This is a genomic window from Bhargavaea massiliensis (assembly GCF_050480245.1).
Classification (GTDB): Bacteria; Bacillota; Bacilli; order Bacillales; family Anoxybacillaceae; genus Anoxybacillus.
In genome coordinates this window covers 1-57,055 of record NZ_JBCNEQ010000025.1, presented here as the reverse complement: position 1 = coordinate 57,055, position 57,055 = coordinate 1, and the positions used below count along the sequence as shown (strand labels likewise).

Genomic DNA, 57,055 nt, shown 5'->3' with positions numbered 1-57,055 from the left:
GTACTGTAAAAGTTCTGCAAGCGGGGCATGATATATTCGAATCGACGGCAATGATTGTAAAAAATATTTGCTGTATGATGCTGTTAACAAACGTTGGTCTAAAACAAAAATGATGCCACGATCTTCTTTTGTGCGAATCAATCGCCCAAATCCTTGTTTAAATCGCAAAATCGCTTGGGGCAGCGATAAATCGTAAAATGGATTTCCCCCTTTTGCACGAATATAATCGCTTTTTGCTGCAATAACCGGATCGTCTGGCGGAGCAAATGGCAACCGGACAATAACAACGCACGTGACCTCATTTCCTGGGAGGTCTACCCCTTCCCAAAAACTGCTTGTACCAAACAAAATAGCTTGCTCGAATTGTTGAAAATGTCGTGTTAATTTGGCGGCATTTCCACCGCTTACTCCTTGGGCAAGCAATACAAATGATTGCTCGTCATTGAGCTGTTTTGCGAAGGTATACGTTTGTTTCAATAGCTCATATGACGTAAACAATACAAGCATGCGCCCTTTCATATGTTCAGCAATGCGAATGATTTGCTGCGCGGCTTGTTCAGCATATTGCTCAACAGTAACAGAAGGAAACGTCGGCACATCGCTTGGTACCATAAGCGCAGCTTGTTTTTCATATGAGAACGGCGATGGAATGATACGCGTTAACGGATAAAAGTCATCTAGTCCAAGTCGCGCAATCATAAATGAAAAGCGATCGTTTGTCGTTAACGTGGCCGAAGTTAAAATGACGCTTCGCTTACGTGAAAATAATTGATCGGCAAAAAAATGAGCTAAATCAAGCGGCTGAGAAATGACCGTAACGGCATTAACCGCTGCTTTTGCATCTACTTCTAGCCAGCGAACAATATCATCGTCATCGCTCATTAATAAATGTTGTAACGTCGACAAGACGTCAATAAAAGTAGTAAAAGGTTTGGCATCTTCTTTTTGCATCTCATCGATCATATATGACAGCTGTTGCACATCGCTCATGATGCGCATCAGCAGTTCAACGATTCCGTTCCACTCTTTTCCGTACTCTTTCCACGGAACGAAACGATAGCGAATGCGTCCGTCCCCTTTTTGCCGTCGCAATACATAATGGCGAAGTGATTGAAATAGTTGATTCAGTTCATACTCGATATCAGCAAGAAATGAACGAAGTGCTCCCATTTGTTGTATAGTAGCGATGTCGTTCATCCGCGTCCATAATAAACGGACGTACTCATATGAAACGTGTCTTCCAAAAAAATGGGCTGCGACATCTTCTAAATGATGCGCTTCATCAATGATTAATTGTTCGTACGAAGGGAGAAACTTTTCATCTGCAGTTAAATCATGCATGACAAACGAATGATTTGTAATAATTAAATGAGCGTGTTTAGCCCTTTCTTTTGCGCGTATAAAAAAATCGTGCTCATCATTCGTTTCATCGCTATGCACGTCTTCCCAAAACAATGCGCCTCCTGCAGTCAAGTTTAGTTCATCGACATCCCCTGTCTCCGTCTCTGTTAACCAAACGAGCAACTGACATTTTGTTAAAGCAATATCATAGTTTGTATCCACATGTTTTAACGTTCGCGCAAATTTCCGCGCGCTAATATAGTTTCGTTTTCCTTTTAAAACAGCGGTTATACACGAAAATGGGACGAGCTGTGCGACACGCGGTAACTCTTTTTCAACCATTTGCTTTTGCAATTGCAGCGTATGTGTGCTAATCACAACAGGTCGCTGCTGCTTCACCGCATAAAACGCTGCTGGAAGTAAATACGCCATCGTTTTTCCGATGCCTGTTCCCGCTTCAATTAGCGCATGTTGACACGTTTGTAACGCCTCGTTGACGTCGCTCATCATTTGTTGTTGCCCGTGGCGATATTCATACGGTGCAGCAAACGGACATGTCGCAAGCCATTGTGAAAAAGACGGAATATGTTCATGACGGTCAGCCCGTTTTGGCGAAAGCCATTTTTTTAAAGCGATTCCTTCATATTCAACGAATGATTCGTCCGTTGGAAGCGAGCGCTCTTTTTGTATGATAAACCGATCGAGAAGAGCGGTCAAATCGCTTTTTAACGGCTGGCTATGTCGACGCAATTGCTTTAAAGTGACAAGCGGTAAACGAGATAGCTTGTGAAGCAAATAAAGAAGAAGTTGGGCTGTCGCTTCGGCATCGTAATCAGCTTGATGTGGGCGATCGTGCGCAAGCGACAACGCTTCAGCTAAATGACTAAGCTTATAACTAGATTGTGTCGGCATAAGAAAACGCGCTAGCTCGACGGTATCTAAAAGCCGACACGTCGGCGGTTGTACACCGCTTCGAATAAACTCCTCTTGCAAAAACGCCCAATCAAAATGAACGTTATGCGCAACAAAATACGCCCCTTCCCATTTTTCAACAAGCATCGGGGCAATATGATGAAACGGCGGGGCATCATGCACCATCGTATGATCAATGCCCGTTAACTGTTGAATAAACAGCGGAATATCCCGCTCTGGCTGAATGAATGTTGAAAAACGTTCGCAAACTCTGTCGCCCTCGATGACGACAAAACCAATTTGAATGATGCGATCTTCTTTTTTCGGGGCATTTCCTGTCGTTTCAATATCGACGACGACAAAGCGATCATTCATCTTTTTTCACCTCACATCTGTGTAACAAACAAAAAGAGGCGGCATGGCTCCCGTTATAAAACGGTCGCTGCCGGCTCTTGTACGATGAGTTCTTTAATGCGGTTGTGCTCGTCCATAATCGCAATTTTCGGGCGGTGAGACGCCAATTTTTCTTCTGGTACGAGCACGTATGAAATGACGATAATAATGTCATCTTTTTGAACAAGACGAGCTGCCGCTCCATTTAAACAAAATACACCGCTTCCTCTTTCACCAGGAATAATATATGTTTCGAATCGTGCCCCATTATTGTTATTGACGATTTGTACTTTTTCATTTGGCACCATGCCGACTGCATCTAAAATATCTTCATCAATCGTAATGCTGCCAACATAGTTTAAATTCGCTTCTGTAACGCGAGCACGATGAATTTTAGCGTTCATTAATGTGCGAAACATGGTGTTGCCTCCTTATTGTACGTTCATAACGATATTATCAATCAAGCGAGCGTTTGTAAACCGCACAGCGAGGGCGATAATGAATTTTCCTTGTAACATTTCAAGCGGTTTCAACTGTGGATACGAATAAATTTCCACGTAGTCGATGACACCGGTTGTATGTTGTTCGAGATGATGTACAATCGCTTGCCGCACCTTCTCTACGTCGCGTTCTCCTGCTTCAATTAATGATTTACCTTTTTGTAAAGCTGCATATAACGCAGGGGCTTCTTGTCGCTCACGCTCGCTTAAATACACATTGCGCGAACTTTTAGCGAGTCCATCTTCTTCACGCACTGTCGGAACAGCAATAAGTTCAATAGGAAAGTGAAAGTCGCGAATGAGCCCATCGATCACCGCCACTTGTTGCGCATCTTTCATCCCGAAGTACGCGCGGTGAGGCATGACGATATGAAACAGTTTTGTTACAACGGTTGCGACCCCATCAAAATGTCCAGGGCGCGACTTTCCACAAAGCACATCAACGCGCTCGTGTACCTTTACCGTTACAGACGGCTTATGCGGATACATTTCATGAACAGATGGATAGAAGATGATATCAACGCCCGCCCGTTTAGCTATTTCATGATCGCGTTCAAAATCGCGCGGATAACGATCAAAATCTTCATTCGGGCCAAATTGAAGCGGGTTGACGAAAATGCTTAAAACAACGATATCGTTTTCCTCTCGCGCTTGTTTTAATAACGCAACGTGACCTTCGTGCAAGTAACCCATCGTTGGCACGAAACCGATTGTTTTTCCTTTTTGCCGTTCATCCATCATGCGCGCTTGCATCTGTTCGATTTTTTCGATTGTAATCACGATTGTTTCCCTCCGTATAACGCTAGCCATTGTTGTTCATTCATCGTAAATGATTGCTCATCACTCGGAAATTGCCGCGTTTTGACATCAGCAACATACTCAGCAAGCGCTTGTTGCATCGTTTGTTGCACGTTTACATATTGTTTAACAAACTTCGGTACACGTTCTACACCATACCCGAGCACGTCATGATAGACGAGCACTTGTCCATCCGTTCCTACCCCGGCACCAATGCCGATCGTCGGAATCGTTAATTGCTTCGTGATCGCTTCACCGAGTTGTTTCGGCACACATTCTAAAACGAGTGCCATCGCTCCTGCTTGCTCACACGCTTTTGCTTCTGCTAAAAGACGTCGAGCGCTTTCGGCATCTTTTCCTTGTACTTTGTATCCACCTAATACCCCAACAGATTGTGGCGTTAAACCGAGATGAGCGACAACAGGCACCCCTGCTTCTGTTAAAGCGGAAATGACTTGTAATACAGAACCTGCCCCTTCGACTTTTACAGCATTCGCTCCTGACTGTTGCATGATCGCTTTCGCATGTTGTAACGCATCAGAAAGCGTGCTATACGACATAAACGGCATATCTGTGACGATAAACGTATTTGGTGCGCCACGTCGAACAGCTTTCGTATGGTGAATCATGTCTTCCACCGTCACAGGGATCGTAGAGTCGTATCCTAATACGACCATTCCAAGCGAATCGCCAACTAAAATCATATCAACACCAACTGCTTCGGCAAGCTTCGCTGACGGATAATCATAAGCGGTCAGCATAACGATTGGCTCGTTATTTTTTTTCATGTTGAGAAAATCTAATTTTGTTTTCAATATACATCCTCCTCTCATATACAGAGGAAATGGATAAAAAAAGCCTTCTTTCTGCCAAAAAGAGAAAGAAGGACTTTTTGTTTCGCCCCATCCCTCTGTCCCCGTCCGTCCATCGGATCAAGGCAGAACTTGTAATAGAAATGATATACGAGATGAATGGTGCAGTTCTTACCAAAGATACTGCCCAATTTCAACCGCTTTCATTTTAACAAATCTTTCGGAATTTTCCTACTGTTTTTTTATTTCAATATCTGCTGAGTAAACATAATGAATGGCACCGTCTTCTGTTTGCACTTTTAACGTTCCTGAATCTGTAATGCCAAGTGCAACGCCACGAATGGCGCCGTTTAGCGTACGAGCTACAACATGTTGGCCGATTGTTACTGCGTATCCTTCCCATAACAGTTTAATCGGTAAAAATCCGTGTTGTAAATATTGTTCGTATAATTGTTCTAATTTTTGCAACAACGTTTGAACGATTTTCGGCCGATGAAACGTTCGTCCTGCTTCAATAGCAAGCGATGTGGCAATGGAAGCGATATCGCTTGGAAATTGTTTTTGATTGACGTTCATTCCAATACCAACGATGACGGCATGCACTTGATCTGGATCCGCCTGCAATTCCGTTAAAATGCCAACGACTTTCTTCCCATTGATTAATATATCGTTCGGCCATTTAATATCCGGTACGATATTCGTTACTTCTTGAATGGCTTGTGCAACCGCAACAGCGACTAAAAGTGTCAGTTGGGGGACTTGTTGCAACGGAGTGGACGGACGTAAAATGACACTCATCCAAATACCTGTTCCTTTCGGCGAATACCACGATCGGTTTAAACGTCCTCTTCCTGCCGTTTGTTCTTCAGCAATCACAATCGTACCTTCTTCGGCACCTTCATGAGCGAGTTGGTGAGCAATTTGTTGTGTTGACGGTACGCTTTCTTGATCATATATATTCCAGCCAAAACGCTTCGTTTTTAATCCTAACTGCAATTCGTTCGCATTAAGTTTGTCAGGCATTTGTTTGAGACGATAGCCGAGACGCCGGACAGCCTCTACCTCAAACCCTTCTTTCCTGAGATCTTCAATATGCTTCCAAACGGCCGTTCGTGAGCAACCGAGCTGTTCGCTAATTTTTTGTCCGGATAAAAATGTTCCGCCTGCTTCTGTAAATAGTTTTAGCAATTGTTTTCTCGTCTCTGATTGCACACCGCCCACTCCTTTAACTTCTCTTTCTCATTTTCTACTTCACGATGAAGCACCGCCCGCTCGATTTTTTGAATCATTTCAGCTAACCACGGACCTGCTTTTCGTTCAAATAACGCAAGCAAATCGTGACCGTTGATCGCTAGCTCTTTCCGATCGCGAATTGGCAATGTCTCCCATCGTTTCAACAACTGCTGTACATGCGGTTCATCACCGTGAAGCGCTGCCCGTATATGCTCAATGTACGGAATGTATCGCCCATACTCATACAATGCATCTATTGTCCAATCATCAATCGAATGAATATGCTTCAACGCCTGCAAACAAATCGTAACATCACGAATTAGATGGTTTGGCAATTTCCATTTTTTCAGTTCTTGGTAATCGAGCTGAACGACGTATGCCAATCGTGCCCATGCTTCGATGCGATGAACGGGAACAAGCGCATAGGCGCCTAGCTGAGCAAGCTGCTCTTTTTTTGTAGCGAGTTCCGGCAAATAAGCGAACAAATTTGTTTCGATTAAAAGTTCGATCGCTTTCGACATAAACGGACCGAGCAATAACTTTTCAAATTCAACAGCAATGCGCTCAACTGCAATATGTTGCAGTAAATGTCCGTATTGTACAATGGCTTGTTTCGTTCCCGTTGATAAAGAAAAGCCGAGTTGGCTAACAAACCGAAGTGCTCGCATCATCCGCAAAGCATCTTCGTTAAAGCGTTCTGCCGCATTGCCAACCGTTTCAATGATGCGTTGTTTTAACGCCTCGATTCCTCCAAACGGATCAATCATTTCACCATGTTCATTCATCGCAATCGCATTCATTGTAAAATCACGCCGCTGCAAATCTTCATAAAGGGAGCGGACGAACGTGACATTTTTCGGTCTTCGATAATCTTCATAACGTCCTTCTTTTCGAAATGTCGTCACCTCATATGAAACGCCGCTCTCAATGACCATTACCGTTCCGTGCGCAATGCCAACAGGAACCGTTTTCGGAAAAATTGCCATCACTTCTTGTGGATGGGCCGATGTCGCAATATCAATGTCACCGATCGGCCGCTTTAACAAATAGTCACGTACTGCTCCACCGACAAAATATGCTTCATGTCCGTGACGCTTTAACGTTTCAATGACAGAAAGCGCCTGTCGAAACTGTTCGTTCATCATTCATCCCCTTTAAGTTGAAAATAAATATGTTCATATTGTGCCACGATTCGTTCGGAATAAAATTTTTCATACACTGTTTCATAAGCCTTTTGTCCCATCGCTTTGCGAAGGTTCTCATCTGTCAATAGGCGGAGCGTTTGATGCGCTGCATCATTTACATCACCGAGCGCACATAAAAAGCCGTTTTTCCCATCTTCAATAACTTCCGGAATACCACCGATGGCGGTCCCGACGCAAGGAACGCCACAAGCCATCGCTTCAAGCAAAACGAGACCGAAACTTTCTTTTTCTGATAGTAATAATTTCACATCGCTGATCGAATATAAATCCGCTAAATTTTTTTGCTTTCCTAAAAAGCGAACATGGTCAAATAGTTTCAATTCGTTGACGAGACGGCAAACGACCGTCATTTCTGGCCCGTCACCGACAAGAAGCAGCTTCGCAGGCACTTGTTTCACAACGAGCGAAAACGTACGAACGACATCGCATACCCGCTTCACTTTACGAAAGTTCGAGACGTGAATGACTACTTTTTCATGGGGAGCGATGCCGTATTGGCGGCGAAGTTCTTCGTTTCGCTGCCTGCTGTATACACGTTCGTCAACAAAGTTATACACCGTTTGAATCGACTTTTGCACATCAAGCAACTCATACGTTTGAGCGGCCAACGCGTGCGATACTGCTGTCACGACATCGGATTGTTCAATGCCGAATTTAATCAAGTCGCTTAATGACGGATCGTATCCGAGAACAGTGATATCTGTACCATGTAACGTCGTCACAATTTTTAAATGGTTGCCGACCATTTGTTTCGCTAAAAAGGCACAAAGGGCGTGGGGAACAGCATAATGCGCATGGATAATATCTAGCTGTTCACGCTTAGCCACTTCTGCGATTTTACTCGCCAACGCTAAGTCGTATGGCGGATATTGAAATACCGAATACGGATTGACTGTCACTTCATGATAATAAATGTTCGGATACACTTTATTGAGTCGAAATGGAATGCTTGATGAAATAAAATGAATGTCATGTCCGCGTTCAGCAAGCATTTTTCCTAATTCCGTCGCGACAACTCCAGAACCGCCGACGGACGGATAACAAACTATTCCTATTTTCAGTTTCATCGTTCTTCCCCTAACAAATCATGTACAAGTATAAGTGGTTTTTTTGTCATAAATCCTTCCGCAAACGAGACGCCAACTTCTTTGCCAAATAATCGTTCGCGGCTTTCAACGGTTTCAATATAGCCGTTCGTCAACGGTGTGTCAACTGAGTCGCTCTTTCGTTCAAACTGGCTTTCATACGCGCGTAAACTCGCCAACTTTTTGTCGATTGTATCACTAATATCGACGACAAAATGAGGGCGATGAAAACCGTTGATCATATAAAAATAAACGGCATGTACGCGATGAGGAGGCAGCTGCCGGCGATCTTCATAACGGCAAACAGCCGCTGAAAACACCGCTTCTTCTACTAATTTTGCACATTGCCCATGATCGGGATGGCGGTCTTCCCAATACGGAGCAAACACAACTTTCGGTCGATATGTCCGAATGACTGTCACGATCGGATCAATATGCTCTTTTTGAACAGTTAGTCCACGGTCAGGAAGTTTGAGCTGTATGCGTGTGCGAACACCGAGAATGTCAGCTGCCCGCTTCGCTTCTTGTTGTCGAGTATGTACCGTTCCGTTTGATGATAATTCTGCTAACGTCAAATCGCATATGCCGATGTCATACCCTTGTTGCGCGTATTTCGCAATCGTCCCGCCCATGCCAATTTCGACATCATCTGGATGAGCCCCAAATGCTAATATATGCATCATGCTTTCCCTCGCTTCACAATATTTCGCCACGCAAAATCGCCTCGCTCTAAACCGTGTATAAGCACTTCAGCTGTTCCTATATTTGTCGCCAACGGAATAGAGTGGACGTCGCAAAGACGAATAAGGGCGCTGACATCTGGTTCGTGCGGTTGCGCTGTTAACGGATCGCGGAAAAAAATAACCATATCCATGTCGTTATTCGCAATCATCGCTCCAATTTGCTGATCGCCACCGAGTGGACCGGATTGAAAACGATGAACGGAAAGTCCAGTCGCTTCTTGAATGCGCAATCCTGTCGTACCAGTCGCATATAGCTCATGTTCAGCTAAAATATGTTGATAGGCGGTCACAAACTGAATCATCTCTTCTTTTTTCTTGTCATGCGCAATTAACGCAATTTTCATGAGCCTTTCCCCCTATTCAATCAAATGCTCTAATCCGTACACAAGCGTTTCTAGCTTCATCACCGTTTCGACAGAAAAGCGAACGCCTGACATAAATGATGCGCGGTTAAATGAATCGTGACGAATCGTCAACGTTTGTCCATCGCCACCAAAAATAACTTCTTGATGCGCCACAAGCCCCGGCAAGCGAACGCTATGAATGCGCATGCCATCATACAACGCACCGCGAGCGCCATCGATCGTTTCTTCTTCATTTGGATGCCCTTGTATGAATGAAGAACGAACTTGTTGAATAAGCTGAGCGGTTTTTAACGCTGTACCAGACGGGGCATCAAGTTTTTGATCGTGATGAAGCTCAATAATTTCAACATGCGGAAAATATTTTGCTGCCATTTGCGCAAATTTCATCATTAAAATGGCTCCGATAGCAAAGTTTGGGGCGATAATAGCACCAATTTTTTTCTCTTCCGCTAACTGCGTGAAACGAGCCAAGTCATCTTCTGTAAATCCCGTCGTACCAACAACCGGACGGACACCGTAACGCAAAGCGATTTCCGTATGGCGTTTTCCGACTTCTGGCGTCGTTAAATCAATGAGTACATCGGCCTGTACCGTTTGTAAACAACGTTCCAAATCGGTGAAAATCGGTGCGTCGATCGCTGGAAAACCGTCAAGCTCCGCCAACGTTTTTCCTTCGTTCATCCGGTCTACAACCGCTACAAGTTGAAAATGTTCTGTATGATGAACGAGAGAAACAGCTTCTCGTCCCATTCGTCCACGTGGCCCTGCAATAACAATTCGAATCATTGTTCCTCTTCCTTTCTTGTCCAACGGTCGCGATCTCGCATTTGAAATTTGTTCATCACTGCATCGTGCGCCTCTTGTAAATCGATATGTAACGAATTCGCCATACATATGAGGACGAACAATAAATCGCCTAGCTCCTCTTGAATTGTTTTTTCTTGTTCGTTTTTCTTTTTTGGTTTTTCTCCGTAATAATGGTTCACTTCACGCGCTAACTCGCCTAATTCTTCTGTTAAACGAGCAAGCATCGCAAGCGGGCTGAAATACCCTTCTTTGAATTGTCCAATGTATGCATCGACTTCTTGTTGCAATTGTCGCATCGTTTTTTCCATGACGTTCACCTCTTACATTCATGTTAGCTAAAAGTGGAGCATTTGACAAATGTTTTTGACGGGTACCGCCACATTCCTCTATAATAAAAAACGCAGTCATATTCAAGGGGTGAAAACGATGAAGCTTAAAAATGTCGCATTTATTTTGCTAGGTTCTGCTATTTTTGCGTTCGGGCTTGTTCATTTTAATATGGAAAATAAATTAGGGGAAGGTGGCCTTACAGGTATTACCCTTCTTTTATACTTTTTGTTCGGAATTGATCCTTCCATTTCAAACTTAATACTCAATGTCCCGCTCTTTTTTATCGGATGGAAACTGCTCGGGCGAACGACGTTTTTTTATACGATTCTCGGAACGGTTAGTTTATCTTTGTTTCTTTGGATTTTCCAACGATACGGATTTCATATTCCGCTCAATAACGACTTGACGTTGGCGGCATTATTTGCAGGTGTTTTTATCGGCGTAGGCCTCGGTATTATTTTCCGCTACGGAGGAACAACGGGCGGCGTCGATATTATTGCGCGGCTTGTCTATAAATATAAAGGCATTAGTATGGGGAAAACGATGTTTATGTTTGACTCGTGCGTCATTGCTCTCTCGTTGCTCACGTATTTACCGTACCGCGAAGGCATGTATACGCTCGTTGCGGTGTTTGTTGGTGCGCGCGTCATTGACTTTTTGCAAGAAGGTGCATATGCAGCAAAAGGAGCGACCATTATTTCTGAAAAGAGCGATTTAATTTCAGAAAAAATTATGAAAGAAATGGAACGAGGCGTTACAATTTTAAAAGGAATCGGTTCCTATACAAAACGAGAACGCGATGTTTTATATTGCGTTGTTGCGAAAAACGAATTATCGCGGTTAAAGGCTATTATTACTTCCGTTGATCCGCATGCATTCGTTGCGATTAGCGACGTGCACGATGTTCACGGCGAAGGATTCACATTAGACGAAAATAAACAGCCGATACATGAGTAAAAGCGTCCGACATCGGACGCTTTTATTGTTTCTCGCGCATCATTTTTCCTTCTTTTTCCCCACGATATTTCCGCCAACCTACGTACGTTAATGTCATGATGATCATGCCGCCAATCGACGACATTACCCACCAAAGCGATGGAAGCGCCGTCTCTTTTTTTCCATCCGCAAACAGTGCTTGTAAATCTTCTTCCATTTGACGTAACTCTTTCATTCGTTCTGTTGCATGTAGTTGGCGAAAGGCGGGAGCTTCTAAAAGGGAAATATGGGCCGATACACGTTGAACTTGTTCATGATCAGCGTTAATTTTTACGCTCGGTTCAATGAGTTGATATTGTTGCAAAAATTGGTGAAACGCTTGTTGAAACGATTGTTCATCTTCCCTTTCCATCGCTTGTTTCATCTTTTCAAACGCCGACATAACAGCATATTTCATTTCTTTCCAAAGCGGTTGATGTTTAGCTTGAACCGCATCCACAGCGAGACGAAATTGCGTCAATTGATGAACTCGTTGCTCCATCGGCACGCTCGATGCAGTGACCGCTTTCAACGCTTCTTCATGCGTAGCTGTTAATACATATATAACGTCCATTGAATGAATATCTTCACGAAATAAGGCTAATTGTTGTTCAAAGTATTCTAAAAGCTGCTTCGCTTCTTGCAATCGAGCATTTTTCGTTAACTGAAGCGCTTCATCAGAAATTTGGTCAAGTTTGTCCCATTCATGCCCGTTTGCATATACGGTATACGGAAATAAATAAATGATGATAAACATCATGACGAGTCGAATACGCATCTCCTTGTCCCTCCTTACGATCTTATTATTGAATATATGATCGCAAAAAGAGACATAGACCACGATTTATCGTCGGCGTGAAAAAATGTACGCTACCGCAATCGAAGCGATGCTTAACCAAAATGTAAAATAGCCGATTTGTGACGTATATTGCGTCAACATCCGATATTGTGGCATCATGCCAAACACGTAATCAATTACGTCATTGTGCAATGTCCAAATTGCAGCAATCACAACATGACCAAATGACATGCGATACTGTGGGGCATATAGCACTGCTTGCACCGCCATCGCTCCGTGCGATACAACGAGCATCCATCCCGCCCAACCGAGTTCTCCTGTCACAATAAATACAAGCATGTTCATGACAACAGCCCAAATGCCGTATTTCACAAGCGTGACAACCGCCAACGCTTCCATTAGCGGCCAATGTGTATGACGAAGCCACGCAATTAAAACAAAAACAAAAAACAAACTCGCTGTTGGGCTGTCAGGCACAAATAGAAGAAAAATCGTTGGCGTTTCGGATAATTGCGGCGCATACCATATGTAACCATAAATTGTCCCAATGACATTGACGACCAATAATAGCATAAGAAACGAGCGATGCATCAACCAATCACGTATGTACAGCATACATCAAACCTCCCATATGTACAAAAAAGCTGACTGAACATCAGTCAGCTTTCATCAATTATTCCGCTTTTAAACCTGCGACAAACTCTGCAAGTTTCTTCAACTCTTCATCTGTTCCTTTAAAAATGCCAGCAGGCATGCTACCTTTACCATTTTTCGCAATGTCGGCAATTTCTTCAGGAGATAACCCTGTACCAACAAGCGATGGTGCAGCTGGACCACCTTGCAAGTTTTCACCGTGACATGTTAAACATGTGTTTGCTTCTAAAATTTTATATCCTTCTGCATTTTTGTCGATCTCTACTTCTGCGCGAATTTTTCCTTGTTCAGCCGCCGCTTCCCAGTCGTGCGTGACGACAGATTCCCATGTTAAGAAAATAATTGCAGCAAGCGCAAGCAACATCATACCGACAGCAACCGGACGCTTCGATGGGCGACGCTCCGGACCGCGATCTAAAAACGGTGCAAGCAATAACGCTCCGAATGCAAGTCCAGGAATAATAATTGCTCCAACAACCGTATACGGACCAGATGCGTATGAGTACTTCAATAGCTGGTATAAGAATAAAAAGTACCAGTCTGGAAGCGGAATATAGCTTGTATCTGTCGGATCCGCAATCCGCTCAAGCGGCGACGGATGCGCAACGGTTAAGCATAAAAAACCGATTAAAAAGACGGAGCCGACCATCCATTCTTTTAATAAAAAGTTCGGCCAAAACGCCTCTGTTTTCCCCGGATATTCGGAATAGTCCTTCGGAATGTTCGGCTTGCGCGTAGCAGGCACGCGCGAGTCGCCGACAAATTTCATCCCTTTTCCGCGATGCATAGCGTTCCCTCCCTTATGCTAAATTTTACAGTGGACCAGAAATTCCTTGTTTCCGAATCATTAAGAAGTGGGCTGCCATTAATCCTAATAATGCTGCTGGCAAGAAAAATACGTGAATAGCAAAGAAACGCGTTAACGTTTGAGCACCGACAATTTCAGGATGACCTGCTAACAACGTTTTAATCGCCGGACCGATGACTGGCGTCGCTTCAGCAATTTGCAATCCTACTTTTGTCGCAAAGAGCGCTTTCATATCCCAAGGCAATAAATAGCCTGTAAAACCAAGACCCATCATTACCATAAAAATAAGCACACCAACGATCCAGTTTAATTCACGCGGCTTTTTATAAGCGCCTTGGAAAAATACACGCAACGTATGTAAAAACATCATCACAATAACAAGGCTTGCCCCCCAGTGATGCATGCCGCGCACGATTTGTCCAAATGCCACTTCGTTTTGTAAGTAATAAACAGACTCCCAAGCGTTTTTAATATCCGGTACGTAATACATCGTTAAAAACATACCAGATAAAATTTGGATGACTGTAACGAAAAACGTCAATCCACCAAAGCAGTAAACAAACGCTGAAAAGTGATGCGCAGGGTTTACGTGCTCTGGCACTTCATGATCTGCGATATCGCGCCACAAAGGCGTAATATCTAGCCGCTCGTCAACCCAATCATAAATCTTATTAAGCATGTATTACGCCTCCCCTCGTGGTTTCGCTTTACCTAAATACAACGTGCCATCTTTTACTTCGTATTCATAACGGTGCAATGGAGCTGGCGGTGGCGTATTTCGCACGTTCGTTCCGTCCTTTTCGTATAACCCATAGTGACAAGGACAGAAGAAACGGTTTGGATTGCTTTTGTCGCCATTCCAGTTCACCGTACAGCCAAGATGGGTACAAATAGGTGATAGGGCAACGATATCCCCATTTTCATCTTTAAATACCCACGCAGATCTTGGCTCTTCCGACTCGTACCATGCGTCCTTTACTTTTACTTTGAAGTCGAAGCGCTGTGGTTCTGTCGTAATGTCTTTCACTTGGGCAACTGCAACCATATCTTGTCCAGTTCCTTCTTTTAAAATCGGATCTAAGGCGAAGCGTACCATCGGTGATAAAATGCCAGCTGCCATAAATCCGCCTACACCTGTTAGCGTGTAGTTTAAAAACTGTCGTCTTGACACGCGATGCTTTTTCTCGCTCATCGTTTTCCCCCCTCTATATGAAGTTAAGTCCATTCGGACGAATTGTTATAACACATATATAAAACTAGGATAACCTAATGATATATCATGTTTCCATCAAGGTCAATATAATGATAGTGTAAACGCTATCTAATTTTTTAACGTCCATTTCGTCACTAATGCATCCATCACTTGCTCTACTTGTTGACGCACGACTTTTTGCTTATACGATTCATCGGCATGTTCAAGCGGAAGCGCTGGCACATAAACGAACGATTCATCGGCGATATCCGCATGTGAAGTAAGAAAACATATGTGTTGAAATCCCGTTTGTTTAAGTACGTTTATCCATTCATGTACACGGGCTTGCACTTGTTCATGAATGAAATATGTAAGCGGTGGAAATAACATCACTCTCCCTTTAAACTGTCGTTCCACTTCATTTGCAATCAGTAACGTATGCTCACTCATCTCAGCAAAAGCTTTCATATTTGTACACCCAATTGGTATGCACGGAACGAGCGCGGTATCCACGTACTCTTTCGCTTGATGATACATGTCCACATCTTTTGCTGTCCATTTCATTCAAATCACTCCTTATGTTTCCATCTTACACGAAATATATATGTATTTTTTTGAACATTTTGTGACAAATATATACATAGCAAAAAGCGTTGCGAAACCACGAGGTTAACGCAACGCTTTTAATTGTTCGGTCAGCTCGCGAAATTTTTGTTCATCTTGCTGATCAAGCGCCTCGTCAATTAACCGCATAATTTTTTGACGTTGAAAATGTTGAATCGATTGGTGCACAATCGTTTCAACAAGTTGTTCATCTTGTTTGTTCGCTTTTTTTGGCATATACGGATTTTCTTCAAGCACTGCCACGTATTGCGGCGAATGAAATGCACCGCGAAAATTAAGTTGAATGTAAATATCCTCATCACGATTTAAGCGAATATCGTGAAACGATTTTTCCGCATCTGTCGTGATGACGTTTTGCTTATAAAATCGAAACGGCACATCGTCAACACAATGCGTCGACATCATCATGCCGCGCGGGCAATATTCGGCATGTTCTACAAAATGCACCTTTTCCATGAGCGTATCATGACTAAGCAAATAGTTTAAAATCCATACACATTCGCGCCGTTTTAATTGATAGTTGTTTAAAAACCAGCGAACAAATTCTTTTTTCTCCCAGACAGAAACCATTCCCTTCCCCCCTCGCATCCGAATGACAACTTCATTCAAATTGCAACATCATGTGGGCAATCTCTTCGTTTGTCGGATCGATACACAATAGTTGTTCAAATATGTCTTTTGCTTTCTCTCTTCTTCCCTCCTCAAATAAAAAATAGCCAAAATCATATAAAAAGTTTGGATCATCTTTAAAAAAAGTATATGCCTCTTCATAATGCTTTAATGCCTGATCATACATTTCAAGCTTTTGTTTCGCCTTCGCAAGCTCCCATTCAAATTGTGGATCGTATTCGCCTTGTTCGATCGCTTGCTGAATAACGCGTACAACGTCTTCGTACCGCTCCTCGTGAAACAATAAGCTCGTCCATATGAATAACGCTTCTAAATAACCCGGATCGATATTAAGCGCTTGTTCAATGTACTTAAGCGCTTCCTCACGTTTTCCGAGCTTTAATGCAATCTTTCCTGCATAGACGAGCAATTGTTTATTCCATTCATCAATCGTTAATCCTTCTTTTGCTATTTCGTAGCTTTGTTGTATATCTCCTTCTTGTTCATACGATTTTGCTAAAAATAAATAAAGCGGCACGTACTCACGATCAAGCGCTTTTAACTCGCTCAATTTCGCAATAGCTGTTTTATATGCTTCTGCTTGATACGCAGTAAATCCGTATTGAAATAACGTATGGGCATCGAAGCGTTCACTTAACGCTTGTTCATAATAAGATAGCGCTTGTTCAAATTCACCAAGCAAGCTATATGCTTCCGCCATGCGTTGAGCAAGAACGGTGCCGGCGATCGTTTTTGTTTGTTTCATGACTTGTTCATAATACAGCAAACTTTTTTGATACTGACCGCTCGTAAAATATAGTTCAGCTAACGCAAATTGAACAAGAGGTTCATTCGGCATTTTTTCATACGCTTTCAATAATTTTTGTTCACTCACTTCGTCTAATCCTTGCATTTGATAAAGGTCTGCCATCAACAAGCATGCTCGCACATAATATGGGTCATCTTCTTCTATATCCATCAACAATTCAAGCGCTTCTTCTTCTTTATCCATCTCTGTATATATTTCTGCTAAAAACAGCTGCAGTTCACGTTCATCTGGATAGCGCGCAAGCAACGTCCGAACGAGCGACTCCGCCTCTTCTAACCAGCCCCATGAAAAAAATTGGTCAGCTAACATATACCGCTCTTCATCGCTTCCGTTTTGTTTGATTTGCTCAGCAAGCGATAATGCACGCTCAACCTCACCTTGTTCAACGAGTTGAACGATTTGATCTAGTTTCTTCATCTAGTCTCACCCTCATCATTCATATCATCACGCTTTATCATACCATCGAACAAATAGTCATGCAAAAAAAGAAGCTGATCCATAATGGAATCAGCTTTGCAATGCATGCAAATGTTCAAAAAACGTCGGATACGACACCGCGATCGCCTCAGGACGTTGAAGAACGATGTCTCCTTTTGTGATGCACGCTGCGATAGCTAACACCATCCCGATACGATGATCACCATAGCTATCAACAATGACATCGTTCGCATAAAGCGGTGTTTTCCCATGAATAATCATTCCATCTTCTGTTGCTTCAATGTGAGCACCAAGCTTTCGCAATTCGGACACGACCGTTGCAATGCGATCCGTTTCTTTTACTTTTAACTCGCTCGCATCTGTAATGACAGTCGTTCCTTCAGCTTGCGTAGCTAAAAGAGCGATGATTGGGATTTCATCAATTAATCGCGGGATCATATCCCCTCCGATATGCATTGCTTTCAGCGTCGAAGTGCGCACTGTTATATCAGCTACTGGTTCGCTGTCTTCGTTGCGAACATGTTCGATAGAAATATCCGCCCCCATTTCAATCAACACATCAATAATGCCTGTGCGCGTCGGATTGATTCCGACGTGCTTTAACGTAATTTCGCTATTTGGGACGATCGCACCAGCCACTAAAAAGAAAGCAGCGGAAGAAATATCTCCCGGCACTTCTACATCAATGGCATGAAGTGTTTGCCTTCCTGTAACTGAGACGCTCAATCCGTCAATGTGCACATCCGCTCCGAACGCCCGTAACATGCGCTCGGTATGATCACGAGATTGATGTGGCTCAGTAACTGTTGTTGTTCCTTCCGCATGTAAACCTGCGAGCAAAATAGCTGATTTCACTTGAGCGCTTGCAACAGGTGAATAATATGTAATCGGCTGCAATTGACCGCCGCGAATAGCTAACGGGGTGTAGCGTCCTTGTTCTCGGCCGTCAATGTGTGCACCCATTTGTTTAAGGGGGATTGTGACGCGATCCATCGGGCGTTTCGCAATCGAATCATCCCCGATCAAACAAGCATGGAACGGACAAGCAGCTAAAATACCTAACAACAAACGCGTTGTCGTACCTGAGTTGCCAACGTTTAATATATGGGTTGGTTCTTTTAAACCTTCCATTCCTTTTCCTTCAACAATCACTTCATTTCCATGTTGCATAATCGTTACACCCATTTTACGAAAACAATCGATCGTGCTTAAACAATCTTCACCTGTTAAAAAATTTGTCACCCGCGTCGTCCCTTTCGCAAGCGCCCCAAACATAACAGCGCGGTGGGAAATTGACTTATCTCCTGGGACGGCAATTTCTCCTCGCAATGCATGGATATTTGTTTTTAATTCCATCATTCCACCCTCTTTTACACAACGTACGTTTCGTAGTTTGTATTGGTTTCGATGCAATGTTTTGCTCGTTGACGATCATCTTCTGTTTGGAAGCTTAAACGAAGCACACCGTAAATATCTTCGCGCGTTTCAATAATGCGAATGTTTGTAATGCTAATGCGCTCTTTCGCCAAATAACCGGTAATTTCAGAAATAACCCCCGGATAGTCTGGCACATCGACATATAAATCGTAAAAGGAAGGAATGGCGCCTTTCGTTCGAGCAGGAAGACCGTCACGAAACTGTTTCGCTTCATGAAAATATTGATAAATTCGTTCGCTATCTCCGTCAGCAACGTACGTACGAATTTTTTTCATTTCCTCGATCCAACGATCGAACAGCTGCAACAACTCCTCTTTGTTATGTATAAAAATATCGCGCCACATTTCTGGATTGCTAGAGGCAATGCGCGTAATATCACGGAAACCACCCGCAGCCAATCGGCTGACAAGCGCATCTTCTCGCTCGTATTGTTGCGCTTGATGAACAAGGCTCGCCGCGATGATGTGCGGAAAGTGGCTAATGACGCCAGCAATGCGATCGTGCTCTCTCGGCGTTAATGTAACAAAATGCGCTTTCGTTCCTTTAAGCCATTGTTTTAATCGCATGACGTCGTCTTGTTTGACATGTTCCGTTGGCGTTAAAATATAAAATGCATTTTCAAACAAATGCGCACGCGCAGCCGCCACACCGCTTTTATGTGAACCTGCCATCGGATGCCCGCCGATAAACGCTACTCCTTTTTCTAATAACGGCAACGCTTGCTCGACAATGCGTTCTTTTGTACTTCCTACATCTGTAACAATGACATGTGGCCGTAAAGACAGACTGACCAACTCATGAAGCAATTGCTCTGTTTGAACGACAGGGGCAGCAAGCACGATGACATCTGCTTCACGCGCAGCGTGAGCAAAAGAAGGGACCGCTTCATCAATGACGCCAAGCGAACGAGCTAAACGTAGCGATTCGTTCGATACGTCATATCCAATCACTGTCGCGTCCTCATGCGCTCGCTTAATTGCGAGCGCAATCGAACCACCAATTAGGCCGAGACCGACAATTAAAATGTTTCCTCGCAAAGATGCTCACTTCTTTCTTTCAACATGTTTGTTAAAGCACGAATAACCGTTTCATTTTGTTCCGTCGATCCGACCGTAATACGCACAGCTGTCGGAAAACCGAGGGCGCATCCTGAACGAACAATGATGCCGCGCTGAAGCAAATACGTAAACACTTCATCACCGCTAAAACCAAAATCAATTAAAATAAAATTTCCTTCCGATGGGTAGTAGCGCAAACTATGTTTATCGCAAAATGCGTAAAATTGGTTTAATCCTTGTTTATTTTTTTGTGCGCATTGTTGAATAAATGCTTGATCTTTTAACGCAGCTAAGGCGGCGACTTGCGCAAGGCGTGACGTGTTAAATGGCTCGCGCGCTGGTTCGATCGCTTGTAAAATATGTTCATGTGCAATGCCATATCCGATGCGAAGCGCAGCCAAGCCGTACGCTTTTGAAAATGTGCGTAAAATGATTATATTTTCATATTGTTGAAGCAAAGCAACAGTATTTGGATAATCGTCTGCCTGCACGTATTCATAATACGCTTCATCGACAACGACGAGCACATGTTTAGGCACCTGTGCTAAAAATGCCCGCAAAGATGCGTCATCGACATACGTGCCTGTCGGATTGTTTGGGCTACAAATCCAAACGACGCGCGTATCGTCATCAATCGCTTGAAGCATTGCGTCTAAATGATGATGTCCATCTTGAAGTGGAACCTCTCTCACTTCTGCCCCTTCGATGATTGCATTATGACGATATTGCGGAAACGTCGGTGTAGCCATCACCGTATTTGTTCCTTTTTGTAAAAATGCGCGACAAATCATTTGCACGACTTCATCGGAACCGTTTCCGAAAATGAGTTGTTTTTCATTGACTCCAACATGCATAGCGAGCGACTCGCGCAACGTTCGGCTATATCCGTCGGGATATAACGCTAAATGGTCAAGCTCAGCAATAATCGCTTGTTGAACAAGCGGTGAACAACCGTACGGATTTTCATTTGACGCTAGCTTAATGACCGTTTCTAACCCGTATTCACGCTTCACTTCTTCAATCGGCTTGCCCGGTTGGTACGGTTTTAATTGTTGTAGTTGTTGTTTGACTCTCATTTTTCCTCACCCTTTTCAATGGTTCAATAAGCGAAGCAACGTATTGAGAAAAAGCGATGAGCGCATGTTCGCGTGCATGCACGTCGTTTAATTCGTCTTGAAGCTGTTCAATTTTTTGCACAATAGCGCTACCGATGACGATGCCATCACATATATGTTGTAGTCGCTCTACTTGTTCAGCTGTCGAAATGCCGAATCCGACGACGACAGGAACACGGCTATATGATTTCACTTGTTGTAAAAATTCGTGCAATTCCGCTGGCAATGAATCTCGAATGCCCGTTACACCTAACGATGACACACAATATAAAAACGATTGAGCTTGCGAGGCAATCATTGCGATGCGTTCATGAGACGTTGGAGCGACGATTGAAATATACGGAATTTGATATGTGTCGCCTAATGTTCTCATATGCTCGCTTTCCTCAAACGGTAAATCTGGAATAAGCACGCCGCTTGCACCGTTTTGTCGCGCTAAAGTAAAAAAGCGTTCTTCTCCTAATTGTAACACAGGATTGTAATACGTAAAGACAATAATCGGAATTTTTACACCTTTTTTTCTCATTCGTCCAATGAGCTCAAGCGCTTTTGTTAACGTCATTCCATTTTTCAGCGCCCGACTCGCTGCTCGTTGAATAATCGGCCCATCTGCAAGCGGATCAGAGTAAGGGACGCCGAGCTCTAATATCGTTGCCCCCATTTGTTCAAGCGCAACAGCTAAATCAATCGTCACGTCTTCAGATGGATCGCCAGCAACGATAAATGGAATAAAATGTTTCATCTCGGTTCATCCCCTTCCAAATAGTTCATTACCGTTTGCACATCTTTATCTCCTCTTCCCGATAAACAAACGAGAATCGTCTCATTTTTTGAGCGAAGAGGGGCAATTTGAAACGCTTTGGCAAGCGCATGGGCGGACTCGATCGCTGGAATGATTCCTTCCGTTTCTGCTGTCATTTGCAATGCAGCGATCGCTTCTTCATCCGTTACACTTTCATAACGAACGCGACCAATTTGTGCCAAATATGCATGCTCTGGGCCAACGCCTGGATAATCCAATCCCGCTGAAATGGAATACGGTTCAGTAATTTGCCCATGTTCGTCTTGCAATACGTATGTGAGCGATCCGTGAATGACACCCTTTTTCCCTTTTGTTATGGTTGCGGCATGTTCAGTTGTATGCACACCTTTGCCAGCCGCCTCAACACCAATACATTCAACGTCATCCTCTAAAAATGGATGAAACATACCAATTGCATTACTTCCCCCTCCAACACATGCAATGATCGTGTCCGGAAGCTTCCCTTCTGCTTTTAACATTTGTTCGCGCGCTTCTTCGCCAATAATGCGTTGAAATTCGCGCACCATCATCGGATACGGATGAGGACCGACTACAGAACCGATCATATAAAAATGATCGTCACAATGCTCGACCCAATAACGAATCGCTTCGTTTGTCGCATCTTTTAACGTGCGATTGCCGCTTGTCACCGAAATAACTTGTGCACCAAGCAGTTTCATACGAAATACGTTTAACGCTTGTCGCTTCACATCTTCTTCGCCCATAAACACTTTACATTCCATGCCAAAACGAGCCGCAACGGTCGCCGCAGCCACTCCGTGTTGTCCTGCACCTGTTTCTGCGATAATTTTTCGCTTACCCATTCGTTTCGCTAACAACGCTTGCCCGATGGCGTTGTTAATTTTATGAGCACCGGTATGATTTAAGTCTTCACGTTTAAAGTACATTTTCGCCCCGCCTAATCGTTCTGTCAAGTTTTTTGCGAACGTTAAAGCAGTCGGACGGCCTGAGTATTCATACAAATGGTGCATATATTCGGCATGAAACGAAGGATCGGCCATCGCTTCATATAGTTGTTGTTCGATGTCGGCTAACGGACGCATTAACGTTTCCGGAACAAATTTTCCACCGAACATGCCAAAACGGCCACGTTCATTTGGTAATATCAACATGTTTTCACCTTCTGTTCAATTGTTTTCATTTTCTGCTCACTTTTCCGTTCATTTTCTTCAATTCCACTACTAATATCTATGCCAAACGGTTCATATGCTACCAGTTGCTCAACGTTGTCTGGCGTAATGCCTCCTGCGATGAAGCAAGGAACACCTTGGCGATTTGCCTCCTCCATGTAAGAAGGAACATCGGCCCAATCAAATGAGATGCCTGTTCCACCCCATGCTCCTTTTCGCCCGCTATCAATAACGAAACCGTCTGCGATTCCTTCCCATACACGCATATATGACCACGCCCCAGGGGCATGGTGAATCGCTTTCCAAACAGGGATGTGAAACGATTCTTTTAATTGTTTCACCGTCTGAACCGTCTCCATGCCGTGACATTGAATAATCGATAAAGGAACGTGTTCCAGAACAGAAGCGACAGAGCAAATCGTTGGGTGGACAAAGACGCCAACGATTTGTTTTGCACCAAGTTCAACGAAAGATAACCATTGTTTCACATCTTTCGGTTCGACCTTCCGTTTACTTTCAGCAAAAACGAACCCGATATAATCCGCCTTGCTGTGTGCAACAAGCTGTACGTCATGAAATGAGCGATTACCGCAATATTTTAAAACGGTCATACATACCGCTCCCCAAATAATTCATAAACGGCCACACCAACATCTCGTTTGCGCATAAGCGCTTCACCGACGAGCATCGCATGAGCACCTGCTTGGCGAACAGTTTGTACGTCATCATATGTGTGAATGCCACTTTCGCTAACAATGATGCAATTCGGCAAAAGCGGAACGATTTGTTCTGTCACATGAAGCGATGTTTGAAACGTCTTTAAATCGCGATTATTAATGCCGATCACTTTCGGTGTGAACCGTTTTAAAATCGCATCTACCGTTTGCGGTGCATGCACTTCCACTAAACATTGCAATCCCATTTCGTGCGCTTCTTCATATAATTCGTGTAAAAAAGACGGATCGAGCGCTTCACCGATAAGCAAAATCGCATCTGCGCCAATACGGACGCTTTCGACCAGTTGTTTGCGATCGATAATAAAGTCTTTACGTAAAATTGGTATATGAATGTGTTGTTTCACCTTCGTCACATATGACCGATGCCCAGCGAAATATTGTTCATCTGTTAATACAGATACAGCATCAGCACCTGCTCGTTCGTATGCACATGCGATGTCAACGACATTCATTTGTTGCCGAATGACGCCTTTCGATGGCGATGCTTTTTTCACTTCAGCAATTAACCCTAAAAAACGATGCGGATTCGCCAAGGCGTCATAAAACGAGCGACGAGGAAGTTGTTCGCATGCTTCTGGCAATTGTAATGATGCCACTTCTTCTTTTTTTGTTTGCAAAATCGTTTCAAGCATAAATTTCACCTCGCAATCGTTGCAAATACGCATATGCACGCCCTGTTTCAATCGCCTGTTTCGCCATATTTACTCCATCGATTATATCGGTTGCCGCACCAGCAACATATAAAGCAACACCCGCATTCAGTAAAACGACATTTTTCGCACTTTCGTTCGCGCGATTCGCAAACACATTTTCAATTAGCTTCGCACTTTCGCTTACGCTGCGGACACATATGTCGGCTAAGCAACCGCGCGGTAATCCTACATCTTCTGGAGCAATGACACGTTGAATAATGCGGCCATGTTTCAGTTCAATCCATTGCGTTTCGGAAGCAATGCTGCACTCATCTAAACCGTCATAGCTTGTAACAAAAACGGTATGTTCCGTTCCGATTCGTTGCAGCGCTTCTGCCATTTTCATAGCATCTTTTGCATTATGCACCCCAATGACTTGCCGTTTCGGCCGGGCGGGATTGACGAGCGGTCCGAGCAAATTAAATGTAGTGCGCATTTTTAAACTTTGGCGAACGGGCGCCACATATTTCATCGCTTCATGGTAAAATGGGGCGAATAAAAAAACGAGCCGATGTGTACGTAACGCTTGCTTTGCTTCTTCTTCCGTCTTTGGCATCGGAATAAGGAAATGCTCGATCACATTGGCGCTTCCGCTTGTCGATGAGACGGCACGATTGCCATGCTTCGCAACAGGGATATCGAGCGATGCGACAAGCAAGGCCACTGCTGTCGAAATATTGAACGTTCCTTTTCCATCTCCTCCCGTGCCACACGTATCGATTACCGGCTCATCGAAACAAATCGTTCGCATTTGTTTGTGCATCGCTCGAATAAAACCGACAAGCTCATCGACCGTTTCACCGCGAAACCGCAGCAAGGCTAAAAAAGCAGCGACTTGTTTTTCATCCACCTCCCCACTCATCATCGCGTTCATCGCTTCATACGCTTCTTGTTCCGTTAACGTTTCGTGCGTGGCACATTTATGCAACAACCGTTCAAACACGTTGTTCTCCCCCTTTAAATACGTACTCTGCAAGCTGAATCGCATGAATTAAAGCGCTCGCTTTATTTCGCGTTTCTTTCCATTCCAATGCAGGCAATGAATCGGCAACGACTCCCGCCCCCGCTTGCACATATGCCACTTCATTTTTTAATACAGCTGTGCGAATGGCTATACATGAATCAATGTTTCCATCAAAGCCGATATATGCAATCGCACCAGCATATACGTTGCGCGCTGTCGGCTCTAGCTCCTGAATAATTTGCATCGCCCGAATTTTTGGTGCCCCGCTCACCGTTCCAGCAGGAAAAGCAGCGATGAGCGCATCAAGTGGGTGAACATCGTCTCGAAGCGTTCCTGTTACTTTTGAAATTAAATGCATAACGTGCGAAAACTTCCCGATTTGCATAAATTGCGGCGTACGCACCGTCCCATACATAGCGACGCGACCAATATCATTGCGCGCTAAATCGACAAGCATATAATGTTCCGCTCGTTCTTTCGGGTCATGAAGCAACTCGTTCATAAGCGAAGCGTCTTCTTGTTCATTTTTGCCGCGACGGCGCGTACCAGCGATCGGGTCGATTTCGAGCTCCCGATTTCGCACTTGAATGAGCTTCTCTGGAGAGCTACCGACAATCTGTTCTTCGCCAATATTTAAATAAAATAAATATGGTGATGGATTTAATAGACGTAACAAACGATATAGTTCAAATCCATCAATAGACGTTTCGATTGCAAATCGTTGTGACAAAACAGCTTGAAAAATATCACCGCTCGCAATATATGATTGAATTCGTTCAACCGCTTGATAAAACGTTTGGCGATCCATATTCGAACGGACGCGATCGAACGAAACGGGCATGTTTCGTTCGAACATCATATGTGCTTGTTCATCGCAACCGTGCACCATTCGGCGTGCAAGTTCGTCTATTCTTTGACAAGCTGCTTCATACTTTTCTATTCGTTTTGTTTCGTCGTCTGTTTCTTCTAAACGAACATAATGGATAAGCAACAACTCTTTTTTTACATGGTCAAAAGCAAAAAGAGATTCACAAACAACAAAATGAACAATTTTCATTTGTAAATCGTTATACACATGAAATGGAACTTTTTCGATTGAAGAAATAAAGTCGTAGCTTATATAACCGACAGCTCCCCCGCGAAACGGAACGTCTAATGACAACGGTTGAACGTTCAAATGATGTTGCATGAAAGCAAACGCTTCTTGTATTGTCGCTGTGCGTATCAGCAACCGTTGCTGTTCTTTCACAAAAAACTGCTTGCCATCGTCGCTTTCAATCGACATGAATGGACGAACACCAATAAACGAATAACGCGACCACGGGGACATTTCATCTCCGCTTTCAAGCAGAAATGTCGCTTCATCACGTAAAGCCATAAATAGTTGAATCGGCTGGAACGTGTCGGCAAAAAAGCGCCGCACAATCGGAATCGTCCGAAAATGGGAAGCTGCTTGTAAAAATGCAGTTGTATTCATGATCGTTCTCCTTTCTTGGAGAATGAACATGAGGGGAAACAAAGAGGAAACAAAAAAACCTAAAGACGAGCAGTCTTTAGGCGTGAATATCTCAACCATCCTCTGCTCCGCTCTCACTCATTCTCTACTCAACTCTTACTCTACTCAGCTCACTTATAGGTTATCATATTATATTTCTGACTTTTTTGTCAACGATAAATCCGGACGAAGTTGGACTGCTTCGCGTAAATACACGTGACGGATGTCTTGTTGTGCACGCGTCGTATGTACCGTCATCATGATGCGAATACATTTCGGCAATGAGTGGGGAACGTTAATTTCGCGCATGCACATGACTGGGACGTACGTCCAACCGTCAAGATAACGCAACGCTTTAGCTGGAAACGCGGCATTTAGATCGTCGGTCATCGAAATAAGTACCGATACGACATCTTCTGCGCTTACATCGTTTTGACGGATCATTTCCGTTAACAGTCGTTTCGTTTCGTCCACAATTTCTCGTTCATCGTTATCGTTCACGGTCGTTGCTCCGCGAATGGCTCGAATCACACTTTTCCCCTCCTTCTTCAGCAAACGCGTATAACCATTGCAGTAATTGCTCATCGCTTATACGTTCTACGCATACCGTTCCGATCTCTTTCATTAGTACCATGCGCACCGTTTGCTCTTTCGTTTTTTTATCTTTTTTCATTTTTGCAAGCAAACGTTCCGGCGATACGTGTGACGGAAGCGATGTCGGAAAACCGTAATGATGAAACAGCGTCCGAAACGATGAATAAAAAAGCGGTTGCTTGTAAAAACGTTCGCTTACAAAAATCGCAAATAACATGCCGAGGGCAACCGCATCTCCATGCGTCATCACCCCATAACCGAGCTCGCTTTCTAACGCATGACCGAGCGTATGACCGAAGTTTAAATGCGCGCGAACATCATGTTCTTTTTCGTCTTGTGCAACAATGGCTGCTTTAATTTCAATCCCTTTTTGAATCGCGTATTGTAACTCGTCACCACGCAAGTCATCTAGCTTTTGCACGTTCGCTTGTAACCAGCCAAAAAAAACACGATCATAAATTAGGGCATGTTTAATCACTTCAGCAAATCCCGACCGCATTTCTCGTTCAGGGAGCGTAGCGAGCAAGGAAATATCATAAAAAACGAGCTCTGGCTGATAAAAAGCGCCAATCATATTTTTTCCAAGCGGATGGTTAATGGCTGTTTTTCCACCAACAGCACTATCATGCGCTAGTAACGTCGTCGGCACTTGAACAAATCGAATGCCACGCATATATGTCGCTGCGACAAAACCAGCTAAATCCCCGACAACCCCCCCGCCAAGCGCGACGATTAATGAATCACGATCAAGATGGGATGTGAGCGCTGCGGTATGGCATGCATAAAACTGCTCAAACGACTTTGCTTCCTCGCCACTCGGAATGATATGTGTGTATACACGGTCATATGTTTGACGAAGAACATGCTGCACATCAGCTAAATAAAGCGAAGCAACCGTTTCATCTGTAATAATGAGTACTGCTGTCACATTTGGACAGGCGCGGTCAATCATGCGATCAAGCATAGGTAATAGTTCATTTCCAATAACGACTTCATATCGTTTCGACGGCGTAGCGATGTGAATGCGTTTCATCGTTAAAACTCCTTTGCGTACCGGCGCATGTTTTCGACATTTTCAATAATAAGATCCATACGATCTTGTCCAAATTGTTCGACAATCGCATTCGCAATTTCCCATGCTACAACTGCCTCAGCAACGACGCTTGCCGCTGGAACTGCGCAACTATCTGAACGCTCAATGCTTGCTGCAAACGGTTCTTTCGTTTCGATATCGACACTCATCAGCGGTTTATATAACGTCGGAATCGGCTTCATCACCCCGCGCACGACAATCGGCATACCTGTCGTCATTCCGCCTTCAAATCCGCCAAGGCGATTCGTTTTGCGCGTATATCCTGTTTCTGGATTCCATACGATTTCGTCGTGTACCTCGCTTCCAAAACGGCGTGCCGCTTCAAAGCCGATGCCAAATTCAACCCCTTTAAACGCATTAATGCTAACCATCGCAGCTGCAATTTTTGCATCTAACTTTCGATCATAATGAACGTAGCTGCCGACACCAACAGGAACACCTTCGACAATGACCTCTACAATTCCACCAATAGAGTCTCCTTTTTGTTTTGCTTCATCAATTGCAGCCATCATCTTTCTTTCCGCTTCCGCATCAAAACAACGAACAGGAGATTGTTCTGTTACTCGTTGCAACTCTTCAAGCGACGTATATGCGGTATTTTCCGCCTTTACTCCTCCAATTTCAACGACGTGGCTTGCGATGCGAATGCCTAACTCCGCTAAAATGCGTTTCGCTACCGCTCCAGCCGCCACGCGTACCGTCGTTTCTCGCGCAGATGAGCGCTCTAACACGTTGCGCATATCGCGATGACCGTATTTTATTGCCCCATTTAAATCCGCATGGCCCGGACGCGGACGCGTTACTTTTCGCTTAACGTCTTCTGTTTCATCAATAAGCGGCTCAATGCTCATAATGTTCGTCCAATGTTTCCAATCGCGGTTTTCAACGACCAGCGTAATGGGAGAACCGAGCGTTTTCCCGTGGCGAACACCGCTTAAAATTTTCACTTCGTCTTTTTCAATTTGCATGCGTCGTCCGCGACCATATCCTTTTTGTCGCCGCGCCAAGTCTTCGTTAATATGCTCTGCTAGAAGCGTCAATCCTGCTGGAACACCTTCGATAATTGTTGTCAATTGTGGACCGTGAGATTCACCTGCTGTTAAGTACCGCAATTTCCTCTCTCCCTTCATCTCTTTAAAGCAATTATGTATGAATATAACACATTTTTTCCAAGCATGTAACCCCTTAATTGCACAGAAAACGACCGAGTTCAGTCGCAGCTATATTTTTCGGTAAAAAAATGTATCCTCTACTTCAAATCCATATGCTGTCGGATTAAAAATTTGTTCGGTACTACCGATGAAAAAAATACCGCCAGGACGGAGAGCGCGATTAAATTTTAAATACAATTCATGCTTCGCTTCTTCCGTAAAGTAAATAAGCACGTTGCGACAAACAATTAAATCAAAATTCGTATCAAACGGATCGGCAAGCAAATTATGTTTTTTAAACGTGACTGTTCGTTTAATATCATCTACAACTTTGTAATAAGACCCTTCCTGTACAAAAAACTTTTTCTTCACATCTTCCGGCACTTCTTGAAGAGACCGTTCCATATAAATGCCAAGCTTCGCCCGCGCCATCGCATTATCGTCAATGTCCGTTGCTAATACAGACACTTGCGATAACGGCATGAACTTTGACAAAATAATCGCTAACGTATACGGCTCTTCCCCCGTTGAACATGCAGCACTCCACACTTTAAGCCGTCTATTTTTTTTAAGAATTTTCGGAATAATTTTTTTCTCAAGCACTTCCCATCGTTTCGCATTGCGGAAAAATTCAGATACGTTAATGGTCATGCGATCTAAAAACTCATGAAACAACGCTTGGTCGTGATTCATCGCGCGAAAAAATTCATCAAAATTTTTAAATCCTTTTTTTTCGTAGAGAGAAGTTAATCGCCGTTTCATTTGCGCTTCTTTATAAAGCGCTAAATCAATGCCTGTTTTCCGTTTGACGTTTGCAATAAATTGTTGATAATCACTCATACAAAAAACTCCTCTTCCTTTTCTTTCATAAGTACAGTATAACGAAAATGCGAAAAAACAGGAATAAAAAAATAAAGATAGGCATGTGCCTACCTTTTTTAGTATACCCACTCGTTCATCAGCTTGTTGTAAGAAACGAGTTCTTCTTCTTTGAAAAATAGTTGAATTTCGCGCGCTGCGCTCTCTTTTGAGTCGGAACCGTGAATGATGTTTTTTCCGACCGTTAAACCGAAATCTCCACGAATCGTACCTGGCAACGCTTCTTGCGGATTTGTTTTGCCCATCATTTGACGCGCTGTAGCGATGACGTTCTCGCCTTCCCATACCATCGCAAATACTGGACCGGACGTAATAAATTCAACAAGCTCACCGAAAAACGGGCGCTCTTTATGCTCTGCGTAATGTTGTTCAGCAAGCTCGCGCGATACTTGCATCAATTTTGCGCCAACAAGCTGAAAACCTTTCCGTTCAAAACGTGCTACGATGTCACCGATAACACCGCGTTGTACCCCATCTGGTTTGACCATTAGAAATGTTCTTTCCATGACAAATTCTCCACCCCTGATACGTTATGTATTGGAAATGACTCCTCAGCAATTATAACATTCTGCATGCAAGTTAGCAATATTCACCATGAAAACGTTTTAATTTTTCTTTTAATATTTTCGTTTTCCAATATATTTTGCAATGTTATAAAGCGCAGTCCAAGCGCGATTACGTGGCAATGTTTGCAACATGCGAAGCGCTTTTTGTAAATAGCGATCCCCGAGCTCATACGATTTTTCAATGGCGTTTGTTCGTTTAATACCGTCTATTAAATCTGCCATTTCGCGACTTGTCGTATGTTCATTCACTTTCATAATTTGTTCTTTTAACGTTCGTTCTTTCATCGCATACAAAACAGGGAGCGTCACATGGCCTTGCGATAAATCGCTTCCTGCTGGTTTGCCAAGCTGTTTTTCCGTTCCGATAAAATCGAGAATATCATCTGTGATTTGAAAGGACATTCCAACGTAATAGCCGAACCAATACAATTTTTTATGAACAGCCTCAGGCGCTCCTGCAACGACGCCACCGAGCTGACAGCTTGCTGCAATGAGCAAAGCTGTTTTTCTTTTGATTCGCTGCAAATAACGACGCAAATTTTGATCAAATCGATATTTGTCACTAATTTGCCCAATTTCTCCTCGACATACTTCAACGATGGTGTTTGCTAAAATGTGATGGGCAACCGGATCGTCAATTTCACACATTTGTTCAAGCGCTCGCGCAAATAAATAATCGCCCACGTACATCGCAAACTGATTTCCCCATTTGGCTTGAATCGTCTCTTTTCCGCGCCGCAACATCGCGCCGTCAATGACATCATCATGGACAAGAGAAGCCATATGAATGAGTTCAAGAGCGACGGCTACTCGCTTCATCTTCTCGAAATGATACGTGCCAAATTGTCCACCAAGCAAGACAAACACCGGACGAATGCGTTTTCCACCCGCCTCAAGTAAATGTAACGATGCCTCGTTAACAAGCGGATCATAGGCTTGCACTGTTTCTTTTAATTCTTGTTCAATTCGGTTTAAATCCCCATTTAAAAACGAATACATCGCCTTTAGCTTCATCACTATTCACCTTAACGTCCATCAGGTTTATATCCGAGATGCATCGCCGCCACTCCGAACGTATACGGTTTCACTTGTACGCGCACGAAACCGGCTTGACGAAACATATCTGCTAGCTCGTCCATTCCTGGAAACTCACGAGCCGACTCTTGCAGCCACGAGTATTCTTCATAGCTTTTCGCGAAAATTTTCCCGAAAAAAGGCATGATATAACGGAAATATGCATAGTACAACTGGCGAAAACCGATCAACGTTGGTTGTGACGTTTCTAAACAAACGACTTTTCCACCCGGTTTTGCCACGCGATACATTTCTTTTAATACGGTCATATAGTCGGGAACGTTGCGCAATCCAAAACCGATCGTCACATAGTCGAACGTATTGTCAGGAAAAGGCAAACTCATGGCGTTTCCATGAACAAGTGTGACATGTTGAAAACCACGCTCTTTTACTTTTTCTTCTCCTACTTTTAACATATTGCGACTAAAATCAAGTCCGTATACTTCTCCGCCAGGTCCGACTGCTTCCGCCAATGCAATCGTCCAATCGGCTGTCCCGCAACATACATCGAGCGCTTTTGCTCCTTTTTGCACGTTCATTCGTTTCATCGTATCTTTTCGCCATGCGACATGGCGTTTAAAGCTAATGACAGAGTTCATGCGATCATAATGGTCAGAAATTTTTTCAAATACGCGATGAACACGTTCTTCTTTCGACTGTTGCATAAAAATCCCCTTCTTTCAACTGAAATCAAGCGAGGAGATGAGAGAATTGCTCTTTTACTTCTTTGTGTACATGAAACGGGAGAAGATCTTGTAATTTTCGCTTACAATGATCGATATAATCGACCGTTGCTTTCGATTTTGCTTCCTCGCGTTGAACGTGTTTTAGCGAGAACAAATAATATGCAAGCTCCCCCCACTCATCAGCATGAACATGTTTTGCAAGCTGACGAAGCAATGCTGATTCGATTACAGCGATGCAATGAAAGCGCTCAGGATCATCTGGCGACAGTTGCTGCAAGCGAATTTTCTGTATGTTAATTTCTTTTATCGCCTCGGCAAAGCGACGAATAAGAGAAATATCATGTCGCTGCGCTAAAAACTCGTAATACAATCCGCTATATAAATCTCCCGCAAGTACTGTTAATTGTTTTTGTTGCACCGTTTGTTGCTCATCTACTTCATCATGGGTATCAAGGGCGAGTTGAATTAACATCATGGCAAACACATAATCGAGCGCGATGTTTGCTTCCACTTGAGCTGAACGTAACATAGAAAGAGCAAACGATATGCGATCTTCGTCTATGATACGCGGTTGTATATAGCGATCTACATATGGATGGGCAATTGCCCGTTGAATGCGCGTTCGTACTTGTTCCATTTGCTGTTGCATATCCATGATTCATCACCCTTGCTTCCCAAAAACTCAAACTTTATTATATCATAAACGCCCTTCATGTTAACGATGATTTTTTGCGTCGGATTGGATTTCACCGTGTTGTGTTTGAATGAGCGCTTTTCCGCGCACTTTAATTGCTGATGTATGTTCTGTAAATTGCGCAATAAGCACTTCACCTTGATCAAGCTTTTCAGAATGATGGAAGCGCGTATCTGAACCGCGCGTTAACCCGATGACATTCACTCCGTCTTCTAACGCTTTAATCACCACATAGTCACCTTGCATCATACAATCCCTCCTATTTAATCAGCGCTAATATTTCGGCGCGAGCTTTGTCATCTGTTGCAAGCGTTCCACGTACCGCAGTTGTAACTGTTTTCGCTCCTGGCTTTTTCACACCACGCATCGTCATACACATATGTTCAGCCTCCACAACAACCATCACCCCATGCGGTTCGAGCGTCTCCATAATGGCATCGGCTACCGTTGCTGTAATTCGTTCTTGTAATTGCGGTCGTCGCGCAACAGTTTCGACCGTTCGTGCTAGTTTGCTCAATCCCGTCACTTTTCCACCACGTGGAATGTATGCGACGTGAGCCACACCAAAAAACGGAACGAGATGATGTTCACACATTGAATAAAACGGAATGTCTTTGACGAGGACAAGTTCTTCATGGTCTTCACTAAATACCGTTTGCAAGTGCACTTTCGGATCTTCGGTTAAACCAGAAAACATTTCCACATACATTTTTGCTACCCGCTTCGGTGTATCGAGCAACCCTTCACGATTTGGATCTTCGCCAATCGCTTCTAAAATTAAGCGAACCGCTTGTTCAATTTGTTGTACATTCATTTGTTGCATCCTCCTACCATTCAACTTCACGTAATCCGATTCTAGCACATAAAGATGAAAAAAGGCAAAAAAGAAGAGGCAGCTCGCAACCGGCTACCTCTTTTGGCTGTATGTAATTTCTTACTTCACAGCATCTTTTAACGCTTTCCCAGGTTTGAAAGCAGGGACCTTGCTTGCAGCAATTTCGATTTCTTCTCCTGTTTGCGGGTTGCGTCCTTTGCGCGCCGCACGCTCACGTACTTCGAAGTTACCAAAACCGATTAATTGTACTTTATCACCGTTTTTAAGCGCTTCTGTAATTGCGTCAAAAACAGCATCAACTGCTTTAGATGCATCTTTTTTAGAAAGGCCGCTTGCTTCGGCTACCGCGTTGATTAATTCCGTTTTGTTCATGCCACTCACCTCCTCCCAAAGCATATGTATCATACATCACTTTCAGTTGTCTACACTTTCTATTGTTTCTATACATTAACATGCCTTATATTAACTGATCCTTGCTCATAATTCAACATTTTTTCAGCAAAATCATGCAATTTGCCTATTATTCCCCAACGAACCTAACATTTTCTGAATAAAGATTATCATATCGCGCTTTTTGACTGCAAGAGAAAATTTTTGTTTCAAAGCAAAAAAGACCCCAAACGGAGTCTTTTTATAAAATGATCGCGATTAGTCCACCGGAGCCTTCGTTAATGATGCGCTCTAACGTATCTTTTAATTTATAGCGGGCATTTTCAGGCATAAGTGCTAGTTTCGCTTGAATGCCTTCACGGACAATCGAGCTGAGCGAACGACCAAAAATATCAGAGTTCCAAATCGAAAGTGGATCGTCCTCAAAATCTTGCATTAAGTAACGAACGAGCTCTTCGCTTTGTTTTTCTGTTCCGATAATCGGTGCAAATTCCGATTCGACATCAACTTTAATCATATGAATGGAAGGTGCGACCGCTTTTAACCGTACGCCAAAGCGAGATCCTTGACGAATAATTTCCGGTTCATCTAAGCTCATATCAGAAAGCGATGGCGCTGCGATGCCATAGCCTGTTTGTTTCACCATGCGAAGCGCATCAGCAATTTGGTCGTATTCCGCCTTCGCATAAGCGAAATCTTGCATTAATTGCAGCAAATGATCTTTTCCGCGTATTTCGACCCCTACGACTTCTTTTAAAATTTGATCGTACAACTCATCTGGCGCGTATAAATCAATTTCTGCAATACCTTGCCCCATTTCAATGCCGGCTAAACGAGCTTCATCAATAAAGTCATATTCGCTAAATTGTTGGACAACACGGTCGACATCGCGCAATCGCTTAATATCTTTCACAGTATCACGCACCGCATCTTGATAGCTCTCGCGCAACCAATGGTTTTCGCGCAATACCATGACCCAGTTCGGTAAATTGACGTTCACCTCTAATACAGGAAATTCATATAATGCTTCACGAAGCACTTGATACACATCGGCTTCCCGCATTCCTTCCACGCTCAAGGCTAGCACCGGGATGTCGTATTTTTCGCTTAATTGTTGCTTCAACGTTTCTGTTTCTGGATGTTGTGGACGTACTGTATTAATAATCATAATAAATGGCTTGCCAACTTCTTTTAATTCGTTGACGACACGTTCTTCCGCTTCAATATAATTTTCGCGCGGAATTTCTCCAATCGAGCCATCGGTTGTAACGACAACGCCGATTGTCGAATGTTCTTGAATAACTTTTCTCGTGCCAATCTCGGCTGCTTCTTGAAACGGAATCGGCTCTTCATACCACGGTGTGTGAATCATGCGCGGGCCGTTTTCATCTTCAAATCCTTTCGCCCCTTGTACCGTGTAGCCAACACAATCAACGAGGCGGATGTTCACTTCAATTCCATCATCTACTTTCACTTTCACCGCTTGGTTCGGAACAAACTTTGGCTCTGTCGTCATAATCGTTTTTCCTGCCGCACTTTGTGGCAGTTCATCTTGTGCCCGCGCTTTATCTGCTTCGTTTTGAATATTCGGAATGACAACAAGTTCCATAAACTTTTTAATAAATGTTGATTTGCCTGTTCGAACGGCGCCGACAACTCCTAAATAAATATCCCCGCCTGTTCGTTCCGCAATATCTTTAAAAAGATCGACCTTTTCCAACTGCCTTCCCTCCCTTATATTTAAAACATATGAGGACACTATATGCATATGTTGTTGTCCTATTTGTTTATGACTAAAAAATCCCTTCTCTAAAATGTATTTGGTTAGAGAAGGGATCATGACTTATTTCACAAGAAAAATTGGCTCTTTTTTCTTTTCATCAACGGTGTATGGAAGGGAATAAGCAGGTACAAAAAGCGAATGTTTCACAAGCAAATCGCGAATATCGTCACCATAACGATAGTTGTGCGCCTCGGTTTTCAGTTTTTCATACAAATCGATACGGTAGTCAATATAAATTTCTCCCTTGCCGTCAATAATAAGTGGAAGATTTTTTCCAGAATACGGGCTGACGATGTGAGGAGGTGCGTGTAAACGAAGTTTTTTATAATCGAGTGTAAATATCCCTTTCGCAAGCATATCCTTAAACGGTGGATAACCATGAGCATCTTGATACATGCGAATGCGCAACTTCAAATCGCGAATCGCTTCCGCAGCGCGCAAATCTAGCAGTTTTACCGTCGGATTTGTTTCGACATCGACGAGAACGTATTGATATACGCCGCCGCTTTCAAATGCATTGCCTGGCGGTTCAGCCATATATCGCGGAACGAGCAAGTTGAAATCAATCGGATATTTTTGATAAATCGGCGTTGCCATATCGCGCGTTTTGATCGGTAACAATCCACCTGTCGCTTGACGATATTCGTTTACCGCTTGTTGTACACGCTCGACTTGTTCTTTGTACGGGATTTGATTTTGAGCTAACCGCTCTTGCGGATATAAGCAACCTGATAATACGATCGCTATGACAACAACCATTGCAGGAAGTAGCCACTTTTTCATCATTCATCCATCCTTTTATTCTTGCACTGGTCCGCTAAATACGACAAACACAATAATGAGACCAGCGATGATCATACTTATGTATGCAATCGTTGCTAAAATCATTTTTATAATCTTATTTTTCACTTGATATCGACTGAAATAAATCGAAAATACAGCGATGAACATTAAACCGATTCCTGTTAACGAAATCCACATTTTTAAAAGACCCGGCGACATCGCTTTCCCTCGCTTTCTCTAAATTGCTACATAAAAAAGCTGAAGTAAAGCGGGGCTTCTTTACTTCAGACGATGACTAAACATGCACCATCCATTCAAGTCTGAGAATGTTTTCATAACATCGTATGCAATATAAATAACAAAGCTCTCTTCACATGCCTATTTCCAAGAAAATTATAACGAAATGTTTGCTAAATCTTCAAGTTCTGACGTTTTTCCACGCGCCATAAGCAAGTCTACTGCGCTTTTCACATCTTTTCCGTTAAATAATACATCGTAAAGAGCGTTTGTAATCGGCATATCGACATTCATTTTTTTCGCTAATTGATAGGCCGCTTTTGTCGTTCGCACTCCTTCAACAACCATTCCCATATTCGCTAGCACATCATCAAGCGCATATCCTTTACCGAGCAAATTGCCAGCACGCCAGTTGCGCGAATGGACGCTTGTGCATGTTACAATTAAATCACCAATTCCTGTCAAACCTGCAAATGTAAGCGGATTGGCGCCGAGGCGGCTACCGAGACGAGCCATTTCTGCAAGCCCGCGCGTCATAAGCGCTGCTTTCGCATTATCCCCGTAACCAAGTCCGTCGATAATTCCTGCTGCTAACGCAATAATGTTTTTTAACGCCCCGCCAATCTCTACTCCGATTAAATCTGGGTTTGTATATACGCGAAAATATTGATGATTCATAAATAAATCTTGAATGCGCTCGGCTGCTTCCATATTTTTCGATGATACTGTCACCGTTGTCGGATGGCGTAAGCTCACTTCTTCCGCATGGCTCGGTCCTGATAAAACGACGACGTCTTGTAACAAATGGGCTGGCATTTCTTCTTCAATAATTTCTGAAATACGTTTATGTGTATCCGGTTCGATTCCTTTGCTAACCGAAACGATCGTAATCGGCTGTTTCACGCATGTGCGAACGCGCTGTAATACATCGCGAATCGCTTTCGTTGGAACGGCTAATACGACCGTTTCAACCCCTTCAAGCGCTTTGGAAAGATCTACGTAGCCAACAATCGCTTCAGGAAGATGAATATTCGGCAAATATTTTTCATTCGTATGTTTTTCATTAATTTCATCGATTTGTTCTTGACGCTGTCCCCATAGCCGAACATGGTGTCCATTATCGGCAAGAACGATCGCCAAAGCTGTACCCCAACTACCTGCACCTAATACTGCAACCATCTGATCACCCCTTTAATTTCGCGGACGTGCAATGATTTTAATCGGCGTTCCCTCAAATCCGAACGTATCGCGAATCCGATTTTCCAAAAAGCGCTCGTACGAAAAATGCATTAATTCCGGATCGTTCACAAATACAACAAACGTCGGTGGTTTCACTGCTACTTGTGTCATGTAATAAATTTTTAATCGTTGGCCGTTATGTGTCGGTGTCGGATTCATTGCAATGGCGTCCATTAACACTTCGTTCAATACGTTCGTTTGGACGCGCATCGCGTGATTTTCGCTCACCATTTGAATGATCGGCAACAACTTATGCAGCCGTTGTTTCGTTTTTGCGGATACGAATACGATCGGTGCATAGTCGAGAAATTGAAAGTGATCGCGAATTTTTTTCTCAAACTCGTTCATCGTCTTTTCATCTTTTTCAATTGCATCCCATTTGTTTACAACGATGACGACACCTCGACCAGCTTCATGTGCATACCCCGCAATTTTTTTATCTTGTTCAATAATACCTTCTTCTGCGTTAATGACGACAAGTACGACATCCGAACGCTCAATCGCTTTTAATGCACGCAACACACTATATTTTTCGGTGCTCTCATATACTTTTCCTCTTTTGCGCATCCCAGCTGTATCAATAATGACATATTCTTGTCCATCGCGCTTAAACGTCGTATCGATCGCATCACGCGTTGTTCCTGCTATATCGCTCACAATGACCCGCTCTTCACCTAAAATCGCATTGACTAGCGAAGATTTGCCGACATTTGGACGACCGATTAAACAAAATTTAATGACGTCCGCATCGTACTCTTTCGTTTCTCGTTTCGGAAAATGTGCAACAACTGCATCTAACAAATCCCCGATCCCTAATCCGTGCGTACCAGAAATCGGAATCGGCTCTCCGAATCCGAGCGTATAAAAATCGTAAATGTTTTCACGCATGTCTGGATTATCAATTTTGTTCACAGCCAAAACAACAGGTTTATTTGAGCGATATAAAATTTTCGCTACTTCCTCATCGGCTGCTGTGACACCATCACGACCATTCGTCATAAAAATAATGACGTCCGCTTCATCAATGGCAATCTCGGCTTGTTGGCGAATTTGCGTCAATAATGGCTCATCGCCAATATCAATTCCTCCTGTATCAATGATGTTAAACTTTGTATTTAACCATTCTGCACTGCTATAAATTCGGTCGCGTGTCACTCCCGGTACATCTTCGACAATCGAAATACGTTCACCGACAATACGGTTAAAAATCGTGGACTTTCCGACATTCGGGCGACCAACGATCGCTACAACTGGTTTCGTCATATTCTCACACTCCTTCACTAAATTTCGAAACCCGAACAAAAAAGAAGCCCTTCGGTTGAAGGGTCTAGCTTTCCCATTTTATCAAAAAAATCAATGTTTCACAATAATGAGCAAATCATCGCTTAGCGCATGAGCAATACCATCTAAAATCGCTTCTAAATTCGCTGCGATTCGTTGCATTTCTTCCTCGTTTTCACAAATAAACGTAACTCCGCCAGCTACTTTATGCGGTGACGTCGTAATCACCGCTAAAATCACTTTCTCTACGGTCATTTTAACACCTTCCCTACTTGATTTGTTTCAGATTTCGTCGGCATACGAATCGCATTTTCTAACGCCGGTACGTTACAAATAATTGCTTTTGCTTTTTCGATATCTTTTTCTTGAGGCAAAATAAAAATACCGACTCGTCCATCATCTAAATCGCGCTTAGCGAGCGGCACGAGCGCTGGCGTGCCTGAGTCACGATACACCCCTAGCGCAGTCGAAACATCATGTAAAATCGCTTGCCGTTGTCCAAGATTGGCAATCGTTGAGCGAGCATTAAAATTTTTCGGCTTTAAAATAAATCCCATCCCATACCGTAAAATTTCTTCGCGTCGCGCTTCTAAACCGATATTCATGATATAAATATTGTCAACATATAATCCTGCTCCTTTAAAATGCGGTTTCACGTATTCTACGTCGACAATCTCACCAAGTCGGCTACCTGACATGAATTTGCGGGCCACAATAAACGAAATCGCAGCCGCAACAATCCCAAACCATATGTTCCAAACTAAGTAAGCAAGCGTACTTACAAATGATGCAAAAATAACTAAATAGTTTCTTCCTTCAAAAACGATGGCAATCCCTTCGATATACGTCTTGCCACGCGGCACAAGTTCATATCGGTCAAGTTCATTTAACGTATTGCGCTCCATATTGCGCACATCTCGAAATTGAGAAGCGGCTAAAGCTAAAAATGTAATCGCAGCAAATTCTTTTTCCATAATGGCTGGCACCGCAATCGTCCCAAGCCCTGCAGCAATAAAGCCGAGCGCTATATGAATAATTTTCCCATGCAAATATGTTGGATATTGACGATAATCTGTTTTTAATAAATATAGTCTCGTTAATATCCCGACTGTGACTCCAAATAAAATCGGATACGTATATTCGTTCACGTCTTAGCCTCCTTTGCCCTCTTTTGAAATCGTGTATCGATGTACATCGGCAGCTGTTCAAGCCATTCCCATATAAATAAACAGGCTGTGGCTAACGCCCAACCATCTAAAAAAAGAAGTGAACCAATCGGGTGAGGAAAAGAAAATTGTTTTAACACAAACGCATATAAAAAGTCACCTTGACAACAACTGACCGTCAAAACAAGGAACCGATCGTAAAATGAGCGATATAGTACAAACGATGTAAACAAAAGGACGAGCGCAAGCAACCATGTCGCTTCAGCAAACACCCAAACCGGATCGAACAATAATAAAAAATGAAAAGCTGCATACAACATCGTCATACTAGCACTTGCAAACGCAAAATAAATGAATGATATTCCTGTTTTTTCCATTACAAAAGAGTAGCTAACCATCAACATCAAGATGTATGCAAGTGACATGTGGAACGAATAAATAGTTACATCATGCGCAGACAACGTAATTAATAATAAAATATATAGGCAAATAAGCAGGCGCACACGATTTTTCGGAGCGAAAAAAGTGTAAATCATCCATAAACACCAAGAAAACCAATAAAAATAACCTCCTTCCACCGTAACACCTCCACTTTCCAGTATGTCTTTTTTTTAAAAAATTTAATCTTCACATGTGAAAAAAGAGAATGGGCAAAATAAAAACTAAGGAGGGATAAAGATGGGGAAAGATCGCCAAGAGAGAAAGTTAAAGCAATCGCGACGCGTGGAGTCCGATCGCGATCCTGCGAAAAATTTTAAAGGAAGCACAAAAACGGAAAAATAAGCTTCTACAAACATCAAAAAGGTGCCCCATTTTTTGGGACACCTTTTTCGTTATCGTTGGCTATAACGCGTTGTTTCAATACCTCGCTCGCGCAACCAATGATGCGTTTTTCCGGTAATGACGAGGGGAGCTTTTTGCAAATGAGCAATTGTAGGAGTGCCAAGTGCAGTCATAATGAGCGTTAAATCATCGTGCAATTGATCCACCTCTGCAATTAATGCTTCCACGCCTTGTTCAATAAGCAGGCGCAACATATAACCAGCCATTCCTACCGCCGAGGCGCCGAGCGCAATACATTTTGCGACATCAAGGGCGTGTTGTACGCCACCGCTTCCGATAATAGACATGCGCTGAACTTCCGATGCCACTTCCGCAATCGATGCCGTTGTTGTTATTCCCCACTCGTTAAAATAAGTGAGCTGTTGTTCACGCCGCTTATTTTCAATTTGCGCAAAATTTGTCCCCCCAAATCCACCGACATCAACGGCACACACACCAATATCTTCTAACTTTCGTGCTGTTTCTTTGCTCATACCAAAACCGACTTCTTTTACGATGACAGGCACGTCCACAGCGGAAACAATTTGTTCAATGCGTGAAAGCGCTCCGCAAAAATTACGATCCCCTTCAGGCATCACTAACTCTTGAACGACATTTAAATGAATTTGGATGGCATTTGCTTCAATCATATCAATCGCACGTTTAGCCTGTTCAACTGTTGCTTCACTACCTAAGTTGGCAAATACAATGCCATGCTCATTGACCTTGCGAATAATTGTGAACGTCTTCCGCTCTCGTTCGTCTTTTAAAGCGGCCATTTGTGAGCCGACGGCCATAGCAATGCCACATTGTTTAGCGACATAGGCGAGATGCTCGTTAATTTTCGTCGTTTCGTCGCCTCCGCCGCCTGTCATTGCATTAATAAACATCGGCGAACGTAAAGAAAGTTCGCCGATGTTTGTTCGTAAATCGATATGAGCAGTGGAAATATTCGGCAAGCTATTATGAACAAACGTCACATCTTCCAATCCGTGCAAACGACGTTGTCCTGTTGCAAGCGCATATTCAATATGTTGTCGTTTTCGTTTTGCACGTTCCACTGCAATCACCATTTATTTTAATTTTTTTAACTGCTCTCCAATGACCTCACCAATTTGAAATCCTGTCGTCGTCTCTGTTGATGTTGTATATTCACGATAATCTTCTTGCACGTCATCTTCAAGCAACTCACGAATGCTTAACGATAATCGTTTTTCTTGTTCGTTTACGGCAAGCACTTTAACTTTTACGACATCGCCTTCTTTTAACACTTCGTGCGGCGTTCCGATATGTTTCGTTGAAATTTGCGAAATATGAACAAGCCCTTCTACGCCTGGCAATACTTCGACAAATGCTCCAAATGGCGCCAAACGTTTCACAGTGCCTTCTAACACGTCGCCTTCTTTTATTTTTTGTTCAATGCCATCCCACGGAGCTGGCAATGCCGCTTTCATCGATAAAGAAACGCGACCGCTCTCCTCATCAATGGCAAGCACTTTGACTTTCACGACATCGCCTTCTTTTACGACATCTGACGGATGATCTACACGTGCATGAGCAAGCTGAGAAATATGTACAAGACCATCGACATCACCGATATTGACGAATACGCCAAAGTTTGTGATACGCGCAACCGTTCCTTCAAGCACTTGACCAACTTGAAGCGACTGTAATGCGGCTTTCTTTTTCGATGACTCTTCTTCTTCAATAACAGCTCGATGTGATAAAACGACGCGATTTTTTTCACGATCAAGCTCAATGACTTTTACAGCCAATGTACGTCCTTTGTAGTCTGTGAAGTCTTCAACAAAATCTTTTTCAACAAGCGAAGCTGGAATAAATGCACGGACACCAACATCCGCAACGAGTCCACCTTTTACAATATCTTTCACGACTACGTCAAACGTTTCACCGTTTGCAAGTTTGCGCTCAAGATCTTCCCAAGCTTGTTCCGCATCTGCTGCTTTTTTCGATAAAATAAGCGCTTCGTCTTCTACTTTTTTCACTTTCGCGATAACCGCATCTCCGGTGGACAGCACATCGCTTGCTTTTTCGATATGAAGGCTCGATAGCTCGCTAATCGGAATAATGCCGATAAGCTCGCTTCCTTCGACATCAACAAGCACTTGTTTGTCTTCTACTTTTGTTACGTGTCCTTTCACTGTGTCGCCTACTTCATAGACGCGCACATCGACTTGATTCATCTCTTCCATAGTGAATACCTCCTTACACTCCACACCTGCTCGACGACAGAAATATATGTTCAATGGGCGAACACCAATGTGCTCGTCCATTTGACACAAAGAAAAAACTTCCTTTTTTACTAATCTGTATTAAAATATGCATTTTGTCAAGTCACAACTATTGATGTTCATGTAAAAGTTGTTGAATATGTTCCATAATGACGGCTGTCACTTCATCGGCACTCGCTTTTCTTTCCCGCCATGGCGTAAAATCAATCGGAGCACCATATACAACTTTTAATCGCTTTCCGATCCGATAAGGCCCAACAATGGCACAAGGCACAACAACCGCATCGCTGCGCAACGCAAGAAAACCTGCACCTGCTAGCCCTTTTTTCAATTTCCCATCTTTGCTTCGCGTTCCTTCCGGAAATAGTCCAAGCACTTTTTTTTCCTTTAATAAAGCTAATGCGGTTCGTAACGCTTCACGATCACCCATTCCGCGCCGAACAGGAAACGCATGTAAATGAGAAACGAGCTGCTTAACGACAGGTGTGCGAAATAGTTCTTCTTTTGCCATAAAATGAACAGGTCGCGGGCATGTAATACCAACTACCGGCGGATCTAAATTGCTAATATGGTTCGCGCAAATAATAACAGCACTTTCTTTTGGGATATGCTCTATCCCACTTACTTCGATGCGGTAAAGCGGAGTAAGCACATGTTTCACAACCACGCGAGCAAACGTGTAAAAACTCACGACCCCTCCACCCTTTCTTGAACGATACGCATAATTCGCTCAACGACTTCATCAATGGATAACGATGTCGTGTCGATTTCAATGGCATCTTCCGCTCTTTTTAACGGAGCAACCGCACGCTCTGAGTCAATTTGATCACGCCGAGCAATCTCTTCTTTTAGTTGCTCAAGGTTAGACGGAATGCCGCGTGCCATATTTTCTTCATGGCGCCGTTTTGCCCGCTCTTCCACAGAGGCATGCAAAAAGATTTTTACTTCCGCATGTGGCAGCACATGTGTGCCAATATCGCGACCATCCATGACCACACCGCCATGTTGACCTAATTCGCGCTGACGTTTGACCATTTCTTCGCGAACGGCTGGATGTTTCGCAACATACGATACGTTATTGGTTACATCGTTTTTTCGAATTTCTTCTGTAACATTTTCACCGTTTACCAACACAAGCTGTCCAGCTGGCGATGGCTTTAATTCAATATATGTATCATGAAGCACATTCATTAATTGTTTTTCATCATGAACATCCACTCCACGCTGAAGAGCGCAATATGTTAAGGCGCGATACATCGCTCCCGTATCAATATAAACGTAAGATAATGCTTCAGCTAATCGTTTCGCGACCGTGCTTTTTCCAGAAGCTGCCGGTCCGTCAATCGCGATCGAAATTTTCTTCTCCATAATGCCCCCCGTACATCGTTTTGTTTTCAACAAAAAAGCAGGAACGCTCCTGCTGCTTATATTGTATCATACCGTTTATCGTTGGTCGAACGTTTCAATCGTTTTTGTTGCGGAATTTTTTATGACACCTTCGTAATGAATGACTTTCACGATATAAGGTGCAAATGACGAATGAGAAACGATCAATTGAGCGATACATAAAAAAATAAATTGAATAATAGCCAACTTCCATAACATTCGTTCAACCGTCTTCATTCGTCTCTCCCTTTCTGTTATTTTATTTTTATTATGGGAGACATCGACCTTCTTTATGCGTCAAATTGTTCCTTTTTTCTCAGTTCAAGCTGTTTTTCAAAACTGTAGCGAATTAAAGTGAGACGGTCAACATCGCTAACTTCTAAAAATTCCAAAGACGCCTTTGGAACGTTTTCTTCAAATATACGAACAACACGCGCAGGAAAACGCAAATAATGATAATCTCCTGAACGCATATGGAGCACAAGCCAAATTTCGATCGTCATTCCATGTTTTAATCCTGTTTCATGATGCGGCAATACAATCGCTGCACCGCCAGCACTCATGTCGCTTGTAACGGTCGTAAATGGTGCAAACTCATCATTTAGTGGATGAATGGCAACATCTACAATCGCCTCAACACGCACAAATTGGCGACGTTGAATGCGAAGGAGTTGATTGTCCCCAGGGTATGATAAAATGAGAAGTGGGATATTCCGCTTTGTTCTTCCTAACACTTCCGATTCAAACGCATAAACCGCTTCATCTTCGCCGACAAAACTTGCTTTTAATTGCGTTCCGTCTAATAAAAAAGCGGTGCGATTCGTGCTCATATCAATCGGATAATCAATATAAATTTTTCCATTTTCTATCTCTGCAACTTTACATTTGTACTTTTCCATTTGCTCACTATATTTCGGCTCAAGCGTTAAAGGCACCCCAATTTTAATCAATGTATAAATCCCCCCTCGCTAACAACATTTCCTTCTTTATTTTTGTTCTGTGAAAAATACACCTCACAGCATTTTCAATTTGACAATAACATGATACCATCAAAATGAAAAGAAAAGAATTGGGAACGAGGAAGAAATTATGTGGGCTATTATTTCTGCGGGGATCGCCCCCGGATTAGCGTTGCTCAGCTATTTTTATTTAAAAGATGAATACGAAACAGAGCCGTTGTCACTTGTTTTGCGCATGTTTTTATACGGTATGTTTTTAGTATTTCCGCTTATGTTTATCCAACATGTATTAAAAGTTGAGCATATGTTGCCAAATGCTTTTGTTGAAGCGTTTTTATCAACAAGCTTGCTTGAAGAGTTTTTTAAATGGTTTGTGTTTTACTATGCGATTTATGATCATCGGGAATTTAACGAACCGTATGATGGCATCGTTTACGGCGTAAGTGTATCACTCGGATTTGCGACGCTCGAAAACATTTTATATTTGTTTGCAAACGGAGTAGAATTTGCGGTTACGCGTGCGCTTTTACCCGTATCAAGCCATGCGTTGTTTGGGGTCATCATGGGCTTTTATTTAGGGAAAGCGAAATTCGGTTTACCTGAAAAAGAAAAAAACTATATATGGCTGTCGTTTCTTCTTCCGTTTGTATTTCACGGCATATATGATTATATTTTATTAACTCAACAACGTTGGATATATTACATGCTTCCGTTTATGATTTTTTTATGGTGGCTCGCTCTACGCAAAGTAAAGCTTGCGAGAGGAATGACAATCGATATGACTCAATCATCAAGCCAAGCGTAACGCTTGGTTTTTTTATGTATAAAAACGTCATTGTGACAAAAAATAGCGTCAAAAGGTATTGTTTACACACCAAGGGAGGAGTCACAATGCGCAAATGGTTCATTTGTTTATTTTTGATCTTTTCGTTCAGCTATACATCGGAGGCTTACGCGTTTTCAAACCAAGTCATTCAACGCGGAGCTGTAGGTGATGATGTTATTGAATTGCAAGCAAGGTTGCAATATCTCGGTTTTTACAGAGGAAAAATTGATGGAGTGTTCAGTTGGCGAACGTATTGGGCGTTACGAAACTTTCAATCCAAATTTAAATTGCCTGTCGATGGTTTGGCAGGAGAAAAAACAAAACGAAAACTTGTACGTGCTTCAAAATATTACAAATCGTTTGTTCATAACAATTTGCGAAAAGGAAACGCCTTTACTCATTACGGTGGCGTTCCGTTAAGCAAACAAGTGAAAGCACGTCAGTTAAGCAAACGAGTGAAAGCACGTCAAACAAAAACGAGAAATCAAGCGACAGCTACAAGACGCGCTAATTCAAAACGAAATGCCGTCAAACGTATGAGAGCAGCTGCTGCGAACGTTCCAAACGGCTTTTCCCAAAATGATATACAACTGATGACAAACGCTGTATACGGAGAAGCGCGCGGCGAACCGTATATTGGGCAAGTGGCTGTTGCGGCTGTTATTTTAAATCGTATCAATAGCCCTTCGTTTCCAAAAACAGTAGCTGGCGTCATTTTTGAACCCGGAGCGTTTACAGCTGTATCAGACGGACAAATTTGGCTTACTCCGAACGAAACAGCTCGCAGAGCTGTGCTTGATGCGCTAAACGGATGGGATCCATCAGGTGGCGCACTATATTATTTTAATCCAGATACAGCGACAAGCGCTTGGATTTGGAGCCGTCCGCAAATTAAACGAATTGGAAAACACATTTTCTGTAAATAGGAGGGGAGTTTTTTGCTACGAATTTTACTCATTGCAGCACTATCGATTGGCGTTGCTGGAACAGCCTATTGGGGATATCAGGAACACCAGCAAAAAAATGCGATTTTGATTCATGCGGAAAACAATTACCAACGCGCATTTCACGATTTAACTTATCAAATTGATTTGCTTCACGATCAAATTGGAACGACGCTGGCGATGAATTCTCGGCAATCGCTATCGCCAGCACTTGCAGAAGTATGGCGTCTCGCCGCTGAAGCGCATGCAACAGTCGGACAATTACCACTTTCTCTTTTACCGTTCAACAAAACAGAAGAATTTTTATCGAATATTGGTTCTTTCAGCTATCGTGTAGCCATTCGCGATTTAGATAAACAGCCGTTAAATGCAGAGGAATATAAAACATTGCAACAACTATACAAAAAATCTGCTGATATTCAACAAGAGTTACGAAACGTACAACATCTTGTATTAGAAAACAACTTACGCTGGATGGATGTCGAGTTAGCACTTGCGACAAACAATCATCCAAACGACAACACCATTATAAATGGATTTAAGACGGTTGAGAAAAACGTACAATCTTATAATGAAACTGATTTCGGTCCTTCATTTACAAGCGTCGAAAAAAGAGAAAAAGGATTTGAACATATTTCTGGGAAAAAGATTACAAAAGAAGAAGCGAAACAAATTGCAAAAACGTTTCTCGGTTTAAAAGGGAATGAAAAAATCGAAGTCGTTCATAGCGGAGAAGGTGCAAGTGATGCATTTTATAGTGTGACGATTAAAAATCCGAAAACGAAGAGTGAAACGTATATGGATATTACCGAAAAAGGAGGATATCCGATTTGGGTCATTGAAAATCGTCCTGTTAATAAACAAAACATCAGTTTAAACGAAGCGACGATGCGCGGGCTTCAGTTTTTAAAGCAACATAAATTTAACAACTTTGAATTGTACGAAAGCACTCAATATGATCATGTTGCTGTACTCACATTCGTTACGTCGCAAAATGGAGTTCGTATTTACCCCGAGTCGATTAAAATGAAAATCGCGTTAGATGACGGAAACATTATCGGCTTTTCCGCTCGCGATTACTTATCGTCAAAACGTGAACGAACGATTCCAAAACCAGCAATTTCAATTGAGCAAGCGCGCAAAAAAATGAATCCGAATGTTACCATTATGGAAGAAAGAAAGGCGATTATCATGAACAACATGAATGAAGAAGTGCTTTGCTACGAATTTTTAGGAACGCTCGGAGACGACACATATCGCATTTTCATTAATGCACAAAATGGAATCGAAGAAAAAGTAGAAAAACTTCAAAACCCTGAACCGATTTATGGTGAAATATAGGGGGGGCTAAACATCCCCCCCTTTTTTTTCGTGCTAATAAAAGCGTCCGAACGTTTACTCGGACACTTTTTTCTCTCTTTCGGCGATGCATGCGGCAATGAGGTCACCGTGAAAACGACCGTTTTCAATAAAAATTTCATTGGCGTTATTTCCGGCCGCAATGACACCCGCAATAAAAATGCCTTCCACGTTTGTTTCCATCGTTTCTGGGTTATACATCGGTCTCCCTGTTTCAGCATCGATATGAACGCCCATTTTCTTTAAAAAATCATGATCGGGATGGTACCCCGTCATGGCAAAAACGAAATCGTTTTTTATTTTCTTCTCTTCACCATTTACCGTATAAATGACCGCATCTTCGGTAATTTCTTTCACATGAGCATTGAATTCCATCGTAATGACACCTTGACGCACAAGCGAGTCAAACTCAGGTAAAATCCAAGGTTTAATGCTGGAAGAATATTGTGAGCCGCGATATAAAACGGTGACGCGCGCCCCCGCTTTTACAAGTTCTAACGCTGCATCAACGCTTGAATTTTTCCCGCCAATGACGACACAGTCTGTATTGTAGTACGGATGTGCTTCTTTAAAATAATGCGTCACTTTTGGCAAATGCTCTCCAGGTACATTCATATAATTTGGATTGTCATAATACCCTGTTGCAATAATGACGTACGTCGCTTCGTACGTATCTTTACTTGTCTCAACAATGAACGTTCCGTCCGCTTGTTTCGTCACACGCTCTACTTTTTCAAACGCATAAACGCGAATATTTTTCCGCGTCACAACTTCACGGTAATAAGCAAGAGCTTGATTGCGCTTCGGCTTTCGGTTTTCTGTAATAAACGGCACACCGCCAATTTCCAAGCGGTCGCTCGAACTAAAAAATGTTTGATGTGTCGGATAATGATATAGTGAATTCACGATATTTCCTTTTTCAATGACAAGTGGTGAAAAGTTGGCGTGTTGCAATGCAATCGCAGCAGCTAATCCACACGGTCCTCCACCGACAATAATGATTTGTTCCTTTTTCACTTGACGCTCACCTCAATAAAAAATCTCCTATCATACAATGATAGGAGATTTTCCTCATTCATGCAAACATTAAATCCAGCCACGGAAACGGCACGCTTCCGCCATTTTACGTACGCCGACCATATACGCGGCTAAGCGCATATCGACGCGACGCGCTTGCGCTGTCTCATATACGTTATTGAACGCTTTAATCATCACTTTTTCAAGCTTTTCTTCTACTTCTTCTTCCGTCCAGTAATATCCTTGGTTATTTTGCACCCATTCAAAGTAAGAAACCGTTACTCCTCCAGCGCTTGCTAACACGTCAGGAACGATTAAAATGCCGCGCTCTGTTAAAATTTCAGTCGCTTCTAATGTCGTTGGACCGTTTGCCGCTTCAACGACAATTTTCGCTTTAATGTTATGCGCGTTTTCTTCTGTAATTTGGTTTTCAATGGCAGCTGGAACTAAAATATCACAGTCTAATTCAAGTAGTTCTTTGTTTGTAATTGTATTTTTAAATAGTTTCGTCACCGTACCAAAGCTGTCGCGACGATCTAATAAATAGTCAATATCAAGACCGTTTGGATCATATAAACCACCGTATGCATCAGAAATGCCGATCACTTTCGCTCCTGCATCGTGCATAAACTTTGCTAAGTAGCTTCCAGCATTTCCGAATCCTTGCACAACAACGCGTGCACCTTTTAAGTCAATCCCTCGCTTTTTCGCGGCTTCACGAATGCAAATTGTAACCCCTTTTGCCGTTGCTGTTTCACGACCGTGAGAGCCACCTAACACAAGCGGTTTTCCTGTAATGAATCCAGGTGAGTTAAATTCGTCAATTCGGCTATATTCATCCATCATCCACGCCATAATTTGTGAGTTTGTAAACACATCAGGCGCAGGAATATCTTTTGTTGGGCCGACAATTTGGCTAATGGCGCGAACGTAACCGCGGCTAAGTCGTTCTAATTCGCGGAATGACATCGTGCGTGGATCGCACACAATTCCACCTTTTCCACCACCATATGGTAAATCGACAATGCCGCATTTTAAACTCATCCAAATAGAAAGTGCTTTCACTTCCCGTTCTGTCACGTTCGGATGAAAGCGAATACCCCCTTTAGTTGGACCGACCGCATCGTTATGCTGTGCACGGTAGCCAGTAAACACTTTTAACGAGCCATCGTCCATGCGCACCGGGATTTTAACCGTTAACATGCGCAAAGGCTCTTTTAACAGCTCATACACCTCTTCAGGATATCCGAGCTTTTCAAGCGCTCTATGTATGACGATTTGTGTTGCTCGTAGCACATCATGTTTTTCTTCATTGGTATGCTTTTCGGCTACCATTTGTAAACCTCCCATGACCGTTTGTAAAATATTGTCCGCCTTTCTTGTCATAGTATACACTTTCTATACGTATATGCAAAGAAGTTTTTAGCGATTTTTTGTAATCGTTTTCAAAAAAATCGTTCATTCACATAAGAAAACGAAAGCGATATAATGAACGTACGACAGAAAGGGGCGAGGAAAATGAAAAAACGAATTTTATTTTGTTTTGCACATCCTGATGATGAGACGTTTACTGTAGGAGGATTGCTTGCTTCATTAGCGAAACGTGAGGATGTAGAAACGATCGTATATAGTGCAACGCTTGGCGATGCAGGAAAATGTGGCAACCCACCTGTTTGTACAAAAGAACAACTGCCACACGTACGGAAAAAAGAATTAGAACAGGCGGCTGCCATTTTAGGTATCGATCACGTTATTACCGATACATATCCAGATGGAAAGCTGCCTGAATATGAAGAACAACTTGTTGAGACGATTCATCATATGATTGAACAATATAAGCCGAAGGTTGTCGTAACATTTCCACCGCACGGTATTTCTGGCCACCGAGACCATCAAGCGATTCAACGAGCGACATATCGTGCGGTGACAGCGATGGATCATATTGTGGAACAATTGTATTATGTGACTGTCGTTGGTCGTTCTGATCGCTACGGTGATCCGATTGAAAACATTGATATCGTCTTCACGTTTACTGATGAAGAGGCAAAAAAAGTGCGCCAAGCTTTACTTGCGCACCGCACGCAACATTTATCGGTTGAGCGCGTATTTCCAACTGTTCACCACGATTCATTCCATAAATTTCAAAACCGTGAATATTTTATACGCGCATGGTCAAAAGAAAGCGACCCACCTTATCCATTTTAAAAAATAACCTTCGCTCGTATGCGAAGGTTATTTTTTTACAAAATATTGATATAGCTGGGCAATCGCTTCATTTGCGATCAACTTTTTGCCGTACTCTTCGACGCGATAAATCGTTAACGTGGACGGACTTCCGTATTCAGCCAAAATAGCAACAAAGTCATCTGTTGGAATGACAGATTCAGCAAAATGTAAATAAAAGCGCCCTTCATAACTGTAAAGCGAACCGCCACGACAACCGAGCGAATAAAGACGCGTCGCTAATTGAATGACATCCTCAAATGTTTGGAATTCAAAAAATATATCATCGCTTTCATCTAGCGTTACTTGCATTTCAATATAATCGTCGCTAAACTCGTCTTCCTCATCTGTCATCTCGCCTTCGCTCGTTACGATTACGACCATGCCCTGTGCCGGTAAAGAGTACACTTCAACAGCGACCGACCCAGCAATTTCAAAGCCGAGCTCCTCACTTGCTTCCTCAATCATATCACGAAATAGCTCATGCACTTTGAACGTATCTTTCCATAAATCTTCTTTCGTTAAACCGCGCTCGACTAAATCGTCAAATGTGAGGAATATTTTAATTTTATTGTAGTTTAAGCGTTCAAGCCGCATAAACATCCCTCCTTACCTACACAGACTTTACTGTTAGCATATGACGAACATGTAGAAATGTTCGTCATATTACTAATGAGTTTACATCGTTTTCTCCCTTTTAGACAAGTATTTTTCATTGGATTTTAACCATTCATCCCATTGCTCTTTTGACTGCCCGAGAAAATGATCGCCATATTTACTTTTCATTTGTTCATCGACTTCATCAAACGCTCGTCCCCCAATTCCAATACGAATCGCTGGGTATGTTTGTTTCAATTGATCAACGAGCTGCAACGTCGCCCGTACGTTTTGTTGTAACGTGCACGATAAAAAAATATAACATGGTTTCACTTCATTAATGACAATCAGTAAATCATGATGGTCAATGGTTGCACCTAAATAAATAGTCTCGTATCCTTTTCTGCGCAAATATAACGTAAAAATAAGTAACCCTAGTTCATGCCATTCGTTTGGCCCGCAAACTGAAATCGTTTTTGGAAGCAAGCGATGAACCGGAAGCATGGAAAACGCCATCCCAAGCCGTGAACGTAAAAAAGCGGAAGCAAAATGTTCATGAGCGCTCGTAATTTTTCCGTTTTCCCATAAATCTCCGATCCGTACAAGAAGCGGGCTTAACAAGTCAAGCGCGACTTTGTCAACCGTATATAAACTAAACGCCTCATTGAGCAATTCATGCGCTTTCCATTCTTCAAACGATAAAAGCGCCTGCAACAACCGTTCGCGAAGCGTAGTAATGTGATCTTCTGCTTGCATGCGCACTTCTGCAGGACGTTGTTCTAACAAAGAAACGGCTTGACTAATCGTAAATCCTTGATTCACTTTATCAACGAGCCATTTTAATATTTGAACTTGTTCCTCCGTATATAGTCGATGTCCAGCCTCATTGCGTGGCGGAGCGATCATTTGATAGCGACGTTCCCACGCTCGTAACGTTCCAGGCTGAACGCCTAGCATGTTCGCTACCGCCTTCACATTATATTTTCCTTCTTGCGCTGACATATAAAATCCTCCATATCTCGCGTCATTCTATCAACACATTATAGCGGATATGAAGGAAGTGTGTAAAATTTGTATAAGTTTTGCTTAATGTTTTTCATGTTTGATCTCAATGAGATGCGTCTCCGCCCGCGCGCCGAAACGAAGCGGAAGCATCGTTGTTCCATACCCGTTGCTAACAAGTAGCATCGTTCCATTCACGTTTTGTAACCGTCCTTTTTCATATAACCCAAACGGCCCAAAACGAATTTGTCCACCGTGCGTATGCCCGCTTAAAACAAGGGCAATTTGATGTTCTGGGACTATTTTTTGAATGATACGTGGATCATGACTTACAACGATTCGAAAGCTTGCGTCTTCTGCATCGCTTAAAGCAAGATCGAGCCGGTCTCTCCTTTTATTCATATCATCTACTCCAATTAAAGCGATGCGATCACCTTGTTCACTTTCAAATATGACCGCTGTATTATCTAATATTTTCACACCGCTTTCAAGCAATTGTGCATCTAATTCATGGTAGTCTACTTCGTAATCATTATTTCCCCAAACAAAGTAGACAGGACCAAGCTCCTTTAACCGCTCAATATTTTGTTTGACACGTGAAAAAGGAACCCCTTTTTCCGTTAAATCGCCGCCAATTACGACGATATCAACTTTCCCTTTTAACGAACGAATAAACGTTTCGGGTAAACGACGACGATGAATATCTGAAATAAAAAAAATACGAAAGCGAGAAAAGCTTTCTGGAAACGTCGAAAATGACAATGATTGAAAAATGACCCGATTGCGATGCGCTTCGATCCACATGTATACGATAAATGCTACAAATGCTACTACAATATACACCATTTCAACTTTTCCTCTCCTTGTACACACTCATGGACATCATACCATATACGAAAGAAAAGAGGAAAAAAATTGCCGTTTTTTTCACATCAATCATCGCTAATATAATAAAAGTTAGCAAAACAACGTATGAAAGGAATAGCCCTTTTCGATTCGTTGCTTCCTTTCGCCATGCTTGTAATGTATTCCAAGTCGCCGTACGAATTAACACGGCGTTGGCAATAAAACCGATGAAAAAACTGACGAGCGCAAAAAATGTTTTCATTGGATCAAAAATCATATCCGTTAAAAATGTAACTAATACGAACGGCTCCACCGTTGGCGTCCAAGCGATCATAAAATATCCACATAGCAAACCAACAATAAAAAGAAACCACATGTTGCTCCCTCCCGCCATTAGCATATGAAATGAGCGAGAGGAGTGTTCATTTGTTTTCATGGTATAGTTGAATATCGTATGTTTCTTTCATCCATGTAAAAAGGAGATGTCGCTTTTGCCACACCTCTTCTTGAAGCAATTCGCTACTTTTTTGAATGAACTCACAACGAAGTGCATGAAAATCTTGCTCGGCTTTTTCGCTTTTCTTTTTACAAAATGAAACAAACCAACCAAGCGATCCAACGAATGCAGTAAACCAAAGAATGCGTTCATCATCAATCGCTGCTACAATCATTCGTTCTGTAGACGAATGATTTGGAATAACAACCGTTTGGTATATATACAATCCAAATAAAGCGAGTGAAAACAAAAACAAAATGAACGACCACTTCATTCTTTTTTTCATGTCTTCCCATTCTCTTTTATGCGTTATCATTCGTTGTAAAATCGCCTTTGTCACTTCATCTAATTCAATTGGGAAAATCATAGCCACCCCTGCCGATCGTGTTTTACTACGATTGTATGTCCATCGACAAAGTGGTATACCTTATTTTCCATTCATATTTGGAATTTTTAACACTTGTCCTTTTTGTAGTTTCATGCTCGTTAAATGATTCCATTCTTTAATGAGGTCCATTCCTTTTTCATTTCCGTAATATTTCATCGCAATGCTATATAACGTTTCATTTTCTTGTACGGTATGATAAATAAAAGATGATTCTGTTTCATTCGATTCTTGTTCCTCTTCTTTTGCTTCGTTTTCAAGCGGTTTTTGTTGTGGCTTATGCCCTTTTTGTTGATCGACATCAATAGTCTCATAGCTTTCATCATCAATCGTCACGACTTGGACGGGACGCTTCTCAACTAAGTGATATATGCTGTAAATGGAAATCGGCAATAAAACGAAAAAGAGCGCAAGAATGCGAACGAGTGGATGTTTAACTTTCCATTTCGTTTTTTTCTTTTTATGCACTTCGCTGCGCGGTGGCAACTGAAGCTCATCTTCTTGTTGCTTACTAATATTATCCATTTTTTCACGCAAATTTTCCGCTTGGTCTTTACGCATCGTTTGTCACGAAACTTACGCAAGGA

The 57,055-nt window shown here is 42.7% G+C and carries 67 protein-coding genes (1 of these 67 cut by a window edge); 6 read left to right on the top strand and 61 right to left on the bottom strand.

Going from position 1 to position 57,055, the window contains the following annotated elements:
* The 11 genes from dinG to ABEV15_RS06645 all read right to left on the bottom strand — a co-directional run.
* A protein-coding gene (gene dinG / locus ABEV15_RS06695) for an ATP-dependent DNA helicase DinG (RefSeq protein WP_498852733.1) crosses the window boundary here: on the bottom strand, positions 1-2,628 show its 5' portion. The gene continues 18 nt to the left of window position 1, outside the view; the window shows 2,628 of its 2,646 coding nt (coding positions 1-2,628); it begins with the start codon at positions 2,626-2,628; the stop codon falls past the left edge of the window.
* 53 nt (positions 2,629-2,681) lie between these two features.
* Positions 2,682-3,065, bottom strand: a complete 384-nt coding sequence (gene panD, locus ABEV15_RS06690) for an aspartate 1-decarboxylase (RefSeq protein WP_003394601.1) — start codon at positions 3,063-3,065, stop codon at positions 2,682-2,684.
* A gap of 12 nt (positions 3,066-3,077) precedes the next feature.
* Positions 3,078-3,926, bottom strand: coding sequence for a pantoate--beta-alanine ligase (gene panC, locus ABEV15_RS06685; protein WP_498852732.1), 849 nt, complete (start codon positions 3,924-3,926; stop codon positions 3,078-3,080).
* Positions 3,923-4,759, bottom strand: a complete 837-nt coding sequence (gene panB, locus ABEV15_RS06680) for a 3-methyl-2-oxobutanoate hydroxymethyltransferase (protein WP_429630539.1) — start codon at positions 4,757-4,759, stop codon at positions 3,923-3,925. Before panB ends, panC begins: the two co-directional genes overlap by 4 nt.
* A gap of 228 nt (positions 4,760-4,987) precedes the next feature.
* Positions 4,988-5,977, bottom strand: coding sequence for a biotin--[acetyl-CoA-carboxylase] ligase (locus ABEV15_RS06675; RefSeq protein WP_498852731.1), 990 nt, complete (start codon positions 5,975-5,977; stop codon positions 4,988-4,990).
* A complete protein-coding gene (locus tag ABEV15_RS06670; protein ID WP_429630544.1) occupies positions 5,938-7,131 on the bottom strand; it encodes a CCA tRNA nucleotidyltransferase in 1,194 nt (397 codons plus the stop codon). Before ABEV15_RS06670 ends, ABEV15_RS06675 begins: the two co-directional genes overlap by 40 nt.
* Entirely contained in the window at positions 7,131-8,261 is a 1,131-nt protein-coding gene (gene bshA / locus ABEV15_RS06665; RefSeq protein ID WP_429630546.1) for an N-acetyl-alpha-D-glucosaminyl L-malate synthase BshA, read from the bottom strand. Before bshA ends, ABEV15_RS06670 begins: the two co-directional genes overlap by 1 nt.
* On the bottom strand, positions 8,258-8,959 hold the full coding sequence (gene bshB1, locus ABEV15_RS06660) for a bacillithiol biosynthesis deacetylase BshB1 (RefSeq protein ID WP_498852737.1): 702 nt from the start codon (positions 8,957-8,959) through the stop codon (positions 8,258-8,260). Before bshB1 ends, bshA begins: the two co-directional genes overlap by 4 nt.
* The gene (gene mgsA / locus ABEV15_RS06655) at positions 8,959-9,366 is read right to left on the bottom strand and encodes a methylglyoxal synthase (protein ID WP_429630548.1); all 408 of its coding nucleotides are present in this window, start codon (positions 9,364-9,366) and stop codon (positions 8,959-8,961) included. Before mgsA ends, bshB1 begins: the two co-directional genes overlap by 1 nt.
* A gap of 12 nt (positions 9,367-9,378) precedes the next feature.
* Positions 9,379-10,173, bottom strand: coding sequence for a 4-hydroxy-tetrahydrodipicolinate reductase (gene dapB, locus ABEV15_RS06650; RefSeq protein ID WP_429630550.1), 795 nt, complete (start codon positions 10,171-10,173; stop codon positions 9,379-9,381).
* Positions 10,170-10,502 carry a nucleotide pyrophosphohydrolase gene (locus ABEV15_RS06645; protein WP_429630552.1) on the bottom strand — a complete coding sequence of 111 codons (333 nt, stop codon included), beginning with the start codon at positions 10,500-10,502 and terminating at the stop codon, positions 10,170-10,172. The genes dapB and ABEV15_RS06645 overlap by 4 nt, the downstream gene beginning before the upstream one ends.
* Positions 10,503-10,620: 118 nt before the next feature.
* Here ABEV15_RS06645 and ABEV15_RS06640 point away from each other — a divergent pair, with 118 nt between their 5' ends.
* Positions 10,621-11,481 (top strand): YitT family protein, encoded by an 861-nt coding sequence (locus ABEV15_RS06640; protein ID WP_498852730.1) that lies wholly within the window; start codon positions 10,621-10,623, stop codon positions 11,479-11,481.
* Positions 11,482-11,503: 22 nt separating this feature from the next.
* Here the strand turns inward: ABEV15_RS06640 and ypjB are convergent, their stop codons facing one another.
* The 36 genes from ypjB to ABEV15_RS06460 form a co-directional block, all read right to left on the bottom strand.
* A complete protein-coding gene (gene ypjB, locus ABEV15_RS06635; protein ID WP_498852729.1) occupies positions 11,504-12,277 on the bottom strand; it encodes a sporulation protein YpjB in 774 nt (257 codons plus the stop codon).
* Between the two features lie 66 nt (positions 12,278-12,343).
* Positions 12,344-12,913 carry a lipoprotein heptaprenylglyceryl N-acetyltransferase LhaT gene (gene lhaT / locus ABEV15_RS06630; protein ID WP_498852728.1) on the bottom strand — a complete coding sequence of 190 codons (570 nt, stop codon included), beginning with the start codon at positions 12,911-12,913 and terminating at the stop codon, positions 12,344-12,346.
* 58 nt (positions 12,914-12,971) lie between these two features.
* Positions 12,972-13,739, bottom strand: coding sequence for a c-type cytochrome (locus ABEV15_RS06625; RefSeq protein WP_498852727.1), 768 nt, complete (start codon positions 13,737-13,739; stop codon positions 12,972-12,974).
* A gap of 25 nt (positions 13,740-13,764) precedes the next feature.
* Complete coding sequence (qcrB, locus tag ABEV15_RS06620; protein WP_498852726.1) at positions 13,765-14,439, bottom strand: menaquinol-cytochrome c reductase cytochrome b subunit; 675 nt, start codon at positions 14,437-14,439, stop codon at positions 13,765-13,767.
* Positions 14,440-14,442: 3 nt separating this feature from the next.
* Positions 14,443-14,952 carry a Rieske (2Fe-2S) protein gene (locus tag ABEV15_RS06615; RefSeq protein ID WP_498852725.1) on the bottom strand — a complete coding sequence of 170 codons (510 nt, stop codon included), beginning with the start codon at positions 14,950-14,952 and terminating at the stop codon, positions 14,443-14,445.
* Positions 14,953-15,081: 129 nt separating this feature from the next.
* Complete coding sequence (locus ABEV15_RS06610) at positions 15,082-15,516, bottom strand: YpiF family protein (RefSeq protein ID WP_429630566.1); 435 nt, start codon at positions 15,514-15,516, stop codon at positions 15,082-15,084.
* 105 nt (positions 15,517-15,621) lie between these two features.
* Positions 15,622-16,146, bottom strand: a complete 525-nt coding sequence (locus tag ABEV15_RS06605; protein WP_429630568.1) for a ReoY family proteolytic degradation factor — start codon at positions 16,144-16,146, stop codon at positions 15,622-15,624.
* Positions 16,147-16,177: 31 nt separating this feature from the next.
* Positions 16,178-17,431 (bottom strand): tetratricopeptide repeat protein, encoded by a 1,254-nt coding sequence (locus ABEV15_RS06600; protein ID WP_429630570.1) that lies wholly within the window; start codon positions 17,429-17,431, stop codon positions 16,178-16,180.
* A 90-nt stretch (positions 17,432-17,521) separates the two neighbouring features.
* On the bottom strand, positions 17,522-18,808 hold the full coding sequence (gene aroA, locus ABEV15_RS06595) for a 3-phosphoshikimate 1-carboxyvinyltransferase (RefSeq protein ID WP_498852724.1): 1,287 nt from the start codon (positions 18,806-18,808) through the stop codon (positions 17,522-17,524).
* A gap of 14 nt (positions 18,809-18,822) precedes the next feature.
* A complete protein-coding gene (locus ABEV15_RS06590; protein WP_429630575.1) occupies positions 18,823-19,926 on the bottom strand; it encodes a prephenate dehydrogenase in 1,104 nt (367 codons plus the stop codon).
* The gene (gene hisC / locus ABEV15_RS06585; RefSeq protein ID WP_498852723.1) at positions 19,908-21,023 is read right to left on the bottom strand and encodes a histidinol-phosphate transaminase; all 1,116 of its coding nucleotides are present in this window, start codon (positions 21,021-21,023) and stop codon (positions 19,908-19,910) included. The genes ABEV15_RS06590 and hisC overlap by 19 nt, the downstream gene beginning before the upstream one ends.
* A complete protein-coding gene (trpA, locus tag ABEV15_RS06580) occupies positions 20,965-21,804 on the bottom strand; it encodes a tryptophan synthase subunit alpha (protein ID WP_429630580.1) in 840 nt (279 codons plus the stop codon). Before trpA ends, hisC begins: the two co-directional genes overlap by 59 nt.
* Entirely contained in the window at positions 21,801-22,997 is a 1,197-nt protein-coding gene (trpB, locus tag ABEV15_RS06575; protein ID WP_498852722.1) for a tryptophan synthase subunit beta, read from the bottom strand. Before trpB ends, trpA begins: the two co-directional genes overlap by 4 nt.
* The gene (locus tag ABEV15_RS06570) at positions 22,991-23,626 is read right to left on the bottom strand and encodes a phosphoribosylanthranilate isomerase (RefSeq protein WP_498852721.1); all 636 of its coding nucleotides are present in this window, start codon (positions 23,624-23,626) and stop codon (positions 22,991-22,993) included. The genes trpB and ABEV15_RS06570 overlap by 7 nt, the downstream gene beginning before the upstream one ends.
* A complete protein-coding gene (gene trpC, locus ABEV15_RS06565; RefSeq protein ID WP_429630585.1) occupies positions 23,623-24,384 on the bottom strand; it encodes an indole-3-glycerol phosphate synthase TrpC in 762 nt (253 codons plus the stop codon). The genes ABEV15_RS06570 and trpC overlap by 4 nt, the downstream gene beginning before the upstream one ends.
* Positions 24,377-25,387 carry an anthranilate phosphoribosyltransferase gene (gene trpD, locus ABEV15_RS06560; RefSeq protein ID WP_498852720.1) on the bottom strand — a complete coding sequence of 337 codons (1,011 nt, stop codon included), beginning with the start codon at positions 25,385-25,387 and terminating at the stop codon, positions 24,377-24,379. Before trpD ends, trpC begins: the two co-directional genes overlap by 8 nt.
* Complete coding sequence (trpE, locus tag ABEV15_RS06555) at positions 25,380-26,885, bottom strand: anthranilate synthase component I (RefSeq protein ID WP_498852719.1); 1,506 nt, start codon at positions 26,883-26,885, stop codon at positions 25,380-25,382. Before trpE ends, trpD begins: the two co-directional genes overlap by 8 nt.
* A 168-nt stretch (positions 26,886-27,053) precedes the next feature.
* The gene (gene aroH, locus ABEV15_RS06550) at positions 27,054-27,434 is read right to left on the bottom strand and encodes a chorismate mutase (protein WP_498852718.1); all 381 of its coding nucleotides are present in this window, start codon (positions 27,432-27,434) and stop codon (positions 27,054-27,056) included.
* On the bottom strand, positions 27,394-28,530 hold the full coding sequence (gene aroB, locus ABEV15_RS06545) for a 3-dehydroquinate synthase (protein WP_498852717.1): 1,137 nt from the start codon (positions 28,528-28,530) through the stop codon (positions 27,394-27,396). Before aroB ends, aroH begins: the two co-directional genes overlap by 41 nt.
* 2 nt (positions 28,531-28,532) lie before the next feature.
* A complete protein-coding gene (aroC, locus tag ABEV15_RS06540; protein ID WP_498852716.1) occupies positions 28,533-29,702 on the bottom strand; it encodes a chorismate synthase in 1,170 nt (389 codons plus the stop codon).
* A gap of 108 nt (positions 29,703-29,810) precedes the next feature.
* Positions 29,811-30,581 (bottom strand): CheR family methyltransferase, encoded by a 771-nt coding sequence (locus ABEV15_RS06535; protein ID WP_429630597.1) that lies wholly within the window; start codon positions 30,579-30,581, stop codon positions 29,811-29,813.
* A 98-nt stretch (positions 30,582-30,679) separates the two neighbouring features.
* Positions 30,680-31,126, bottom strand: coding sequence for a nucleoside-diphosphate kinase (gene ndk / locus ABEV15_RS06530; protein ID WP_498852715.1), 447 nt, complete (start codon positions 31,124-31,126; stop codon positions 30,680-30,682).
* 111 nt (positions 31,127-31,237) lie between these two features.
* Positions 31,238-32,200, bottom strand: coding sequence for a heptaprenyl diphosphate synthase component II (gene hepT, locus ABEV15_RS06525; protein WP_498852714.1), 963 nt, complete (start codon positions 32,198-32,200; stop codon positions 31,238-31,240).
* A gap of 11 nt (positions 32,201-32,211) precedes the next feature.
* Positions 32,212-32,925, bottom strand: a complete 714-nt coding sequence (locus tag ABEV15_RS06520; protein WP_429630603.1) for a demethylmenaquinone methyltransferase — start codon at positions 32,923-32,925, stop codon at positions 32,212-32,214.
* A 25-nt stretch (positions 32,926-32,950) separates the two neighbouring features.
* Positions 32,951-33,601, bottom strand: coding sequence for a heptaprenyl diphosphate synthase component 1 (locus ABEV15_RS06515; RefSeq protein WP_429630605.1), 651 nt, complete (start codon positions 33,599-33,601; stop codon positions 32,951-32,953).
* 60 nt (positions 33,602-33,661) lie between these two features.
* Positions 33,662-33,889 (bottom strand): trp RNA-binding attenuation protein MtrB, encoded by a 228-nt coding sequence (mtrB, locus tag ABEV15_RS06510; protein WP_004889838.1) that lies wholly within the window; start codon positions 33,887-33,889, stop codon positions 33,662-33,664.
* A 10-nt stretch (positions 33,890-33,899) separates the two neighbouring features.
* Positions 33,900-34,463 (bottom strand): GTP cyclohydrolase I FolE, encoded by a 564-nt coding sequence (gene folE / locus ABEV15_RS06505; protein WP_429630608.1) that lies wholly within the window; start codon positions 34,461-34,463, stop codon positions 33,900-33,902.
* A 111-nt stretch (positions 34,464-34,574) separates the two neighbouring features.
* A complete protein-coding gene (locus ABEV15_RS06500; protein WP_003394524.1) occupies positions 34,575-34,847 on the bottom strand; it encodes a non-specific DNA-binding protein Hbs in 273 nt (90 codons plus the stop codon).
* A 259-nt stretch (positions 34,848-35,106) separates the two neighbouring features.
* Positions 35,107-36,585 (bottom strand): stage IV sporulation protein A, encoded by a 1,479-nt coding sequence (gene spoIVA, locus ABEV15_RS06495; protein ID WP_429630610.1) that lies wholly within the window; start codon positions 36,583-36,585, stop codon positions 35,107-35,109.
* A 123-nt stretch (positions 36,586-36,708) separates the two neighbouring features.
* The gene (locus ABEV15_RS06490) at positions 36,709-37,431 is read right to left on the bottom strand and encodes a YphF family lipoprotein (protein WP_429630612.1); all 723 of its coding nucleotides are present in this window, start codon (positions 37,429-37,431) and stop codon (positions 36,709-36,711) included.
* 15 nt (positions 37,432-37,446) lie between these two features.
* Positions 37,447-37,650: a DUF2768 domain-containing protein gene (locus ABEV15_RS06485; RefSeq protein ID WP_498852713.1), complete on the bottom strand. Its 204-nt coding sequence runs from the start codon at positions 37,648-37,650 to the stop codon at positions 37,447-37,449.
* 174 nt (positions 37,651-37,824) lie between these two features.
* Positions 37,825-38,847: an NAD(P)H-dependent glycerol-3-phosphate dehydrogenase gene (locus tag ABEV15_RS06480; RefSeq protein WP_429630617.1), complete on the bottom strand. Its 1,023-nt coding sequence runs from the start codon at positions 38,845-38,847 to the stop codon at positions 37,825-37,827.
* A gap of 12 nt (positions 38,848-38,859) precedes the next feature.
* On the bottom strand, positions 38,860-40,170 hold the full coding sequence (der, locus tag ABEV15_RS06475) for a ribosome biogenesis GTPase Der (RefSeq protein WP_429630619.1): 1,311 nt from the start codon (positions 40,168-40,170) through the stop codon (positions 38,860-38,862).
* Positions 40,171-40,260: 90 nt separating this feature from the next.
* Entirely contained in the window at positions 40,261-40,443 is a 183-nt protein-coding gene (locus ABEV15_RS06470) for a capping complex subunit for YIEGIA (RefSeq protein ID WP_429630621.1), read from the bottom strand.
* A complete protein-coding gene (locus tag ABEV15_RS06465) occupies positions 40,440-41,336 on the bottom strand; it encodes a YIEGIA family protein (RefSeq protein WP_429630623.1) in 897 nt (298 codons plus the stop codon). The genes ABEV15_RS06470 and ABEV15_RS06465 overlap by 4 nt, the downstream gene beginning before the upstream one ends.
* Positions 41,333-41,932: a YphA family membrane protein gene (locus ABEV15_RS06460; RefSeq protein ID WP_498852712.1), complete on the bottom strand. Its 600-nt coding sequence runs from the start codon at positions 41,930-41,932 to the stop codon at positions 41,333-41,335. Before ABEV15_RS06460 ends, ABEV15_RS06465 begins: the two co-directional genes overlap by 4 nt.
* A gap of 100 nt (positions 41,933-42,032) precedes the next feature.
* On the opposite strand from ABEV15_RS06460, the gene ABEV15_RS06455 reads away from it, so the two are divergent.
* The gene (locus tag ABEV15_RS06455; RefSeq protein ID WP_088223253.1) at positions 42,033-42,137 is read left to right on the top strand and encodes a YpzI family protein; all 105 of its coding nucleotides are present in this window, start codon (positions 42,033-42,035) and stop codon (positions 42,135-42,137) included.
* Between the two features lie 50 nt (positions 42,138-42,187).
* Here ABEV15_RS06455 and fni read toward each other — a convergent pair whose 3' ends face one another.
* The 6 genes from fni to ABEV15_RS06425 form a co-directional block, all read right to left on the bottom strand.
* A complete protein-coding gene (gene fni, locus ABEV15_RS06450) occupies positions 42,188-43,237 on the bottom strand; it encodes a type 2 isopentenyl-diphosphate Delta-isomerase (protein ID WP_429630627.1) in 1,050 nt (349 codons plus the stop codon).
* A 12-nt stretch (positions 43,238-43,249) separates the two neighbouring features.
* Positions 43,250-44,389, bottom strand: a complete 1,140-nt coding sequence (gene rpsA, locus ABEV15_RS06445; protein ID WP_429630629.1) for a 30S ribosomal protein S1 — start codon at positions 44,387-44,389, stop codon at positions 43,250-43,252.
* Between the two features lie 148 nt (positions 44,390-44,537).
* On the bottom strand, positions 44,538-45,119 hold the full coding sequence (locus ABEV15_RS06440) for a lysophospholipid acyltransferase family protein (protein ID WP_498852711.1): 582 nt from the start codon (positions 45,117-45,119) through the stop codon (positions 44,538-44,540).
* A complete protein-coding gene (gene cmk, locus ABEV15_RS06435) occupies positions 45,116-45,796 on the bottom strand; it encodes a (d)CMP kinase (RefSeq protein WP_498852710.1) in 681 nt (226 codons plus the stop codon). Before cmk ends, ABEV15_RS06440 begins: the two co-directional genes overlap by 4 nt.
* A gap of 75 nt (positions 45,797-45,871) precedes the next feature.
* Positions 45,872-46,051 (bottom strand): YpfB family protein, encoded by a 180-nt coding sequence (locus ABEV15_RS06430; RefSeq protein ID WP_429630635.1) that lies wholly within the window; start codon positions 46,049-46,051, stop codon positions 45,872-45,874.
* 53 nt (positions 46,052-46,104) lie between these two features.
* A complete protein-coding gene (locus ABEV15_RS06425) occupies positions 46,105-46,764 on the bottom strand; it encodes a flagellar brake protein (RefSeq protein ID WP_429630637.1) in 660 nt (219 codons plus the stop codon).
* 139 nt (positions 46,765-46,903) lie between these two features.
* Here ABEV15_RS06425 and prsW point away from each other — a divergent pair, with 139 nt between their 5' ends.
* The 3 genes from prsW (at position 46,904) to ypeB (ending at position 49,884) form a co-directional block, all read left to right on the top strand.
* Entirely contained in the window at positions 46,904-47,578 is a 675-nt protein-coding gene (prsW, locus tag ABEV15_RS06420) for a glutamic-type intramembrane protease PrsW (protein WP_498852709.1), read from the top strand.
* An 86-nt stretch (positions 47,579-47,664) separates the two neighbouring features.
* On the top strand, positions 47,665-48,525 hold the full coding sequence (sleB, locus tag ABEV15_RS06415; protein WP_498852708.1) for a spore cortex-lytic enzyme: 861 nt from the start codon (positions 47,665-47,667) through the stop codon (positions 48,523-48,525).
* 12 nt (positions 48,526-48,537) lie between these two features.
* A complete protein-coding gene (gene ypeB / locus ABEV15_RS06410) occupies positions 48,538-49,884 on the top strand; it encodes a germination protein YpeB (RefSeq protein ID WP_429630643.1) in 1,347 nt (448 codons plus the stop codon).
* A 54-nt stretch (positions 49,885-49,938) separates the two neighbouring features.
* Here ypeB and ABEV15_RS06405 read toward each other — a convergent pair whose 3' ends face one another.
* Together ABEV15_RS06405 and ABEV15_RS06400 are read right to left on the bottom strand one after the other, a co-directional pair.
* A complete protein-coding gene (locus tag ABEV15_RS06405) occupies positions 49,939-50,919 on the bottom strand; it encodes a YpdA family putative bacillithiol disulfide reductase (RefSeq protein WP_498852707.1) in 981 nt (326 codons plus the stop codon).
* Positions 50,920-50,988: 69 nt separating this feature from the next.
* Positions 50,989-52,254: a Glu/Leu/Phe/Val family dehydrogenase gene (locus ABEV15_RS06400; RefSeq protein ID WP_498852706.1), complete on the bottom strand. Its 1,266-nt coding sequence runs from the start codon at positions 52,252-52,254 to the stop codon at positions 50,989-50,991.
* A 183-nt stretch (positions 52,255-52,437) separates the two neighbouring features.
* Between ABEV15_RS06400 and ABEV15_RS06395 the strand changes: the two genes are divergently transcribed.
* Positions 52,438-53,124, top strand: coding sequence for a PIG-L deacetylase family protein (locus ABEV15_RS06395; protein WP_429630649.1), 687 nt, complete (start codon positions 52,438-52,440; stop codon positions 53,122-53,124).
* A 27-nt stretch (positions 53,125-53,151) separates the two neighbouring features.
* Here the strand turns inward: ABEV15_RS06395 and ABEV15_RS06390 are convergent, their stop codons facing one another.
* From ABEV15_RS06390 to ABEV15_RS06365, 6 genes are all read right to left on the bottom strand, one after another.
* The gene (locus ABEV15_RS06390) at positions 53,152-53,739 is read right to left on the bottom strand and encodes a genetic competence negative regulator (protein ID WP_498852705.1); all 588 of its coding nucleotides are present in this window, start codon (positions 53,737-53,739) and stop codon (positions 53,152-53,154) included.
* Positions 53,740-53,820: 81 nt separating this feature from the next.
* Complete coding sequence (locus tag ABEV15_RS06385; protein WP_498852704.1) at positions 53,821-54,741, bottom strand: MerR family transcriptional regulator; 921 nt, start codon at positions 54,739-54,741, stop codon at positions 53,821-53,823.
* Between the two features lie 84 nt (positions 54,742-54,825).
* The gene (locus ABEV15_RS06380; RefSeq protein WP_498852703.1) at positions 54,826-55,587 is read right to left on the bottom strand and encodes a metallophosphoesterase; all 762 of its coding nucleotides are present in this window, start codon (positions 55,585-55,587) and stop codon (positions 54,826-54,828) included.
* A 1-nt stretch (position 55,588) separates the two neighbouring features.
* On the bottom strand, positions 55,589-55,963 hold the full coding sequence (locus tag ABEV15_RS06375; protein WP_498852702.1) for a hypothetical protein: 375 nt from the start codon (positions 55,961-55,963) through the stop codon (positions 55,589-55,591).
* Positions 55,964-56,009: 46 nt separating this feature from the next.
* On the bottom strand, positions 56,010-56,450 hold the full coding sequence (locus ABEV15_RS06370; RefSeq protein WP_498852701.1) for a YpbF family protein: 441 nt from the start codon (positions 56,448-56,450) through the stop codon (positions 56,010-56,012).
* 60 nt (positions 56,451-56,510) lie between these two features.
* Positions 56,511-57,029, bottom strand: a complete 519-nt coding sequence (locus tag ABEV15_RS06365) for a LysM peptidoglycan-binding domain-containing protein (RefSeq protein WP_064221151.1) — start codon at positions 57,027-57,029, stop codon at positions 56,511-56,513.
* Between the last annotated feature and the right edge of the window lie 26 nt (positions 57,030-57,055).

Excerpts from the sequence above, each read along its gene's own strand:
- panD (WP_003394601.1), bottom strand. The coding sequence starts at position 3,065 with ATGTTTCGCACATTAATGAACGCTAAAATTCATCGTGCTCGCGTTACA.
- ABEV15_RS06670 (WP_429630544.1), bottom strand. The coding sequence starts at position 7,131 with ATGAACGAACAGTTTCGACAGGCGCTTTCTGTCATTGAAACGTTAAAG.
- bshA (WP_429630546.1), bottom strand. The coding sequence starts at position 8,261 with ATGAAACTGAAAATAGGAATAGTTTGTTATCCGTCCGTCGGCGGTTCT.
- bshB1 (WP_498852737.1), bottom strand. The coding sequence starts at position 8,959 with ATGCATATATTAGCATTTGGGGCTCATCCAGATGATGTCGAAATTGGC.
- mgsA (WP_429630548.1), bottom strand. The coding sequence starts at position 9,366 with ATGAAAATTGCGTTAATTGCGCATGACAAGAAAAAAGAAGAGATGATT.
- dapB (WP_429630550.1), bottom strand. The coding sequence starts at position 10,173 with ATGATTCGAATTGTTATTGCAGGGCCACGTGGACGAATGGGACGAGAA.
- ABEV15_RS06645 (WP_429630552.1), bottom strand. The coding sequence starts at position 10,502 with ATGGAAAAAACGATGCGACAATTGCAACAAGAAGTCGATGCATACATT.
- ABEV15_RS06640 (WP_498852730.1), top strand. The coding sequence starts at position 10,621 with ATGAAGCTTAAAAATGTCGCATTTATTTTGCTAGGTTCTGCTATTTTT.
- ypjB (WP_498852729.1), bottom strand. The coding sequence starts at position 12,277 with ATGCGTATTCGACTCGTCATGATGTTTATCATCATTTATTTATTTCCG.
- lhaT (WP_498852728.1), bottom strand. The coding sequence starts at position 12,913 with ATGCTGTACATACGTGATTGGTTGATGCATCGCTCGTTTCTTATGCTA.
- ABEV15_RS06625 (WP_498852727.1), bottom strand. The coding sequence starts at position 13,739 with ATGCATCGCGGAAAAGGGATGAAATTTGTCGGCGACTCGCGCGTGCCT.
- qcrB (WP_498852726.1), bottom strand. The coding sequence starts at position 14,439 with ATGCTTAATAAGATTTATGATTGGGTTGACGAGCGGCTAGATATTACG.
- ABEV15_RS06615 (WP_498852725.1), bottom strand. The coding sequence starts at position 14,952 with ATGAGCGAGAAAAAGCATCGCGTGTCAAGACGACAGTTTTTAAACTAC.
- ABEV15_RS06610 (WP_429630566.1), bottom strand. The coding sequence starts at position 15,516 with ATGAAATGGACAGCAAAAGATGTGGACATGTATCATCAAGCGAAAGAG.
- ABEV15_RS06605 (WP_429630568.1), bottom strand. The coding sequence starts at position 16,146 with ATGGTTTCTGTCTGGGAGAAAAAAGAATTTGTTCGCTGGTTTTTAAAC.
- ABEV15_RS06600 (WP_429630570.1), bottom strand. The coding sequence starts at position 17,431 with ATGAAGAAACTAGATCAAATCGTTCAACTCGTTGAACAAGGTGAGGTT.
- aroA (WP_498852724.1), bottom strand. The coding sequence starts at position 18,808 with ATGGAATTAAAAACAAATATCCATGCATTGCGAGGAGAAATTGCCGTC.
- hisC (WP_498852723.1), bottom strand. The coding sequence starts at position 21,023 with ATGAGAGTCAAACAACAACTACAACAATTAAAACCGTACCAACCGGGC.
- trpA (WP_429630580.1), bottom strand. The coding sequence starts at position 21,804 with ATGAAACATTTTATTCCATTTATCGTTGCTGGCGATCCATCTGAAGAC.
- trpB (WP_498852722.1), bottom strand. The coding sequence starts at position 22,997 with ATGTTGATATTACCAAATGAACGTGGCCGTTTTGGCATGTTCGGTGGA.
- ABEV15_RS06570 (WP_498852721.1), bottom strand. The coding sequence starts at position 23,626 with ATGACCGTTTTAAAATATTGCGGTAATCGCTCATTTCATGACGTACAG.
- trpC (WP_429630585.1), bottom strand. The coding sequence starts at position 24,384 with ATGCTTGAAACGATTTTGCAAACAAAAAAAGAAGAAGTGGCATCATTA.
- trpE (WP_498852719.1), bottom strand. The coding sequence starts at position 26,885 with ATGAATACAACTGCATTTTTACAAGCAGCTTCCCATTTTCGGACGATT.
- aroB (WP_498852717.1), bottom strand. The coding sequence starts at position 28,530 with ATGAAACGCATTCACATCGCTACGCCGTCGAAACGATATGAAGTCGTT.
- ABEV15_RS06535 (WP_429630597.1), bottom strand. The coding sequence starts at position 30,581 with ATGAGTGATTATCAACAATTTATTGCAAACGTCAAACGGAAAACAGGC.
- ndk (WP_498852715.1), bottom strand. The coding sequence starts at position 31,126 with ATGGAAAGAACATTTCTAATGGTCAAACCAGATGGGGTACAACGCGGT.
- hepT (WP_498852714.1), bottom strand. The coding sequence starts at position 32,200 with ATGAAGCTAAAGGCGATGTATTCGTTTTTAAATGGGGATTTAAACCGA.
- ABEV15_RS06520 (WP_429630603.1), bottom strand. The coding sequence starts at position 32,925 with ATGCAACAGTCGAAAGAAGAACGTGTTCATCGCGTATTTGAAAAAATT.
- ABEV15_RS06515 (WP_429630605.1), bottom strand. The coding sequence starts at position 33,601 with ATGGATATGCAACAGCAAATGGAACAAGTACGAACGCGCATTCAACGG.
- mtrB (WP_004889838.1), bottom strand. The coding sequence starts at position 33,889 with ATGATGCAAGGTGACTATGTGGTGATTAAAGCGTTAGAAGACGGAGTG.
- folE (WP_429630608.1), bottom strand. The coding sequence starts at position 34,463 with ATGCAACAAATGAATGTACAACAAATTGAACAAGCGGTTCGCTTAATT.
- ABEV15_RS06500 (WP_003394524.1), bottom strand. The coding sequence starts at position 34,847 with ATGAACAAAACGGAATTAATCAACGCGGTAGCCGAAGCAAGCGGCCTT.
- ABEV15_RS06490 (WP_429630612.1), bottom strand. The coding sequence starts at position 37,431 with ATGAAAAAGTGGCTACTTCCTGCAATGGTTGTTGTCATAGCGATCGTA.
- ABEV15_RS06485 (WP_498852713.1), bottom strand. The coding sequence starts at position 37,650 with ATGTCGCCGGGTCTTTTAAAAATGTGGATTTCGTTAACAGGAATCGGT.
- ABEV15_RS06480 (WP_429630617.1), bottom strand. The coding sequence starts at position 38,847 with ATGGTTGCAGTATTAGGTGCAGGTAGTTGGGGTACAGCTTTGGCGATC.
- der (WP_429630619.1), bottom strand. The coding sequence starts at position 40,170 with ATGACGAAACCAGTTGTAGCGATCGTTGGTCGCCCGAATGTCGGAAAG.
- ABEV15_RS06470 (WP_429630621.1), bottom strand. The coding sequence starts at position 40,443 with ATGACCGTAGAGAAAGTGATTTTAGCGGTGATTACGACGTCACCGCAT.
- ABEV15_RS06455 (WP_088223253.1), top strand. The coding sequence starts at position 42,033 with ATGGGGAAAGATCGCCAAGAGAGAAAGTTAAAGCAATCGCGACGCGTG.
- rpsA (WP_429630629.1), bottom strand. The coding sequence starts at position 44,389 with ATGGAAGAGATGAATCAAGTCGATGTGCGCGTCTATGAAGTAGGCGAC.
- cmk (WP_498852710.1), bottom strand. The coding sequence starts at position 45,796 with ATGGAGAAGAAAATTTCGATCGCGATTGACGGACCGGCAGCTTCTGGA.
- ABEV15_RS06430 (WP_429630635.1), bottom strand. The coding sequence starts at position 46,051 with ATGAAGACGGTTGAACGAATGTTATGGAAGTTGGCTATTATTCAATTT.
- prsW (WP_498852709.1), top strand. The coding sequence starts at position 46,904 with ATGTGGGCTATTATTTCTGCGGGGATCGCCCCCGGATTAGCGTTGCTC.
- sleB (WP_498852708.1), top strand. The coding sequence starts at position 47,665 with ATGCGCAAATGGTTCATTTGTTTATTTTTGATCTTTTCGTTCAGCTAT.
- ABEV15_RS06400 (WP_498852706.1), bottom strand. The coding sequence starts at position 52,254 with ATGGTAGCCGAAAAGCATACCAATGAAGAAAAACATGATGTGCTACGA.
- ABEV15_RS06395 (WP_429630649.1), top strand. The coding sequence starts at position 52,438 with ATGAAAAAACGAATTTTATTTTGTTTTGCACATCCTGATGATGAGACG.
- ABEV15_RS06390 (WP_498852705.1), bottom strand. The coding sequence starts at position 53,739 with ATGCGGCTTGAACGCTTAAACTACAATAAAATTAAAATATTCCTCACA.
- ABEV15_RS06385 (WP_498852704.1), bottom strand. The coding sequence starts at position 54,741 with ATGTCAGCGCAAGAAGGAAAATATAATGTGAAGGCGGTAGCGAACATG.
- ABEV15_RS06380 (WP_498852703.1), bottom strand. The coding sequence starts at position 55,587 with ATGGTGTATATTGTAGTAGCATTTGTAGCATTTATCGTATACATGTGG.
- ABEV15_RS06375 (WP_498852702.1), bottom strand. The coding sequence starts at position 55,963 with ATGTGGTTTCTTTTTATTGTTGGTTTGCTATGTGGATATTTTATGATC.
- ABEV15_RS06370 (WP_498852701.1), bottom strand. The coding sequence starts at position 56,450 with ATGATTTTCCCAATTGAATTAGATGAAGTGACAAAGGCGATTTTACAA.
- ABEV15_RS06365 (WP_064221151.1), bottom strand. The coding sequence starts at position 57,029 with ATGCGTAAAGACCAAGCGGAAAATTTGCGTGAAAAAATGGATAATATT.